This window comes from bacterium (assembly GCA_028820935.1).
In the GTDB taxonomy this organism is placed as follows: Bacteria; Actinomycetota; Acidimicrobiia; order Spongiisociales; family Spongiisociaceae; genus Spongiisocius.
Map to the genome: position 1 here is coordinate 57,672 of JAPPHZ010000009.1, position 56,723 is coordinate 114,394.

At 67.0% G+C, this 56,723-nt stretch carries 60 protein-coding genes and 1 tRNA gene (2 of these 61 cut by a window edge); 36 read left to right on the top strand and 25 right to left on the bottom strand.

Going from position 1 to position 56,723, the window contains the following annotated elements; genetic code table 11:
* From OXM57_01040 to OXM57_01050, 3 genes are all read right to left on the bottom strand, one after another.
* A protein-coding gene (locus tag OXM57_01040; GenBank protein MDE0351265.1) for a leucine dehydrogenase crosses the window boundary here: on the bottom strand, positions 1-312 show its 5' end (the start). It extends 738 nt beyond the left edge of the window; only the first 312 of its 1,050 coding nucleotides appear in the window; the start codon lies at positions 310-312; the stop codon falls past the left edge of the window.
* A gap of 108 nt (positions 313-420) precedes the next feature.
* Positions 421-1,146, bottom strand: a complete 726-nt coding sequence (locus OXM57_01045; protein ID MDE0351266.1) for a hypothetical protein — start codon at positions 1,144-1,146, stop codon at positions 421-423.
* A gap of 306 nt (positions 1,147-1,452) precedes the next feature.
* Positions 1,453-1,525 (bottom strand) — tRNA-Lys (locus tag OXM57_01050).
* A 74-nt stretch (positions 1,526-1,599) separates the two neighbouring features.
* Here OXM57_01050 and ligD point away from each other — a divergent pair.
* The 5 genes from ligD to OXM57_01075 all read left to right on the top strand — a co-directional run bounded on the left by ligD (position 1,600) and on the right by OXM57_01075 (position 8,314).
* Complete coding sequence (ligD, locus tag OXM57_01055) at positions 1,600-3,405, top strand: non-homologous end-joining DNA ligase (GenBank protein MDE0351267.1); 1,806 nt, start codon at positions 1,600-1,602, stop codon at positions 3,403-3,405.
* A 47-nt stretch (positions 3,406-3,452) separates the two neighbouring features.
* The gene (locus OXM57_01060) at positions 3,453-4,193 is read left to right on the top strand and encodes a MerR family transcriptional regulator (protein ID MDE0351268.1); all 741 of its coding nucleotides are present in this window, start codon (positions 3,453-3,455) and stop codon (positions 4,191-4,193) included.
* Positions 4,190-5,566, top strand: coding sequence for an isochorismate synthase (locus tag OXM57_01065; GenBank protein MDE0351269.1), 1,377 nt, complete (start codon positions 4,190-4,192; stop codon positions 5,564-5,566). The genes OXM57_01060 and OXM57_01065 overlap by 4 nt, the downstream gene beginning before the upstream one ends.
* Positions 5,563-7,248, top strand: a complete 1,686-nt coding sequence (menD, locus tag OXM57_01070; protein MDE0351270.1) for a 2-succinyl-5-enolpyruvyl-6-hydroxy-3-cyclohexene-1-carboxylic-acid synthase — start codon at positions 5,563-5,565, stop codon at positions 7,246-7,248. Before OXM57_01065 ends, menD begins: the two co-directional genes overlap by 4 nt.
* 448 nt (positions 7,249-7,696) lie before the next feature.
* Positions 7,697-8,314 (top strand): MBL fold metallo-hydrolase, encoded by a 618-nt coding sequence (locus OXM57_01075; protein ID MDE0351271.1) that lies wholly within the window; start codon positions 7,697-7,699, stop codon positions 8,312-8,314.
* 38 nt (positions 8,315-8,352) lie between these two features.
* On the opposite strand, the gene OXM57_01080 is transcribed toward OXM57_01075, so the two are convergent.
* Positions 8,353-8,829, bottom strand: coding sequence for a Fur family transcriptional regulator (locus tag OXM57_01080; GenBank protein MDE0351272.1), 477 nt, complete (start codon positions 8,827-8,829; stop codon positions 8,353-8,355).
* A 444-nt stretch (positions 8,830-9,273) separates the two neighbouring features.
* Between OXM57_01080 and panB the strand changes: the two genes are divergently transcribed.
* The 4 genes from panB (at position 9,274) to OXM57_01100 (ending at position 11,683) form a co-directional block, all read left to right on the top strand.
* Positions 9,274-10,179 carry a 3-methyl-2-oxobutanoate hydroxymethyltransferase gene (gene panB, locus OXM57_01085; GenBank protein ID MDE0351273.1) on the top strand — a complete coding sequence of 302 codons (906 nt, stop codon included), beginning with the start codon at positions 9,274-9,276 and terminating at the stop codon, positions 10,177-10,179.
* Between the two features lie 108 nt (positions 10,180-10,287).
* Positions 10,288-10,575, top strand: coding sequence for a hypothetical protein (locus tag OXM57_01090; GenBank protein ID MDE0351274.1), 288 nt, complete (start codon positions 10,288-10,290; stop codon positions 10,573-10,575).
* Between the two features lie 118 nt (positions 10,576-10,693).
* On the top strand, positions 10,694-10,975 hold the full coding sequence (locus OXM57_01095) for a hypothetical protein (GenBank protein ID MDE0351275.1): 282 nt from the start codon (positions 10,694-10,696) through the stop codon (positions 10,973-10,975).
* 60 nt (positions 10,976-11,035) lie between these two features.
* On the top strand, positions 11,036-11,683 hold the full coding sequence (locus OXM57_01100) for an HAD-IA family hydrolase (GenBank protein ID MDE0351276.1): 648 nt from the start codon (positions 11,036-11,038) through the stop codon (positions 11,681-11,683).
* A gap of 102 nt (positions 11,684-11,785) precedes the next feature.
* Here OXM57_01100 and OXM57_01105 read toward each other — a convergent pair whose 3' ends face one another.
* Positions 11,786-13,378 (bottom strand): sodium/proline symporter, encoded by a 1,593-nt coding sequence (locus OXM57_01105; protein MDE0351277.1) that lies wholly within the window; start codon positions 13,376-13,378, stop codon positions 11,786-11,788.
* Positions 13,379-13,626: 248 nt separating this feature from the next.
* Between OXM57_01105 and OXM57_01110 the strand changes: the two genes are divergently transcribed.
* Positions 13,627-14,436 (top strand): methyltransferase domain-containing protein, encoded by an 810-nt coding sequence (locus tag OXM57_01110; GenBank protein ID MDE0351278.1) that lies wholly within the window; start codon positions 13,627-13,629, stop codon positions 14,434-14,436.
* 26 nt (positions 14,437-14,462) lie between these two features.
* Here the strand turns inward: OXM57_01110 and OXM57_01115 are convergent, their stop codons facing one another.
* From OXM57_01115 to OXM57_01175, 13 genes are all read right to left on the bottom strand, one after another.
* Complete coding sequence (locus tag OXM57_01115) at positions 14,463-14,858, bottom strand: PIN domain nuclease (GenBank protein MDE0351279.1); 396 nt, start codon at positions 14,856-14,858, stop codon at positions 14,463-14,465.
* Positions 14,859-14,861: 3 nt separating this feature from the next.
* The gene (locus OXM57_01120; GenBank protein ID MDE0351280.1) at positions 14,862-15,230 is read right to left on the bottom strand and encodes a hypothetical protein; all 369 of its coding nucleotides are present in this window, start codon (positions 15,228-15,230) and stop codon (positions 14,862-14,864) included.
* A gap of 45 nt (positions 15,231-15,275) precedes the next feature.
* Complete coding sequence (locus OXM57_01125; GenBank protein MDE0351281.1) at positions 15,276-15,926, bottom strand: HAD-IA family hydrolase; 651 nt, start codon at positions 15,924-15,926, stop codon at positions 15,276-15,278.
* Positions 15,919-16,290: a Rieske (2Fe-2S) protein gene (locus OXM57_01130; GenBank protein ID MDE0351282.1), complete on the bottom strand. Its 372-nt coding sequence runs from the start codon at positions 16,288-16,290 to the stop codon at positions 15,919-15,921. The genes OXM57_01125 and OXM57_01130 overlap by 8 nt, the downstream gene beginning before the upstream one ends.
* A 4-nt stretch (positions 16,291-16,294) precedes the next feature.
* Positions 16,295-17,746, bottom strand: a complete 1,452-nt coding sequence (locus OXM57_01135; protein MDE0351283.1) for an aldehyde dehydrogenase — start codon at positions 17,744-17,746, stop codon at positions 16,295-16,297.
* Positions 17,743-17,982 carry a tautomerase family protein gene (locus OXM57_01140; protein MDE0351284.1) on the bottom strand — a complete coding sequence of 80 codons (240 nt, stop codon included), beginning with the start codon at positions 17,980-17,982 and terminating at the stop codon, positions 17,743-17,745. The genes OXM57_01135 and OXM57_01140 overlap by 4 nt, the downstream gene beginning before the upstream one ends.
* A 28-nt stretch (positions 17,983-18,010) precedes the next feature.
* Positions 18,011-18,814, bottom strand: a complete 804-nt coding sequence (locus OXM57_01145; protein ID MDE0351285.1) for a fumarylacetoacetate hydrolase family protein — start codon at positions 18,812-18,814, stop codon at positions 18,011-18,013.
* A complete protein-coding gene (locus OXM57_01150) occupies positions 18,811-19,599 on the bottom strand; it encodes a fumarylacetoacetate hydrolase family protein (protein MDE0351286.1) in 789 nt (262 codons plus the stop codon). The genes OXM57_01145 and OXM57_01150 overlap by 4 nt, the downstream gene beginning before the upstream one ends.
* A gap of 10 nt (positions 19,600-19,609) precedes the next feature.
* The gene (gene dmpG / locus OXM57_01155; protein ID MDE0351287.1) at positions 19,610-20,641 is read right to left on the bottom strand and encodes a 4-hydroxy-2-oxovalerate aldolase; all 1,032 of its coding nucleotides are present in this window, start codon (positions 20,639-20,641) and stop codon (positions 19,610-19,612) included.
* Positions 20,638-21,525, bottom strand: coding sequence for an acetaldehyde dehydrogenase (acetylating) (locus tag OXM57_01160; protein MDE0351288.1), 888 nt, complete (start codon positions 21,523-21,525; stop codon positions 20,638-20,640). The genes dmpG and OXM57_01160 overlap by 4 nt, the downstream gene beginning before the upstream one ends.
* Before the next feature lie 10 nt (positions 21,526-21,535).
* Positions 21,536-22,303 (bottom strand): fumarylacetoacetate hydrolase family protein, encoded by a 768-nt coding sequence (locus OXM57_01165; GenBank protein MDE0351289.1) that lies wholly within the window; start codon positions 22,301-22,303, stop codon positions 21,536-21,538.
* Between the two features lie 294 nt (positions 22,304-22,597).
* Positions 22,598-23,359 (bottom strand): IclR family transcriptional regulator, encoded by a 762-nt coding sequence (locus tag OXM57_01170; GenBank protein ID MDE0351290.1) that lies wholly within the window; start codon positions 23,357-23,359, stop codon positions 22,598-22,600.
* Positions 23,356-24,024, bottom strand: coding sequence for a hypothetical protein (locus OXM57_01175; protein ID MDE0351291.1), 669 nt, complete (start codon positions 24,022-24,024; stop codon positions 23,356-23,358). Before OXM57_01175 ends, OXM57_01170 begins: the two co-directional genes overlap by 4 nt.
* Before the next feature lie 109 nt (positions 24,025-24,133).
* Here OXM57_01175 and OXM57_01180 point away from each other — a divergent pair, with 109 nt between their 5' ends.
* The 7 genes from OXM57_01180 (at position 24,134) to OXM57_01210 (ending at position 31,886) form a co-directional block, all read left to right on the top strand.
* The gene (locus OXM57_01180; protein MDE0351292.1) at positions 24,134-25,042 is read left to right on the top strand and encodes a catechol 2,3-dioxygenase; all 909 of its coding nucleotides are present in this window, start codon (positions 24,134-24,136) and stop codon (positions 25,040-25,042) included.
* 164 nt (positions 25,043-25,206) lie between these two features.
* Positions 25,207-26,118, top strand: a complete 912-nt coding sequence (locus tag OXM57_01185) for a catechol 2,3-dioxygenase (GenBank protein ID MDE0351293.1) — start codon at positions 25,207-25,209, stop codon at positions 26,116-26,118.
* Entirely contained in the window at positions 26,115-27,194 is a 1,080-nt protein-coding gene (locus OXM57_01190) for a phosphoglycerate mutase family protein (protein MDE0351294.1), read from the top strand. The genes OXM57_01185 and OXM57_01190 overlap by 4 nt, the downstream gene beginning before the upstream one ends.
* Positions 27,195-27,264: 70 nt before the next feature.
* Positions 27,265-28,371, top strand: a complete 1,107-nt coding sequence (locus OXM57_01195; protein ID MDE0351295.1) for a hypothetical protein — start codon at positions 27,265-27,267, stop codon at positions 28,369-28,371.
* Positions 28,372-28,444: 73 nt separating this feature from the next.
* Entirely contained in the window at positions 28,445-30,229 is a 1,785-nt protein-coding gene (locus OXM57_01200; protein ID MDE0351296.1) for a PEP-utilizing enzyme, read from the top strand.
* A 105-nt stretch (positions 30,230-30,334) separates the two neighbouring features.
* The gene (locus OXM57_01205) at positions 30,335-31,645 is read left to right on the top strand and encodes an aromatic ring-hydroxylating dioxygenase subunit alpha (protein MDE0351297.1); all 1,311 of its coding nucleotides are present in this window, start codon (positions 30,335-30,337) and stop codon (positions 31,643-31,645) included.
* Between the two features lie 4 nt (positions 31,646-31,649).
* Positions 31,650-31,886 carry a hypothetical protein gene (locus OXM57_01210; GenBank protein ID MDE0351298.1) on the top strand — a complete coding sequence of 79 codons (237 nt, stop codon included), beginning with the start codon at positions 31,650-31,652 and terminating at the stop codon, positions 31,884-31,886.
* A 44-nt stretch (positions 31,887-31,930) separates the two neighbouring features.
* On the opposite strand, the gene OXM57_01215 is transcribed toward OXM57_01210, so the two are convergent.
* Complete coding sequence (locus OXM57_01215) at positions 31,931-33,022, bottom strand: acyltransferase (GenBank protein MDE0351299.1); 1,092 nt, start codon at positions 33,020-33,022, stop codon at positions 31,931-31,933.
* Between the two features lie 231 nt (positions 33,023-33,253).
* Between OXM57_01215 and OXM57_01220 the strand changes: the two genes are divergently transcribed.
* The 4 genes from OXM57_01220 (at position 33,254) to OXM57_01235 (ending at position 36,512) form a co-directional block, all read left to right on the top strand.
* On the top strand, positions 33,254-33,688 hold the full coding sequence (locus tag OXM57_01220) for a hypothetical protein (GenBank protein ID MDE0351300.1): 435 nt from the start codon (positions 33,254-33,256) through the stop codon (positions 33,686-33,688).
* Between the two features lie 91 nt (positions 33,689-33,779).
* The gene (locus tag OXM57_01225) at positions 33,780-35,108 is read left to right on the top strand and encodes an aspartate aminotransferase family protein (GenBank protein MDE0351301.1); all 1,329 of its coding nucleotides are present in this window, start codon (positions 33,780-33,782) and stop codon (positions 35,106-35,108) included.
* A gap of 41 nt (positions 35,109-35,149) precedes the next feature.
* On the top strand, positions 35,150-36,190 hold the full coding sequence (locus OXM57_01230) for a hypothetical protein (protein ID MDE0351302.1): 1,041 nt from the start codon (positions 35,150-35,152) through the stop codon (positions 36,188-36,190).
* Between the two features lie 13 nt (positions 36,191-36,203).
* A complete protein-coding gene (locus OXM57_01235) occupies positions 36,204-36,512 on the top strand; it encodes a putative quinol monooxygenase (protein MDE0351303.1) in 309 nt (102 codons plus the stop codon).
* 29 nt (positions 36,513-36,541) lie between these two features.
* Here the strand turns inward: OXM57_01235 and OXM57_01240 are convergent, their stop codons facing one another.
* Positions 36,542-37,969, bottom strand: a complete 1,428-nt coding sequence (locus OXM57_01240) for an NAD(P)H-hydrate dehydratase (protein ID MDE0351304.1) — start codon at positions 37,967-37,969, stop codon at positions 36,542-36,544.
* A 121-nt stretch (positions 37,970-38,090) separates the two neighbouring features.
* Here OXM57_01240 and OXM57_01245 point away from each other — a divergent pair, with 121 nt between their 5' ends.
* Positions 38,091-38,372, top strand: a complete 282-nt coding sequence (locus tag OXM57_01245) for a putative quinol monooxygenase (protein MDE0351305.1) — start codon at positions 38,091-38,093, stop codon at positions 38,370-38,372.
* Between the two features lie 66 nt (positions 38,373-38,438).
* Here the strand turns inward: OXM57_01245 and OXM57_01250 are convergent, their stop codons facing one another.
* From OXM57_01250 to OXM57_01270, 5 genes are all read right to left on the bottom strand, one after another.
* Positions 38,439-39,491, bottom strand: a complete 1,053-nt coding sequence (locus OXM57_01250; GenBank protein ID MDE0351306.1) for an ABC transporter permease — start codon at positions 39,489-39,491, stop codon at positions 38,439-38,441.
* 105 nt (positions 39,492-39,596) lie between these two features.
* On the bottom strand, positions 39,597-40,982 hold the full coding sequence (locus OXM57_01255; protein MDE0351307.1) for a sugar ABC transporter substrate-binding protein: 1,386 nt from the start codon (positions 40,980-40,982) through the stop codon (positions 39,597-39,599).
* A gap of 204 nt (positions 40,983-41,186) precedes the next feature.
* Entirely contained in the window at positions 41,187-41,996 is an 810-nt protein-coding gene (locus tag OXM57_01260) for an alpha/beta fold hydrolase (protein ID MDE0351308.1), read from the bottom strand.
* Between the two features lie 43 nt (positions 41,997-42,039).
* Positions 42,040-43,455 (bottom strand): amidase, encoded by a 1,416-nt coding sequence (locus tag OXM57_01265; protein ID MDE0351309.1) that lies wholly within the window; start codon positions 43,453-43,455, stop codon positions 42,040-42,042.
* Positions 43,455-43,853 carry a cupin domain-containing protein gene (locus OXM57_01270; protein MDE0351310.1) on the bottom strand — a complete coding sequence of 133 codons (399 nt, stop codon included), beginning with the start codon at positions 43,851-43,853 and terminating at the stop codon, positions 43,455-43,457. Before OXM57_01270 ends, OXM57_01265 begins: the two co-directional genes overlap by 1 nt.
* A gap of 64 nt (positions 43,854-43,917) precedes the next feature.
* On the opposite strand from OXM57_01270, the gene OXM57_01275 reads away from it, so the two are divergent.
* The 14 genes from OXM57_01275 to OXM57_01340 form a co-directional block, all read left to right on the top strand.
* Positions 43,918-44,766, top strand: coding sequence for an ATP-binding cassette domain-containing protein (locus tag OXM57_01275; GenBank protein ID MDE0351311.1), 849 nt, complete (start codon positions 43,918-43,920; stop codon positions 44,764-44,766).
* Between the two features lie 22 nt (positions 44,767-44,788).
* Positions 44,789-45,637 (top strand): polysaccharide deacetylase family protein, encoded by an 849-nt coding sequence (locus OXM57_01280; GenBank protein MDE0351312.1) that lies wholly within the window; start codon positions 44,789-44,791, stop codon positions 45,635-45,637.
* Positions 45,638-45,648: 11 nt separating this feature from the next.
* Positions 45,649-46,002 carry a hypothetical protein gene (locus OXM57_01285; GenBank protein MDE0351313.1) on the top strand — a complete coding sequence of 118 codons (354 nt, stop codon included), beginning with the start codon at positions 45,649-45,651 and terminating at the stop codon, positions 46,000-46,002.
* Between the two features lie 49 nt (positions 46,003-46,051).
* The gene (locus tag OXM57_01290) at positions 46,052-46,921 is read left to right on the top strand and encodes a phytanoyl-CoA dioxygenase family protein (GenBank protein MDE0351314.1); all 870 of its coding nucleotides are present in this window, start codon (positions 46,052-46,054) and stop codon (positions 46,919-46,921) included.
* A gap of 22 nt (positions 46,922-46,943) precedes the next feature.
* A complete protein-coding gene (locus OXM57_01295; GenBank protein ID MDE0351315.1) occupies positions 46,944-48,305 on the top strand; it encodes an amidohydrolase family protein in 1,362 nt (453 codons plus the stop codon).
* A 16-nt stretch (positions 48,306-48,321) separates the two neighbouring features.
* A complete protein-coding gene (locus OXM57_01300; GenBank protein ID MDE0351316.1) occupies positions 48,322-48,666 on the top strand; it encodes a cupin domain-containing protein in 345 nt (114 codons plus the stop codon).
* Complete coding sequence (locus tag OXM57_01305; protein MDE0351317.1) at positions 48,663-49,604, top strand: zinc-binding alcohol dehydrogenase family protein; 942 nt, start codon at positions 48,663-48,665, stop codon at positions 49,602-49,604. The genes OXM57_01300 and OXM57_01305 overlap by 4 nt, the downstream gene beginning before the upstream one ends.
* Before the next feature lie 14 nt (positions 49,605-49,618).
* Positions 49,619-49,897 carry a lipoyl domain-containing protein gene (locus OXM57_01310; protein MDE0351318.1) on the top strand — a complete coding sequence of 93 codons (279 nt, stop codon included), beginning with the start codon at positions 49,619-49,621 and terminating at the stop codon, positions 49,895-49,897.
* Positions 49,894-50,862, top strand: a complete 969-nt coding sequence (locus OXM57_01315; GenBank protein MDE0351319.1) for a thiamine pyrophosphate-dependent dehydrogenase E1 component subunit alpha — start codon at positions 49,894-49,896, stop codon at positions 50,860-50,862. Before OXM57_01310 ends, OXM57_01315 begins: the two co-directional genes overlap by 4 nt.
* Positions 50,862-51,878 carry an alpha-ketoacid dehydrogenase subunit beta gene (locus tag OXM57_01320; protein ID MDE0351320.1) on the top strand — a complete coding sequence of 339 codons (1,017 nt, stop codon included), beginning with the start codon at positions 50,862-50,864 and terminating at the stop codon, positions 51,876-51,878. Before OXM57_01315 ends, OXM57_01320 begins: the two co-directional genes overlap by 1 nt.
* Positions 51,879-52,075: 197 nt before the next feature.
* Positions 52,076-53,716: an ABC transporter substrate-binding protein gene (locus OXM57_01325; protein ID MDE0351321.1), complete on the top strand. Its 1,641-nt coding sequence runs from the start codon at positions 52,076-52,078 to the stop codon at positions 53,714-53,716.
* 224 nt (positions 53,717-53,940) lie between these two features.
* Positions 53,941-54,873 (top strand): ABC transporter permease, encoded by a 933-nt coding sequence (locus OXM57_01330; protein ID MDE0351322.1) that lies wholly within the window; start codon positions 53,941-53,943, stop codon positions 54,871-54,873.
* Complete coding sequence (locus OXM57_01335) at positions 54,870-55,772, top strand: ABC transporter permease (protein ID MDE0351323.1); 903 nt, start codon at positions 54,870-54,872, stop codon at positions 55,770-55,772. The genes OXM57_01330 and OXM57_01335 overlap by 4 nt, the downstream gene beginning before the upstream one ends.
* 20 nt (positions 55,773-55,792) lie before the next feature.
* Positions 55,793-56,723: the 5' portion of an ABC transporter ATP-binding protein gene (locus OXM57_01340; GenBank protein MDE0351324.1), read on the top strand. It continues 65 nt past the right edge of the window; 931 of the gene's 996 nt are visible here — the first part of the coding sequence; the start codon lies at positions 55,793-55,795; its stop codon lies beyond the right edge, outside the window.

Here is a 56,723-nt window from a genome sequence, read left to right on the forward strand (position 1 = left end):
GTTGAGGCAACGCCCGAAGGCCCGTAGGAGGGCCTCGCTCAAACCGGCGCGGGGGTCGGCGATGATGGCCGCCTTGCCGCCGCCGATGTCAAGGCCGGCCACCGCCGACTTGTAGGTCATGGCGCGTGCCAGCAGCAGGACGTCCCCGAGCGCCTCCTCCCGGCCGGCGTAGGGCCAGATGCGGGTCCCGCCGCAGGCCGGCCCCAGCGAGGTGTCATGGATCGCCACGATGGCCCTGAGGCCCGCTTCCGCGTCGGTGAACACGGTCACCTGCTCGTAGCCGGAGCAACTCAGGTGGTCAACTACCAGCATCACCCTGGCCTGACCGGGCCAACCAATCCCCGACTAGGTAGCTCCCGTCGGCCGCCGCCCCGACCAATGTGACCGGGCGGTAACCAAGCCCGCCCGGTCAATCGGCGATCAAGCGGTGGTGGCCAAGGAATCGCTCTTCCTGATGAACGCTATGCCTAGCAGGATGACCCAGGCGACTTGAACGAACACGGTGAGATTACCCAAGAGGTACAGCGTAAAGATGCTGCCTTCTATGAAGGTCGCGATGAACAGGAGGAAAGACCCGACAATCGCCGGGGCCACGCCCAGCCAGATCGCGAGGGGCTTGTCCGGACCGATCAGGTCGACATTCATAAGGGACACAGCCCAGAATGCCACACCCACCAGGGCAAGTACCGTCGCGAAGAGACCGACTGCCCCTCCTATCACCGTGAATATGACGGCTGTAGCGATGGATTCTCCCGATGCTATGCCCTCAGCCGGTGAATAGCTAAGCGTCACAGATGTCAAGAAGCTCATCGCAAGGGACACGGTACGCACTGCCAATGCGATCGTGAGGAAAAGGAGACCGATCTTCCTCAGGTACCCTTCACTGCCCGTGTCCCCTAACACTTCCTTAACGCCCCAGAAACCCAGCAGCATCCCGAAGGCGGCTATGAATCCGATGTATGTTAAGAGACTCACCTGGGTACTATCCGGCACCATAGCCTGAATGGCAGCCTGCATTGCAGCTTGGACTCCGTCAGGGTTTTCTCCAGGAAAACTGCCCGGCCGAATACTACTAACTACAACGTCAACCACAGGCCCTACGATCAATAGCCACCCCGTGATTCTGCCTAGTCTCGCCCGTGTCACTTTTGCCCCCTTCGTAGCATTGGTTTCCGTTGTCAGTAGGTAGGTTCACGTGCTGAAACCTACGGTAGCCTCAGATCACTTCAGGGTTCTCAGGACTTGGGTCCAGCATAGTTCTCCCCCACACTCGCGCAAGTCATATAAGCGTCGACGATGTGCATTCACCTGCCCGAGAATGTGTGGTCGCCGTGAATTGGCCCCGTTCCGGCACGTCGCACCTCCGGGAGCGGCTACGTAGATCGAACTTGGGCGAGGGAGAGACTCGGCGGCGGTTGGAGTCTCACCTGATCCCTTGGGACGAAGCCGCGGTGGGCCCGGCGGGAATCGAACCCGCGGCCTTCGGATTAAAAGTCCGCTGCTCTGCCTACTGAGCTACAGGCCCAACCGGCAGGGTAGCGACCACCAGGCCTTTCGTGAGCCTCGCTCCGCCCCGCTTTGGAGCGATAGGCTGGCTCGGTGATCACGTTCGGATACTCGGGGCTGCCTCCGCCGGCCATGGCGGATGATGAGTTCCTGGACGGGTTGTTGGAGCAGGGTTACCAGGCCTTCGAGTTGGCCTTTACGAGGTCCTTCCCGTGGAACGAGCGGCGCTGCAGCTCCTTCGGGAAGAAGGCGGCCGAACGAGGGATCCCGCTCTCCATCCATGCCCCCTATTTCGCGGTCCTCACCCTTACCGACGAGGACCGGGCGCGGAGATGCCGGGGAGCGATCGAGCACACGATGAAGCTGGCCGCCGAGATGGCCGCTCGGGTGGTGGTGGCCCATCCGGGCGGGCGGCGCAAGGAGGAGCCGGGCTTCCTGATGGACACCATACGGCACCACCTCGATCAGCTGGCGACCAAGGTGTCCGACCTAGGGGTCGGCCTGGGCCTCGAGACCACGGGGCGGGCCTCCCAGATGGGCAGCCTCGGCGACATCGCCGTCCTCGGGGCGGAGTATCCGTTCGTACGGCCGGTCATCGACTGGGCCCACGTCCATGCCATCAGCGGAGGAGGCCTCCGGTCGGTCGAGGCGTTCGAGGCGGTGCTCGGGTTCCTTCGGGAGAACTTCGCCGGGTGGAAGATCGATCCGCTCCACACCCAGTTCAGCGATGTCCTGTACGACGAGACCGGCGAGATCCGCCACCTCCCCTACGGCCGGGGCGACCTCCGGATCACACCCCTGGTCGAGGCGGCCCACCGGGCCGGATTCCGGATGACCGTCATCTCCGAGTCCCGCGACGAACCGTCCCACCACATGATCCAGACCGAGATCAACAAGGCCTTGGCGTCCGTGACCGCGCCGGAACCGCCCGGACGGCCCGCCGCGAGCGGCCGCGTCTCCTTCCCGACCGTACCCAGGGCCAAGGAGACCGAGCAAGGATACGCCCTGGCCGGCTACGACGACCCCCTGCGGCTCTCCAACCTCGACAAGCAGTTCTTTCCCGACGGCTACACCAAAGGCGACCTGATCTCCTACTACGCCTCCGCCGCGCCGATGTTGCTTCCCCACCTGGAGGATCGGGCGATTGTCATGGCTCGGTTCCCCGACGGTGCCGAGGCCGCCTTCTTCTACGAGAAGCAGGCCCCCGGCCATCAGCCGGCCTGGATGCCGCTGGTCCCGATCGACTCGGCCCATCGGGGCGCGGTGATCGAGTACGTGACCGCCGACCGGCCCGAGTCCCTCATGTGGCTGGCCAACATGGGTTGCATCGAGGTCCACCCCTGGCTCTCGCGGGTCCGGTCCCTCCATGCCCCCGACTTCGCGGTGTTCGATCTCGACCCCGCCGCGGGCTCGAGTTGGGACCAGGTGGCGGCTGTCGGCGGCCTCCTCCGCGAAGCCCTCGGCCACCTGCGGCTGAGGGGCTATCCGAAGACTTCCGGATCGAGAGGCATCCACGTCTACGTACCTCTCGACCCGGTCCACGACTACGCCCGGGTCAGGATGTTCGTACAGCGGATCGGACATCTGCTGGCCGCCGCCAACCCGGAGAACGTGACCATGGACCGCCACATTCCCAACCGTGCGGGGAAGGTGTACATCGACTCCGGGCAAAACCGGGCCGGCGCCACCATCGCGGCGGCCTACTCGGTGCGGCCCCGCGCCGGCGCGCCGGTCTCCACGCCGCTCCGGTGGGACGAACTGGATTCCATCGATCCGACGAGCTTCACCATCACCACCATCTGGGACCGGATCTCCCGCTACGGAGACCTGTTCGCGCCCGTGCTCCTGGGAGGCCAGCGGCTCGACCGGGCCGAGGAGGCGCTGGGAATACCCGGCTGACCGTATCGAAGCCGAAGATGCGAGCAGTCACTCCTAGAGTGGGCGCTATGGCTGGCGACGCTACGGCATACCGGGTGGAGCACCTGGCCGCCGCGGCCGGGGTCGGGGTCGATACCATCCGCTACTACCAGGGGATGGGCCTCCTCCCCCCCACCGACCGGGATGGTCGCTCGGTGGTGTACGGGAACGCCCACCTGACCCGGTTGCGAACCATCCGAGCCCTCGCCGATGATGGCTTCACCCTGGCCCAGATCAAGCGCCTCCTGGACGAGTCCGGGCATCCGCTCCTGGAATCGCTGGCCGGGGCCACAGTCGGCCTGGAGCGGGCCGAACTCGCCGAGCGATCCGGGCTTCCCCCCCATCTGGTGGACATTGCGGTGTCGGCCGGTCTGATCCAGCCACTCGGCGACGGTGCGGAGGAACGATTCGCTCCCGACGTGGCACCGATGCTGGCCGCAGGTATGTCGCTGCTGGAGGCCGGGTTCCCCCTCGACAAGCTGGCGGCCCTGGCGGCCCGGCACGCCACATCGGTGGAGAGCGTGGTGGACGCCGCCATCGACTTGTTCAACGACCACATCCGCGACAACCAGCCCCACGGGGCCGTCGAGACGGCCGAGATGTTCCGAACCCTCGTGGTCCACGTCACCCGTCTGGTGGCGCAGCACTTCCACCACACCGTGGTCACCCGGGTGAAGGAGCGGCTGGACGAGTCGGAGGACGCGGCCCTGGTCAAGGCACTCGAGGACATCGAGGAACGCCAGATGGTGATCCACACCGAGTGGCGATGACCCGTCACTCGCTGTTGGAGCAACGTATCGCCCGCGCCGCCGCCCGCGCCGCCGTTTCGGGGCGTCCCTCGGTAGTCACGCTGGCGGCGCCCGCGCAGGACAGCGATGCGCTCGCCATAGCGTTGGAAGCAGGACCGCCTTTCGCCTACTGGGAAGTGCCGGACCGGGGCCTCGCCATGGCCGCCGCCGGTGAGGCGCACGTCATCCGGACCCCGGCGGACGCCGCACGCTTCGGCACCGCCTCGGCCGCCGTGCGGGACCTCGCGAGCCGGACCCACCAGGCGGCGCTCGACGGAGCAGAGCGGGCGCCGCTCCTGGTCGGGGGCTTCTCGTTCGCGCCGTGCGGCGCCTGGCCGGGATTCCCGGCGGGGCGTCTCGTGCTTCCCCAGCTGGCCTACATCCAGCGGGACCCCGGCAACCGGGTGTGGATGGCGGCAACCGAGGTTCTCGCCGGCGCGGATCCGGCCGCGGTCGCCGGCAGGCTGATGGCGCGGATCCGGTCCGCCCGCCGCATGGCGCCGGCGCCGGTCGCTCCCGGGGTGACGGACCACCGGCGCGCCCGCGACATCGACCTGAGCGATCCGGGATACCTGGCCGGCGCCGGGGACGCGATCCGGTTGATCCGCGACGGAGACCTGACGAAGGTGACCCTGGCCCGCAGGCTGGATGTCGGTCACCGGCCGGATCTCGGCCCATTCCTCGCCTCCCTGCGCCGGATCCACGGCGGCTGCGTCATCTTCGCGTTCGCCCGACCCGGAGGCGCGGTGTTCTGTGGCGCCACTCCCGAGCTGCTGGCTCGGGTCGAAGGATTGACGGTCAGGACGCTCGCCCTGGCCGGAACCGCGCCGCGGGGCTCGTCCGGGTCGGAGGACCGGCGCCTGGCCCGCCTCCTCCTGTCCGATTCGAAGGAACTCGAGGAACACGCCCACGTCCGCTCCGAGCTCATGAGCCGGCTGTCGGACCGGGGTTTCGCGCTGGACCCCCCGGAACGGATCGCCGTGCTCGAGTTGCCCGGCATCCTCCATCTCGCCACCCCGATCAGCGCGGTGGCGCCGGTCGGAACCGGCGTTCTGGACGTGGTGGGATCCCTCCACCCCACACCGGCAGTGGGCGGCCTGCCCCGGGACCGGGCCACGAACTGGATCACGGCCCGCGAGCCCTTCGACCGCGGTTGGTACGCCGGGCCGGTGGGCTTCTGCGACCTGTCCGGTAACGGGGAGTTCCATACCGCCCTGCGGTCCTGCCTGATCGAAGGCGACCGGACCAGCCTCTTCGCAGGCGCAGGTATCGTCTCGGCATCGCAACCGGAGAAGGAACTCCTGGAGACCGATCTGAAGCTGGGAGCGCTGCTCCCGTCTCTCACTCCGGTATGACCGATCACCGGCGGCGAGCCTACGCCACCGCCGACACCCTGGCTGCCGCCCTGGTCGAGGGAGGCGTGGCCGGGGTGATCATCTCTCCGGGTTCCCGTTGCACACCACTGGCGCTGGCTGTGAGCGACGGTGGCCCGCCCTCCGAGGTGGTGCTCGATGAGCGCTCCGCCGGGTTCACGGCCCTGGGATTGGCCAGGGCGACCGGCAAGCCGGCCGCGGTGATCTGCACCTCCGGTTCGGCAGCCGCCAACTACCTACCGGCCGTGGTGGAGGCCGACCGGGGCCGCGTACCGCTGGTGGTCGTCACCGCCGACCGTCCGCCCGGTTTCCTCGATCGCGACGCTCCCCAGACCATCGACCAGATCGGGCTCTACGGCTCGGCGGTGCGCGCCTCCGCCAACCTTCCGGTGGCGCACGAGAGTGATCGCGAGTGGACAGCCGGTGAGGTGCTCCGGGTGCTGGGGGCCGCCTACCCGCCCAACGCCGGCCCCGTTCATCTGAACGTCCCGTTCGACAAGCCCCTGGAGCCACCGGAGTGGCGCGACACCGCACCGTCGTTCGAGATGTCGCTCCCCGAATCCCGGGACGAGAGGGTGCTCGGGCCGTCGGTGGAGACGCTGGAAGGTTTCATGGACCGGGCCGATAACGGCGTAATGGTGGTGGGTCCCAGACAGACCGGGCAGGCCGAGCGGGACGCCGTTTATCGATTGGCGGCGCGGTCCGGATGGCCGATCCTGGCCGACGGGATGTCGGGACTGCGCAGCTGCGTCGGAGAGAACCTGGTGACCACCGGTGACGTGCTGGTCGGGGACCGGAGCTTCGCAGCCCTCCACACCCCCGACGCGGTACTCCGGATCGGCGCCATGCCCACGGGCACCATCACCCAGAACTGGCTGGAAGGGCTCCGTGCACCCGAGATCGTCCTGGATCCGGACTTCCGGTGGCGGGCCTCCGGCCCAGAAGCGGTCCTGCGCGATCCGATCGCGCCGCTCGTGGATCGAGTGTCGCCCTCACAGCAGGACGGCATCTGGACCCGTGCCTGGCGATCTGCAGAGCTGCGGGTTCGCGAGCGGCGCCGCTACGAGCGCACCCACCACCCGGACACGGAGCTTGCGCTGACCGCGGAGGTACTCGACAACGAAGCCCTGGTCTGGGCGGGTTCCAGCATGCCGGTGCGCCATGTGAACGCCATGCTGGAGCCGGGCTGCGGGGCCGCCGTGCTCGGCAACCGGGGTGCGTGCGGGATCGACGGTGCGCTGGCGTCGGCTGCCGGCGCCGCGCTGGGTTTCGGAAAGCGGGTCACCGCCCTGCTGGGGGACCTGACCTTCCTCCACGATGTCGGGTCGCTGGCCGCGGCCCGATCGCTGGGGGTGGACCTGTCGATCGTCGTGCTGGACAACGGGGGAGGCGCCATCTTCGAGATGCTCCCCTACCTACGATCCCTCCGGGAGTCCGGCGCGGAGGCTGCCTACCAGCAGGCTCGGGAACTCTTCGTCACCCCCCACGACCAGGACTTGGTGGCCGTGGCCGGCGGATTCGGCGTAGCGGCCGAACGTATCGGGCCCACCGAGATGGTGGGGGCGCTACGAAGGGCAAGGTTGCGACCCGGTGTGAGCGTGCTGGTTGTAAAAACCGACCCCGAGGCCATGTTCACCGCCTACCGCCGCCTCTACCGAACCTGAGGATCAGAACGCCATAAACGGTGCCCTGTTCCTGAGGATCAGGGCGTCAAATATGACGTTCTCTGCCCAAAGTTCGAGAAGTCGCGAAATCCGATGCTCCGCATCGGGCCCTCCCCCGCCACCACCTGTCCTGGTTCGGAGCGTGGCCGGCCATGCCCGGCTGGATGCCGGGATCGGCGGTTCGCTCCACGAAGCCCCGTATGTTCCCTCCGGACCGGCCGTTCCGATCGGTACACGCATCAGCCGGTGTAGGTGCTTGGCGAAAGTCAACGTATCGAAGGGGTATGACAAATACGTGTGATCCGTCCGATCCACCGAGGAATCGCCACCGGCGCGGTCACGAGATCGTGCGGTATGGGAGCGGAAAGCTGCCTGCACGGGCCAGTGTGGTCCGTGAAGGCCGTCACCGACAGAGACCGACCAGCGATTCGTCACTAGAGTCGCCGCCATGAGTTGGACCTTCGACAACGGCACCATCCTGACCAAAGCGGCCCTGGTGGGCGAGTACGCCAACAATGCCTTCGTGGTGGCCTGCGCCCGGACCGGTCACGGAGTGATCATCGACGCCGCCGCCGAACCGGATCGGATCCTTGAGCTGGCCGACGGCGTGGAGGTGGAGGCATTGCTCACCACCCATGGCCACTACGACCATCTGAGAGCCGTCGCACCGGTGGTCGAGGCCCTCGGCGTGCCGTTCCTCCTCCACCCTGCCGACCACGAGTTGGCGGAGCGGACCACTCGGGTCACTCCGACACCGTTGCGCGACGGGGAAGTGATCCCTCTGGGCGAGACCAGCCTGCTGACCCTGCATACACCCGGCCACACTCCCGGATCGGTGTGCTTCCTCAGCCCGGGTGTGCTCTTCTCGGGGGACACCCTGTTCCCGGGCGGCCCGGGCGCCACCGAGTACGAGGGTGGGGATTTCGACGAGATCATCAAGAGCATCAAGGACCGGCTGTTCACCCTTGACGAGTGCACCGACGTCTACCCGGGGCACGGTCCGACCAAGACCACCATCGGGACCGAGAAGCCGGAGCTGCCCGAGTGGATCGCCCGAGGCTGGTAGCCGGCATACAGTAGAGCCAATCCCCGGCTAGGGCCGCGCTAACCGCTTCCCCTTGGATGGGGATGGTCGTCCTGCGGGCCGCACTCCCTGCAGGATCCCACGATTGCGAAGTGATGTGGGCTGGTGTGGAAACCGTACTTGCTGAGGAAGAGCTCGTAGAGGGGCGCGACCTCCGTGTGAGGTACCTCGATGGTTCTGCCGCAGGCTTCGCACACGAGATGTTCGTGGTCGTGGTCGAGCGTGATGTGCCATCTTCCCGACCGCCCGCTGCCCAGTGAGATGTGGTGAACCAGCCCGATCCGGGCCAGATCGTCGAGGATCCGGTAGACGGTCGACGCTTCTATCCGGCCCGTGGTCTCCTGAACGTGATCGATGATCAGCCGTGCGCTGACGAAAGGTTCTTCGCTCGACGCCAGGGCGCGAAGCACGGCCCTTCTCGGAAGGGTGAGGCGGAGTCCGGCTTCGCGGAGCCGCTCTATGAGTAGGTCCTCGGTCAGGATGACTTCGTTCGACATGTGGAGGCCCCACGCTGTAGCAAATGCATGCTCGAGCCAGTTGTGATTCTATGTCATCTGGGTGGTCTTACCAACTGTGCCTCCTGTCCGGCTCTCCTAACGACAACGACCACAAATGTGCTTGTCAGGGAAAGACCACCGCCACGGCTGCAGTCACGACGGTCACGAAGGGGACTGGCTCCGTCCCCGGGCACCGGTGAATTGCCTGGCACGCTGTGGCCTGTCTACGAAACGACCAGGCGTGCCCTGGCGGCATACCACACCGCCGCTCCACAGACAGGCGGCTAGACTGCTCGCCAGACCGGACGGAAAGGCGCGACCAGCCTAGGCGGGCCAATTCCCCTCACGGTCCACAAGATGACCACTTGCTCTCCGAGTTCCAGTGACCACTCTGGAGCCGGGAGGTATCCCCCAACCTCGATGGTGGGGAGAAACGGAGCAGCCATGTCGAACGCTAAGTCGGATCATCCGCCAGCCGCCATCCGCAAGAAGGTGAACGCGCCTGCAGTGCGGGCCCGGAAGGGCGGGAAGCCGCTGACGATGTTGACCGCCTACGACTTCCCCGGCGGCAAGGTGGCGGATCAGGCCGGGGTCGACATCATCCTGGTGGGCGACTCGGTGGCCAACGTGGTTCTCGGATACGAGACCACCAACGAGGTGACGCTCGACGACATGATCCACCACACGGCCGCGGTAGCGCGAGCCCGTCCCGGTGCCCTGCTGGTGGCGGACATGCCGTGGATGACCTTCCATGTCAGCCCTGAGGAGACCCTGCGCAACGCCGCCCGCCTCGTCCGGGAGGGCGGGGCCGAGGCCGTCAAGCTCGAAGGCGGCACGACCCGGGTCGAGATGATCCGCAAGTTGGTGTCGGCCGAGATCCCGGTAATGGGACACATCGGGCTGACCCCCCAATCGGTCCACGCCGCCGGCGGGTACCGTATCCAGGGGAGAAGGTTGGAGGACGCCAGGCGGCTGATAGAGGACGCCCTGGCCCTTGAGGAGGCGGGTGTGTTCGCCGTGGTCTTGGAGGGTGTCCCGGCCATTCTGGCCCAGGCCATCACCCGACGGGTGAGCGTCCCCACCATCGGCATAGGCGCCGGGCCGGACACCGACGGACAGGTGTTGGTCATGCATGACATGCTCGGCCTCAACTTCGGCCACTACCCCAAGTTCGTCCGGCGCTACGCAGAGCTGTCCAGCGAGGCCGTGGCAGCAATAGATCGCTGGATCAGGGACGTTCGCCATGGTTCGTTCCCGAGCGAGGAGGAGTCCTACCACATGATCGACGCCGCCGCCTTGGAGCTGATCGAGGAACCCGCCGGAGCCGACCGGGCCATCGGGCACCGATAAGACCCGGCAGCGCGTTCGGGGGCCGACCACCGTCAACCTGCTTGCCACTACCACTGCGGGAGGGACACCTAGACTTGCCCCATAGGTATCCGGGGCGAAAGGAACGCCATGGACAGTCAGTCTGGAACGCAGGGTCAGGTTGCTCCGGCCAGCAACGGGATGGCGATCGCCGGCCTGGTGCTCGCCATTTGCGCGGTGGCGCTCTCGTGGTTGCCCGTGGTCAACTTCGCCTGCTGGGTCCTGGGACTGATCTTCTCGATCATGGGCCTGAGGAATGCCAACCGTGGAGCACCGTATCGCGGCTTGGCCATCGCCGGGTTGGTGATCTCTCTAGCGGGCATCGTTCTGATCGTCGTGTTGATTATCGTCGTAGGACTCGTGGCCGTTGCCGCCTGATCGGGTTACAACCCCGCATCGACCAACTCACAGACGACCCGACCCCGACTGTCGCGCTGCGCGAGAGCGTTGATCAAGGGTCTTGAAAGGATCCCCGAAACCACATACGTTGCCCGGCATGGGCAATTGGTCAATCGAAATCAGGGTTCCGAGGTCCGGTGATGCCGACCTCGACACCGAAGTTCACCGGCGGGCGCTGAGCGAGCTCGAAGGTCAGAGAGTGGGTCGGGAGTTGTACAACCTCCTCCGCAGGAAGCACCAGGGCTCGTTCCTGAGCCGCGAGGGTGCCAGCGCGGTGTCGACCATCGCCGAGGCCGCCCTGGCCATCACCAGGGCAATGGAGGGCGCGCAGCAGGGCATCCCGTCCGAGTTGACCGTCATCCTCCACAGGAATCGCTGAGCCGGCCGTGCGAGCGCCTGAACCGGAACCGGCCGAGCCTCCGGTTAACTTGTCGGCCTGATGGCAGTTGACGCAGTCGCCTTCGACTTCGGAGGGGTGGTTATCCGGACCCCCTTCGAGATGGCGCCCGGGCTGGAGGACCGGCTCGACCTGCCGCGGGGCAGCATCGATCTGGCCGGTCCCTTCGACCCGGATGCCGATCCTCTCTGGCGGAGATTCCAGGCCGGGGAGTTCACCGAACTCGAATACTGGCATCGCCAGGCCGACCGTCACGCCGGGATGATCGGCGCCGGCCCGGACCGCCTGCGCAGCTTCATCGACGCCCTGTTCGACGCACCCCGGGAGGAAGTCATCCGCCCCAGGACCTGGGAGTTGCGAAGAACCCTGCGCTCCCTGGGGTTACGGGTGGGGGTTCTCACCAACGACCTGAGCCGGTTCCACGACCCGGCCTGGATCGAGCGCATGCAAGTACTCGACCGTTTCGATCCCTTCGTCGATCTCTCCAACACCGGCATCCTCAAGCCCGATCCCCGGGGCTACCTGCGCCTGCTGGCGCGCATGGAACTGCCCGCCCATCGGGTGCTGTTCGTGGACGACCAGCCCGTCAACATCGCCGGTGCCGCGAAGGTGGGCATGCAGACCGTCCACTTCAACGTGCTCGACCGACCGGCCTCGATCGGCCGGGTGCTGAGGACGATCGACCTCTAGGTCCGCTTTTTCTCAGCGACGCCCTGGAGCGCGGGAACTGTCGATTCGGCCGGCCGTCTGGATCCTGGTCAGGACTGCGTTGAGCTATAGCCCGCGTGCTCGCTACGGCGCCGGGGCGTGGGTGGGGTCTACCCAGTCGGGGCTGTTGACCTCGTCGAATAGCCGTGTGATGTCATCGGACGGGGGTGCCGTCACCAGGGTCACCGCGATGGCCAGGGCCGTTGCCGCCGCGAAGCCGGGAACGGCCGGGTTGATCGCCCATATTCCGAGGTCGGCAACGCTTCGGACCGCGGACGCCAGCCCGAGAGACGCCGTCAGGTCAAGTAGGCCCTGGTTGCCCAGATCCATCAGCCACCAGAAGGTGGAGACCACGGTGCCCGAGATGACACCCGTGAAGGCCCCCGCCAGGTTGAAGCGCCTCCAGTACAGGGCCATGACGGTTACCGGACCGAAGGCCGCGCCCATGCCGCCCCAGGCCAGTGACACCAGGGCGAACACCGACTCCGGCGAGAGGATCGAGATCACGGCGGCCACCACGCCGACCGCAACCAGCAACAGCCTCCCGACCGTCACCTGCCGTTCGGCTCGCACTCGCTCCGTGATCCGCTTGAGCAGTGGCATGTCTCTCGAAGCGATGGCGGATGCCAGCAACAGTTGCGAGTCGGCGGTGCTCATGACGGCCGCCGCCACCGCCGTCAGCAGCAGGCCGCCCACGATGGGGTGGAAGAAGACCGACGAGACCACCAGGTAGAGCCGCTCCGAGTCGGGAATGTCCACGCCTCGGGCGGCGAGGGCCGGCGCGGCGACCAGACCCGCCAGCAGCCCGAACGAGAACACGAGCGCCGCCCAGCCCACGTTTATGTAGGTACTACGAGGAATCAGCCGTTCTTCTCTTATGGCCATGAACCGCGCCAGGAGCCTGAGGGCTCCGAAGGTGCCCAGTCCCCAGCCGAGGGCGGATGCGTAGGGCGTCCAGCCCAGTCCGTCTCCGGCTGCGTCCGTGAACGGGTTCCAGAACCCGGGAGCGGCATTCTCGAGACCCTGGAAGGGGTTGCTCGTGTTCAGAGTGAGGGTCAAGGCGATGATGACGAACCCGCCCAGCATGAGGAGGGCCTGGAAGACATCGGTCCGGGACACGGCCACAAACCCCATGAACGTGTAGGACAGCAGGGCGAGCAGGGTGACGAGGATCGCCATGTTGTGGGCAGCGCCGGTGGGATCCAGGTCGAAGACTTCCTCGAGGAGCTTGGCGCCCGCGATCAGCCCCGAGCAGACGTAGAGCGTGATGAAGTAGAGGCTGATCGCGGCGGCCAAACCGCGCAACGTGCCGCTGGTGTCCCGGAAGCGTTTCTCCCAGAACTCCGGGATGGTCAGCGCATCGTCGGCCGCGATGGTGTAACGCCGGAGGCGTTTGGCCATGACGATCCACACCAGCCAGATGCCCACCACGAGCCCGGCCACCGTCCAGAGGTGCATGAGACCGCCGGCGAAGGCCAGCGCCGGCAACACCAGCATGGTCCAGCCGCTGGCGTTGGAAGCACCGGCGCTCAGGGCGATGGTGAAGGCACCGAGCCTTCGCCCGCCCAGGACGTAGTCGCCCATGTTCGCCACGCCGTCTGACCGGTAGAGGACGATGCCGATGAGGACGACGGAGTACAGGGCGAAAACGATCAGCGTCCAAGCCCAATCGGCCATGCGAGACCCCCTACCTCGATTCGTAGCCGTACCCAGGGTCGCCTGTAGAGCCGAACCCGCCCTACCGGCACGGCGAGGGATTACCGCAGTATACGGCCAGGCTCCCCGGATCCTTGCCAGCCGTCCTCTCCGTGCCCGGCGTCGGGGTGGGCATCGAAGAAACCCGGCTCACCGGGTATCGAGCCCATGTACCGGTACCCACCGCTCCCGGCGATAATGCACGCCGGCAGCGAACAGAAGGAGCCAGCATGCCGGAGTCGGCATCGACATACACGATGGGCTATGACGAGGATTTCCTGCAGATGCTCCACTGGCGCAGCGCGGAGACGCATGCCAAGCACCTGCTCCCGCACCTCGAACCCGGCCTCAGCGTGCTCGACTTCGGCTGCGGGCCCGGGACCCTGTCGGTGGGCCTGGCCAGGGCCGTGGAGCCCGGCGAGTTCCACGGCGTCGACATCGAGCCGTCTCAGATCGAGATGGCCCGGGCCGCTGCCGGAGCCGGCGGGCACGGCAACGCTTCGTTCCAGGTGGCGGACGCCACCGATCTTCCCTTCGACGACGACACGTTCGACGTGGCCCACTGCCATACCGTCCTGATGCATGTTCCGGACACCCACGCCGTCCTGGCCGAGGTCAAGAGGGTTCTCAAGCCCGGCGGGATCATCTCCTGCCGCGAACTGATAGCTGCGTCCAGCTTCTCGGAACCCGCCTACAGCCTGGCGGGAGCATGGGAGACGTTCACGAAGCTGGTGATCGCCAACGGCGGGCACCCCCAGATGGGGAGGGAACTCAAAGCCAAGCTGCTGGACGGCGGATTCGTGGATGTACAGGCGACTGCCTCCGTCGACATGTTCAGCACCCCCGAAGCCAGAGCCGTTCTCGACGCTGTGATCACCGAGTGGTTCTTCTCCCCCAAGGTGATGGCCGCTGCCACCGCATCCGGGTTGGCCACCCAAGAACAGTTCGACACTTGGAAGGTCGACCAGGCGAGGTGGCGAGACCATCCGGGAGCGCTGGGCGCCATCGCCTTCGGCGAGGCCATAGCCACCAAGCCGTGACTACGAGGTCGGTCATCTCGGCCGGATCACACCTCGACGATTCGGGCTCGTGCGTCCAGGACAGAGAGCAGCATCCCCAACTCACCGGAGTCGGATGTCAGCAGCGTGACCTCCTCGTCCGAACGCCGAGCCCGAGCCACCGCGGGCGCAACGGACGCATCGATCACGTCGCTCGTAGCCGCCCGGCCACACAGTTGGCCGCCGGCGCGAGCCGTCGCTCCGTCGAGAACGACCTCGTTGCATCGGTTGAGCGTTCGCGATAACAGGGCTTGGCGGTCCGGGCTCCTCCACGCCTGGCCGATCACGCCGGTGGGTACATGAACCGCTTCGCCCCTGGCGAAAGCGGCCTCGAGCGCTGCCAGGACTTCTCGGTTGCCGCGATCCACCTGGATCAGGGCGCCCGCGTCGAGCACCAGGGTCACCGTCTACCTACCTAGGATGGCGCGGCCCCGCCGAAGCTCCTCCTCGGTGAATGCCCCGTTCTCCGCCTGCCACTCCTCCATCAGTTCGCGGAAGCCCTCCGCCGCTTCGCGCCGCCACTCCGGACCGTAGCGGAGCCTGTCCCGTCGGTCCGCCGCCTCGAAGGCCTTCTCCATGAGGTCGGCCAGCACCGGATCCTCAGGGCGGCCCATGCTGATGATCTGGATCGCTACCAGACCTGAAGGCTCCGGTGATCCGGCGGGCCGATGCGCAGCCGGATCCGTCCGATCCTCGTCGCCAACCGGTGGATCGGGCGTCCGAGGGGACTGGACGATGCCGTCGTCGAGCGAATCGGCAAGAACTGTGGTTTCCATACCGGACAATGTACAGAGCCTTGTTGGAGATGTCTAGACCCTCGTCTAGCGGTGCGTGGCCTCCGTCGGGCCCCGCCGAGGGTTCAGGTAGCTCACGAGGTCCGAGCAGCTGTCCGCGACTTGGGTGTGGTCGAAGAAGAAGCCGGGCATGCCGACCGCCTCGGCGCCGTCTAGGTTGACTTGCATGTCGTCCACGAACAGGCACTCGGAGACGTGGAGGCCCATGCGGTCGGCGGTGGTCGTGTAGGTGAGGGGATGCGGCTTGCGAACCCCGAGGGTCACCACGTCTATGACCTGCTCGAACAGGTGCCTGTAGGGCCACGTGTCCCACCACCCGTAACCCAACCACTCGCTCGAGTCGTTCGAGAGGGTGGCCTGGCGGAACCGCCGGCCGAGGATCTCGATGGTGGCCATCACCTCGGGACGCTCCGTACCCGTCCAGTCGATCTCCCTCGTCAGGTCCAGGGGGCGGCCGTTGGCGGCGCTGGTCTGCTGGTACCTCTTCCAGTACTCCGTCTCGGTCAACTCCCCGGTCGAGCACTTGGCGTAGTCGGCGTCGCCCCCGGGCGAGAAGGGTCCCCGCGGCAGGGTGCCCGGAGGCCAGCCCCTGGATGCTTCGAGATCGTCGAGCAGCTCGAAAGGGGTCGGGTAGAGGATGCCTCCCATGTCCCAGATGACGGCCCGGATGTCAGCCATCCCCGCGGTCCCACTCCCGGGCGTGCTCCAGCATCACCTCCCGCATGGACCGGGGCGGCTCGGGCTCGGGTAGATCGACGAGGACCGTGCCCGACTCGATCCTGACCGGGTAGGAGTCGAGCCGGAGCTCCGGCTCCCCGCACTTGGCGCCCGTGTCCGCCTCGTAGCGCCAGAAGTGGAGCGGGCAGGTGATGACCCCGTCCTTGACGAGCCCGCCGGCCAGCCGAGACGCCTGGTGCAGGCACTCGTTCCGGTAGGCGTAGGCCCGATCGCCGACCCGGACCACTACCGCCCGCCCATCCCCGATCTCGACACAACTGTTGGTGGGCAGGTCCTCGACGGGGCCGGCGCTAACCGTCGGCAACGCCTCAACCGTCCAGCTTCATCACCACAGCCTTGGATTCGCTGAAGAATTCATAGCTGTACTCGCCCCCCTCCCGGCCGACACCGGAGTCCCCATAGCCGCCGAAGGGCGCCCGCAGATCTCGCACGAAGAAGCAGTTGACCCACATCGTGCCGGCCCGCACCTCCCGGGCGACCTTGTGGGCGGTGTTCACGTTGGTGGTCCACACCATCGCCGCCAATCCATAGCGGGTGTCGTTGGCCATCTCGATCGCCTCGTCGACCTCGTCGAAGGGGATGATCATCTCGACCGGCCCGAAGATCTCGTCCTGGCAGGACCGCATGTGGTTGTCGGCATCGGCGAAGATGGTCGGCGCCACGTAGTTCCCGCTCGCCAGGGCGCCTTCGGTGACCCGGTAGCCGCCCGTCATCAGCTTGGCCCCCTCCTCCTTGGCCAGGTCGATGTACGACAGCACCTTCTCCATGTGCTCCCGGGTTACCAGCGGGCCCATGCCGGTAGCGGGATCGAGCGGGTTGCCCACCACGTACCGCTCGGCGCCGTCCACCATCCGCGCCACGAACTCGTCGTAGACGGGACGCTGGACGAGCAGGCGGGCGCCGGCCAGGCACACCTCGCCCTGGTTGGTGAAGATGCCCCGGAGCGAACCGGCGACGGCCTTGTCCAAGTCGGCATCGGCGCAGACGATGTTGGGCGAGTTGCCGCCCAGCTCGAACGACAGCTTCTTAAGGCTCGGCGCCGCGGCCGCCATGATGGCCTTGCCGGTGGCCGACTCGCCGGTGAAGGTGATCCCGTCCACATCGGGATGCCGGACCAGCGCCTCGCCGGCCTCCTCCGGCCCGAAGCCGTGGACCAGGTTGAACACCCCGTCGGGCAGGCCGGCGTCCCGGCAGATCTCCGCCAGCAGGGTGGCGGTCACCGGGGACTGCTCGGCCGGCTTGGCCACCACCGTGCAGCCGTAGGCGAGGGCCGGCGCCACCTTCCAGGTGAGGAGCATCAGGGGGAAGTTCCATGGCGAGATGGCGCCCACCACCCCGAGGGGCTCCCGCAGTTCGTAGGTGAGGACCCCGTCCCAGGGCTTCGAGAAGGCCTTGGTGTGGGCGTGCTCGGCGGCGTCGGCGAAGAAGCGGAAGTTGTGGGCGGAGCGGGGGATGTCCTTGGAGCGAGCAGCCGAGATCGGCTTACCCATGTCCCGGACCTCCCACTCCGCCAACTCGTCTAGGCGGGCCTCGATCCCCTCGGCCACCCGGTACAGGGCCTGGCGGCGCTCGGCGGGGTCCATCGATGCCCAAGCCGGCAGCGCGGCCCGGGCCGTTCCGACCGCCCGGTCCACGTCCTCGGCGTTCCCTCTGGCTACGGTCGCGATCGGGGCGTTGTCGATGGGGCTCACCGACTCGAACGTCTCGCCGGAGGACGGGTTCTCGAACCGGCCCCCGATGAAGTTCCGCAGCGTGATCATGCCTCCCCCTCCGTGCTGGTGGTCTGCCCGCCCGCCGCCTGCCGTTCGGCCATCACCACCCGGGCGGGTCGCCCGGCGATGCCGAAGCCGTACGGCGCTATCTCGTTGACCATGATCCGTACGGTCTCGATAGGAGCGTCGAGGCTCCTGACCAGGGCGTCGGAGACTTCGGCGATCATGTTCTCGATCTGCTCCGGCGAGCGCCCTTCCATCAGGTTGACGGTCACTATCGGCATGACGACTCCTCTCTGCTCTTAGCGATGACTACTCGTGGACCCGCATCGAAGCGGTGCCCAGGCGATCGATCTCGACGAGGACGGTCGTGCCGGGCAGGAGATCGACCGGACCCGTCAGGCCGCCGGAGATGATCAGGTAGCCGGCCTCCAGCCCCCGACCCGACCCCGCCAGCCGCCGCACGAGCCAGGCGACGCTGGCCGCCGGATGGCCGAGGGCGGCCGCACCGGACGACGTCTGGAACAGCTCCCCGTTCACCGTGACCACCGCCCCCACCCTGGACAGATCGAAGGCCGGCCTGGTAACCCGGCTTCCGAGCACCACCATCCCGGCTGACGAGTTGTCGGACGTGTTGTCGAGCGCCCGGAACCGGAAATCCATAAACCGTGAGTCGACCACCTCGATGACCGGCATCACGTAGGCGGTCGCGGACAGGACGTCCTGCGCCGACACGGCGGCGCCCTCCAGATCCTCGCCGAGCACGAAGGCGATCTCCGGTTCGGCCTTGGGGTGGATCAACTCGCCCAGCGACACCCGCCCGTCCGAGACGATCATCGGGTCGGTGAGCCATCCGTAGTTGGGCGAGTCGACGCCCATGGCCTGCCGCATGGCTGCCGAGGTGAACCCGAGCTTGGCGCCCACCACCCGCTCGCCGGCGGCCAAGCGCAGGGCGACCCCGTGGTCGGCGATGGCGTAGGCATCGGCTTCGGTGAGTCCGGGATGATCGTCGGTCAACCGGGTGGTGGGGGTCCTGGACCGGCGGGCCTCGTCGAGCCGGCCGGCCAGTTCCGAGATGGTCTCCCGGTCGAGACCCGGCGCCGCGGGGCTTCTCATGCCACGGACAACCCGACCGAGCCGATCCGGTCGAAGGAGGCGACCACCGAGTCTCCAGGGCCGATCGGGACCGCGCCGGTCAACGCCCCGGGCAGGACCACGGAACCGGCGGGGAGACCCCCGCCCCTCTCTGCCAGCTTCCGCACGAACCAGGCGACCGCCGCAGCCGGATGCCCCAGCACGGCGGCTCCGGCAGCGGTCCCCACCAACTCGCCGTTCTTCTCGAACACGCATCCCACCAATGACAGGTCGATGCTCCCGAGGGGTACGGGATTCCCGACCACGAAGGCGCCGGCGCTGCAGTTGTCGGCCACCACGTCGGCCAGCGTGAACGAGTAACCCGCGAAGCGCGAGTCGAGGATGTCGAGCGCCGGCGCCACGGCGGCGGTGGCGGCAAGGACATCGTGCAGTCCCACCGGCCCTTCGAGATCGCGAGACGTGATGAGGGCGATCTCCGGCTCGGCCCGCGGCTGGATCAGACGGCCGCTGTGGAGAGGTTGTCCGGGGTCCAGGCGGTGCCGGTCGGTCAGCCACCCGTACAGCGCTTCCGACACCCCCATCTGCTCCTGCTTGGCCCGGCTGGTCAGGCCGAGCTTGGCCGCGACGATGGTCCCGCCACCGGCCACGGCCCGCGCCAGAGCCGCATCCTGGATGTCGTAGGCGGCGTCGACGGTGAACTCGCGCTCGCTCGTCAGGGAGCTGATCGCGGTCCGGCTTTCGACTGCCTCTGCCAGCCTGGCCGCTAGTCCCTCCACCAGATCGCTCTGAGACTGGCGCTCATCCATTGGCGGTCCCTTATCCCGCAAACGCAGGTTGGGCCGCCGCAGCCCGGCGCTGCAGCTCCATCGCCACGTCGATGATCATGTCCTCCTGGCCACCCACCACTCTCCGCTCCCCCAACTCGAGCAGGATGTCCCTGGTGGGGACCCCGTACCTCTCGGCCGCCCGCTTCGCGTGGAGAAGGAACGACCCGTAGACGCCCGCGTAGCCCAGGAGTAGCCCGTCACCGTCGATGACTCCCTGCTCGGGACGGATGGGGCGCACTGCCCGGTCTGCCACCTCGATGAGGGAGATCGGATCGATGCCGGTCTCCCAGCCGGTCTTCTCGCAGGCAGCCACCAGGACCTCGGTCGGGCAGTTCCCGGCCCCGGCGCCCAGACCGGTCATGCACCCGTCGATCTGGTCCACCCCTTCCTCAAGGGCGGCCAGTGAGTTGGCGACCGCCAGGGACAGGTTGTTGTGGGCATGGACTCCCACCTGGCATGACAGGCCGTCCTTGAGGGCGGCCACCCGGCGGCGGGCGTCGTCGATGGTCATCGCCCCGGCCGAGTCGACCGTGTAGACCACGTCCGCCCCGTACGACTCCATGAGCCGCGCCTGTTCGAGCAGCGCCTCCGGTTCGATCATGTGGGACATCATCAGGAACCCCACCGCCTCCATGCCCAACTCCTTGGCCAGAGCGATGTGCTGCTCGGAGATGTCGGCCTCGGTGCAATGGGTGGCGACGCGGGCAACCCGGACGCCCATCCCCGCGACCCGACGCAGGTCGTCCTTCACCCCGATGCCCGGGAGCATCAGCACAGCGATCTTGGAGTCGACCGCCGCCTCGACAGCCGTCCTGATCAGGTTCATCTCGTTGGTGTGGGAAAAGCCATAGTTGAAGGATGAACCGCCCAGCCCGTCGCCGTGGGTGACCTCGATGACCGGAACACCGGCCCGGTCCAGCCCGGTCACGACCCGCCGGACCTGGTCCTCGGTGAGCTGGTGGGCCACCGCGTGCGAGCCGTCGCGCAGGGTGGAGTCGGTGAGGCGGAAGGCGGCGGTCATCGGGCGGCTGCCACGGCCTCGGCCACACGAACGGCCGAAGCGGTCATGATGTCGAGATTGCCTGCGTACGGAGGCAGGTAGTCGGCGGCTCCTTCCACTTCGAGAAGCACCACCACGCGGGCCTTCACGTCGCCGCCGGGGGTGCGGAACAGGTCCTCGTCGAACACCGGTGCCGCCTTGATCCGGTACCCGGGCACGTACGAGGCCACGATGCGGACCATCTCGGTGATCGAGTCGGCCACCTCGTCCCGGTCGTACCCGTCGCCCAGGGCGCAGAAGACGGTGTTGCGCATGAGGATAGGGGGCTCGGCCGGATTGAGGATCATGATCGCCTTGCCGTGGTCGGCCCCTCCCACCTCGACCAGCGAGGCGGAGGTGGTCTTGGTGAACTCGTCGATGTTCTGCCGGGTGCCCGGTCCTGCCGACACCGACGAGACCGTCGAAACGATCTCCGCGTAGGGGACCGGCGCCACTGCTCGGACCGCCGCCACGATGGGGACGGTGGCCTGCCCGCCGCAGGTGATGAGGTTGAGGTTGGTGGCGTCGAGATGGGCTTCGAGGTTGACCGGGGGGACCACGAGGGGCCCCAGCTTGGCCGGGGTCAGGTCGATCGCCGTGATCCCCGCCTCCCGGTAGCGAGGGGCGTTCATCCTGTGCACCCATGCGGAGGTGGCCTCGAACACCAGGTCGAACCGGTCGGCTTGTGCGATCAGCCAGTCCGGTCCCTCCGAGGTCGCCTCGACTCCTTCAGCCGCGGCCCTGGCCAGTCCTTCCGAGTCGGGATCGATGCCCACCATGGCGGCCACTTCGAGGACGTCGGAACGGAGGAGCTTGTGGAGCAGGTCGGTGCCGATGTTCCCGCTGCCGACGATGGCGCACCGCATCCGGCTCAAGTCAGGCCATCCTGAGCGCGACCGGGCCCAGACGGTCGAATTCGGCCCGCACCGCGTCGCCGGCTCGCACATCCACGGCGGCGTGTAGCGAACCGGTCATGACGAACATCCCCTCCTCCAGGGTGACATTGTGTCGGGCGAGGGTGTTGGCCAGCCACGCCAGCGCGGCCAGCGGGTTCCCGAGAGCGGCGGCGCCGGCGCCGGTAGCTGCCACCGAACCGTTGAGCGAGAAGGTCATGCCCACCAGCCGCAGGTCGAAGTCGATGGGCACGACCCGGCTGCTCATCACCACACCGCCGATGGATGCCAGGTCGCTGATGGTGTCGGCCAGCTTGATCCGCCAGCCGGCTATCCGGGAGTCCACCACCTCGATGGCGGCCACCGCGCCCCCCACCGCCCGGGCGGCCTCGAGGGTGGTCACTCCTGGACCCTTGAGAGGCCGGTCCAGGACCAGGGCGATCTCCGCCTCCACCTTGGGCTGGATGAATGCGGACGCGTCGAGGTCCCCGTCGTGGACCATGGAATGGAGTACCGGCCCGAAGTCCGGATCGGAGATGCCCATCATCTGCTGCATGGCCTTGGACGTCAGGCCGAGCTTGTAGCCGGATATCGAATCGCCGTCGGCCAGGAGCATGGAAGCGAAACGGGTCTGCACGGCATAGGCATCATCGGCCGTCATCCCGGGGTCGGCGTCGGTGAGGGGCTCGATCGGAACCCGGGTCATCCGGGCCGCGTACAGCGCTTCGGCCCTCTGCTGAGCGGTGGTCATCGGTTGCGGTCCTTGCCTGGCCTGACGCCTCTACCGTACCCAAGCGGCCGCGGAGGCACTCAACAACGTTCTTCTATGCGGTACGGGTGCGGCGCCTGCCCATTCACTGCGAAGGTCACCAACCCGCCGGTTTCCTGGTGACCGCGACACATGGAGAGGCATTTCCTTGACAACGACAGAGACCGCCCTGAACGGGCGGTCTCGGCCCTACCGTCGGATCGATAGGGGAAGTACAAGGGAAGTATACCGTGACCCCCCGCCTCGCCTCAATGGCCCGTCCACACCATCACGGGGTCACTTCCTATATCCCAGCTGATGCGACGCGACGGCCGCGGCTTCGAGGACCGACTGGGTCAGGGTGAGCATCTCCGGACCGAGGCGTGACTTCGGACCGGCAACCGAGACGGCTGCCGCGACGGTGCGGGTCCGGGTGCGGATCGGGGCCGAGACCGAGATGACCCCCAGCTCGGACTCCTCGAGATTGCGGGCGTAGCCAAGGCGACGGATCTCCACCAGTTGCCTGCGGAGCGTCGTGGTGTCGGTGATGGTGTGGACCGTCTTGGGCTCCATCTCCCATCCGTCGAGGGTCCGGTCCAGCATGGAGTCGTCGAGGTGGGCGAGCAGGCACTTCCCGGTGCTGGTGGAGTGGGCCGGCTGCCGCCGCCCCACCTTGATGAAGAGACGCAGCATGTGCGGCGAGTCGAGGCGCTCGATGTAGATGACTTCCCGATTGTCCAGCACCCCGGCGTGGACCGTTCCCCCGGTCACGTCCTGGAGCCAGTTCATGGGTGGGGCCAGGGCGGCATGCAGGTTCAGGCCGTTCACCGCCGTGTTGCCCAGGTCGTACATGGCCAGGCCGAGCCGGTACCGGGCTGTGCCCGGGTCCTTAACCAACAACTGCTCCTCGGTGAGCGTGGTAACCAGCCGGTGAACGGTCGACTTGCCAAGGTCGAGCCGGCGGGACAACTCGGTCACCCCCATCTCCGGGCCGTGGACCGAGATCTCCTTGAGTAGCCGGGCGGCGTTACGAACCGATGACAGCGTCCGGGCGCTCATGCATCCCCCCGGAGGGCGGTGAGCAGAGCACGGCGCACGGCCGTCCGGTCACCCGTGCGCGAGGCCGCCCTCACGGATTCGCTCCACGGCGCCAGCCCGCACGCCACCAGACCGTGGGCGCGGGTCAGCCCGGCGGCATCGGCGGCGGCCAGCTCGTCGACCAACCCGGCGTCGCCGGTGGCGTGGGCGCGGATGGCCTCGTAATCCCGGGCGGCCGCCAGATGGGCATTGGCCAGGCCGGTGCCGGCGTGGGTGGCGTGGTGGGAAGACAGATCCGAGCCGGGCCGGACCACTAGGTGGTAATGGTGGCCACCGATGCCGATGACCCTCCGCACCCCGGCCGGATCGGCCCCCTCGGTCCCTTCGGCGCCGGCCAGAGCGGGGAGCACCACCGGGTCGAGGAAGCGGAGGGTCCACGCCATCCCGTCGTGCTCCTGATCCCAGGCCACCTCCTGGCCGCGGGGAGCCGCCAGCGACTGACCGGTGGCGATCACGTGCAGGTTGCGCGCCCCGGCCGCCACCACGGTGAACGGCTCCCCCAGGAGCGCCAAGCTGCCCTGGATGGCCGGCGGATGGGTCGCTGCAACCCGGCGATAGGCGGCATGGACATTCCGGACGTAGTCCGCCATGGAGGTGCGCAGGTCTTCGGGCCTTGCCCTGCTCATGGCACCAACACTAACCGTTCCGTTCCTACATACGGAACAAGGATGTTGGCGCCCGACCGGCCGCCGTAAGTTACGGCCAGGCCTCGAAATCGTGGAAGGAGCGACCCGGTTGGGCATTCTCCGGCTCAGTCACGTGGACATAGCGGTGCCGGATCTCGATCTGGCCTCCGCCTACTACACGGGCGTCATGGGGATGATCGAGGTGGAGCGGACCTCGGACCGGGCCTTCTTCAAATGCTGGGACGAGGAGGACCATCACTCCCTGGCGGTCCGCTACGACCCCCGCGTCGGTATAGACCGGTTCTCGTTCAAGGTGGAGGACGACGAAGATCTGGCCGAGCTCGAGGACCGGGTCGAGTCGTTCGGCTTCCGGGTCGAACGGATCTCGAAGGGGGAGGAGATCGGGCAGGGCGAGTCGATCCGGTTCGCCACCCCGTCCGGCCACACCATGGAGTTGGTGCGGGAGGTGGAACGGGTTGGCGGCCTGCTCCCCAAGCTCAACCCGCCCCCGGCGCCGCTCGACCTGCCGGGTATCGCCCCACCCCGGATGGACCACCTGCTGGTCACCGCCGAAGAAGTCGGGGAAGCCACCAAGTTCTACACCGATGTCCTCGAGTTCAGGATCACCGAGCAGCTTCTCGACGGGGAGGGCCGCCAGATCGGGACCTGGCTGGAGCGCAGCCACTCTCCGCACGACCTGGCCGTGGTCTCGGGACCGAACGGTGGTCTCCACCACTTCGCCTTCTGGCTGGACGACTGGGATGACGTCCGCCGCTCGGCCGACATCCTCGCCTACCACGCCATCCAGATCGACGTGGGTCCCACCCGGCACGGCATCACCCGCGGGAGCACCATCTACTTCTTCGATCCGATGGGCACCCGCAACGAGGTGTTCACCGGCGGGTACCGGCCCGATCCCGACTTCCCCACCATCACCTGGACGGAGGACAACATCGGCAAGGCCATCTTCTACTACGAGGGCGAGCTCAACGAGCGCTTCATGAAAGTCCACACGTAAATGGTCTCCCTGCGAAATAACTTGCTGCGGCCTGCTAGCCAGCGACGCCCCTCGCTGCGTTCCGCCTCCTCAACGTACCCTACGGGTACGCCTTCGTCAGCGGGCCTTGCGACGAACGCCGCTGCCGGCGCATACCACAGCGCCATTCCACAGGGCGACCATTGATGGGCATCCTGCGTCTCTCCCACGTGGTGGTCCGGGTCCCGGATATCGAACTGGCTACGGCCTACTACTCGGAGGTGGTCGGCCTGATCGAGACGGCCAGGGAACCCGAGCGGGTCTACATGAAGTGCTGGGACGAGCACCAGCACCACAGCGTGATCCTCGAGTACGCGCCCACCTACGGCTTGGAGAGGTTCGGGTTCAAGGTGCAGCATGAGTCCGATCTGGATGACCTGGCATCCCGCATCGAAGCGGCCGGGATCGCCACCAAGCGGTTCGAACCCGGCGAACTGGGCATCGGGTCCGGCGCGACGGTGCAGTTCGTGGCGCCCTCCGGCCACACCACCGAACTGGTGTGGGGCATGGCGCAGGTCGGGAACCTCCTCCCGCTGACCAACCCGCCGCCCGAACCGCAGGGCCTGGTGGGAATCCACCCGCCCCGTCTCGACCACATCTTCCTGATGTGCGAGGACGTGGACGAGACCACCGCCTTCTACACGGATGTGCTCGACTTCCGCCTGACCGAGCAGATCCTGGCCGATGACGGGCACCAGCTGGTCACCTTCCTGGAACGCACCCACACCCCCCATGACATCGCCTTCATCACCGGACCGAACGGAGCCTTCCATCACATGGCCTTCTGGCTGGACGACTGGAACGAGGTCCGCAAGGCGGCCGACATCTGCTCCTACCACGGCATTGCCATCGACGCCGGCCCCACCCGCCACGGCGCCACCCGCGGGCACGGTCTGTACTTCTTCGATCCCGCCGGCAACCGCAACGAGGTCTACACCGGGGGCTACTGGGCCGACCCCGACCGGGAACCGGTCACTTGGACTGAGGCGGAGATCGGGCGGGCCGTGTTCTACTACGAAGGGGTAGTCGACCACCGCTTCATGACGGTGCACTCGTGACCCGCAAGCGGCCCGACCTCCCTCGCACCGAGCGGGACGAGGCGCCCATGTACCTGGCGCGCTACCTCGAGCGGGCCACCAAGGCCCCTGACCACGACGAGGACAGCGACGAAGCCATTCCCCTGTACCTGCGCCGCTTCCGGCAGCGCCGGTCCACGGAGACCATCACCGCGCCGCTGCCGCCACTGTGGGAACGGTCCGACCACGGCATGCAGATGGTGCTCAGCGAGGACAACCGCAACAAGGAGATCGGCGCCCCACCCCAGGCCGCCCGCCCGGTGGTCAACGACGTCTACCTCGTCCGGCACGCCGAAACCCAGGGATACTCCACGGAGGCCGGCATCACGCCGTTGGGCGCCTGGCAGGCGCGCTCTGTTGGCCACACGCTGGCTCGCCGGGTCGGCGCCGGGGAGAGGATCGTGCTCGCCCATGCGGCCACCAACCGGGCCGGCCAGACCATCGAGCAGATCCACCGCTCCGTGCTGGACGGGTTGGAGCTGTTCGAGAAGGACGTCAAGGTCATCGACCCGAGGGCGTACGACGAGTTCCGCAACTTCATGGTCGCAACCCCGGGCGGCATCATGGACGTGACCGCCGCCTTCCGCCTCTACTACTCGGTCCTGGAGCGGTTCGAGCGCATCGCCCTGGGCGACCGCCCCGCCTGGCTGGTCGAGATCGACCGGTTCTGGCGTACCCAGCATGGCGGAGGCGACCCGATCCAGCACTGGCTCACCATCCCCATGCTGCACTTCGAGCCGCCCGCCCTCTGCGTGCGGCGGTTCTGGACCGGGATCAGGTCCCTCGCCGCCGCCGATCCCGGGGCCCGCATCGTCATCGCCACCCACTCGGGCCCGATACGCGCCTTCGCCATCTGGGCGTTCGGTTACGACCCGGGCGAGCCTTACAACACCGAGCACGTGCGGGTGAAGCTGATGGAGGGAGGCCGGGAAGCCCTCGTCATCTACCGCAACCGGGTCCAGGAGGTCATGGTTCCCGACATCGGCGACCTACCCACCTGGTCGCTCGACGAGGATTGGACACCGCCACCGTCGGCATCCGACCACCGGCATGTGTGATGCGTGCCCCACCGTCAGCCCCGATGCCAGCCTCCCCCGTCCGGCGCCGACCCCCGACCGGGAGCCCAACATGAGTAACCGGTTCATCATCTGGTTCAACGACTACCGGACCGAGGACAGGCCCAGGATCGGGGGCAAGAACGCCGGGCTGGGCGAGATGATCAACGCCGATCTCCCCGTTCCGCCGGGTTTCGCCATAACCACGGACGGGTTCGAGACCATCAGGAACCACCCCCGGACCGTGGAGGAGGTCAGGGCTCTCCTGGCCACGGTCGACTTCGGCGATCCCCCCGGTATAAGGGAGGTGTCCGGGCAGGTGCGGTCCCTGATCGAGGCCATACCCATGTCGGCCGGAGTGGAGGACGCCATCCGCGCCGCGTATGCGGAGTTGTGCTCGCGTTGCAATCAGGACGACGTGCCCGTCGCGGTCCGCTCGAGCGCCACCGCCGAGGACCTTCCGGACGCCAGCTTCGCCGGGCAGCAGGACACCTTCCTGTGGGTGCGGGGCGCCGCCACCGTCGTCGAGCATGTCAAGCGGTGCTGGTCGTCCCTGTTCACGGACCGGGCCATGTCGTATCGCCACGAGATGGGGTACGACCACCAGGTGGTGTCGATGTCGGTGGCCGTCCAGCAGATGGTCGATCCCAAGTCGGCGGGGGTGGCCTTCACGCTCGATCCGGCCACCGGGGACCGGTCCCAGGTCGCCATCGAGTCCTCCTGGGGCCTGGGCGAGGCGGTCGTGTCGGGAGAGGTCACCCCTGACAACTTCCTGGTGGACAAGGTGATCCTCGAGATCCACTCGCGCACCGTCTCCCCCAAGCACACCGAGCTGGTGATGCGCGCCGACGGAGACGGGGTGGAGTGGCGTGACGTGGTCGCCGCCAGGCAGCAGAGCCCGTCGGTCAGCGACACAGAGCTGCTCGAGATCGCCCGCATGGCCAAGGCGGCGGAACGCTACTTCGGTTCCCCCCAGGACATCGAGTGGGCCGTGGACCGCCACCTGCCGGAGGGTCGCAACGTGGTGATGCTCCAGAGCAGGCCCGAGACGGTGTGGAGCCGCAAGGCCCCTCGCCAGGTGTCCGAGCCCACGTCGGGATTCATGGACAGCATCGTGTCCACCCTGCTCTCCCCTATCCACACGCGGGATCCCGCATCCATCGATGACAGGGAGGCATGACAGGACCTGAACAGCGGAGTCGAAGACAACCGGCAGAACCGAGAAGCATCCATTTCGAAAAGGAGACCAACAAATGGCCAAGCGCTTCCCCAGTCCGTTCGAGGCTGAGACCCCACCCGGCGCCGAAGGGTGGCAGGATCTGTACACATACTCCCTCCCGTTTTCCGAGGATCGGCGGGACTACGAGGAGGCCACCTTCTGGTTCCAGGACAGCATCCACTGGGCGGAGCCGCTCACACCCTGGGACGCCACCTGGTACGAGTACGCGATCGCGGCGCTGTCCCAGTACAACACGCGTCACTACCTGATCCCGCCGGCCCTGGGAATCGACTACCGGGTACTGAACGGCTACACGTACCTGACCCCGGTACCCGTCCTGGACGGCGCCGAGATCGAGGCCCGCGTACCGCAGTTCATGGAGCGGGCCGGGTTCTATTTCATGAACTGGGGCGACCTGTACGACAAGTGGCTCGTCAAGATGAAAGACCTGATCGACGAGATGGAGAGTCTGAGCTTCTCGCCTCTTCCCGAGAAGGAGGACCTCGAGGTCATCACGGAAGGCCACGGAACCGGCTCCGGACTCACCATCCAGGAGGAGTACCGTCGCCTGCTGAACCTCGGTCTCAAGCTCTGGCACTACCACTTCGAGTTCCTGAACCTGGGCTACGCGGCCTATCTTGACTACTTCGGATTCTGCAAGCAGGCCTTCCCCAACATCCCCGACCTGGCGATAGCCCGGATGGTCGCCGGGGTCGAGGTGGACCTGTTCCGGCCGGACGAGGAGCTCAAGACCCTCGCCGCCATCGTGGCGGACAACGGGTTGGAGGACCAACTGGCGGGCGGCTTGGACGCCCTCGAGGGCACGCCGTTCATGGACCACTGGAACTCCGTCAAGCACCCCTGGTTCAACTACTCGGCGGGCAACGGCTTCTACCACAGCGACAAGGTCTGGATCGAGCATCCGGAGATCCCGCTGGGCTTCGTGGCCGGGTACGTCGAGCGCCTCAAGGCGGGCGAGGACATCTCGAGGCCCATCGAGAGGATACGCGCCGAGCGCGACCGGATCGTGGAGGAGTACACGGCGTTGCTGTCCTCGGACGAGGACCGCGAGGCCTTCCAGGGCAAGCTGGGCCTGGCCCGGGTGGTCTTCCCCTACGTCGAGAACCACAACTTCTACGTCGAGCACTGGAGCCACTCGGTGATGTTCCGCAAGATGAAGGAACTGGGCGACGTATTCGTCAAGGAAGGGTTCCTGGCCTCTCGGGACGACGTCTTCTACATGAAGCGGGACGAGGTCAACGAGGCCCTCTGGGACATGTACTCGGCCTGGGCGGTGGGCACCAGCCCACGCGGCCCGGTCTACTGGCCACGCGAAGTGGCCCGGCGCAGGGGCATCGTCGACGCCCTGCGGCAGTGGAGCCCGCCCCCGGCCCTGGGCGAGCCGCCGGAGGTGGTCACCGAGCCGTTCACGATCATGCTCTGGGGCATCACCTCGGAGAGCATCGGCATGTGGCTGGGCGCCGGGGACGACGCCGACGGCGGCCTGCGCGGGTTCGCCGCATCTCCCGGAGTGGCGGAAGGCCCCGCCCGGGTCATCATGTCGGCCGACGACATCGGCCAGCTCCAGGAAGGCGAGATCCTGGTGGCGCCGATCACGGCGCCGAGCTGGGCGCCCGCCTTCGGCACGATCGGAGCGGCGGTCACCGACATCGGTGGGATGATGTCCCACGCCGCCATCGTGTGCCGGGAGTACGGCCTGCCGGCCGTCACCGGAACCGCCTTCGGCACCAGGGACATCGAGACCGGAACGATGCTGCGGGTCGACGGAAGCTCCGGCACGGTGACCGTCCTCGACTGACAGCGGGCGGAGGCAGACGGATCAAAGGCGTACGCGGACAAGGAGGGTGCCGAAACCCAGCTGGATAGCCTTCCGGCACCCTCCTAGACACAAAGGAGAGAAGCAATGCTTTCCAAGGAGCAGAACGAACGGCTCACCCGGGTCGGTCCGGGTACGCCTATGGGCGAGCTATTGCGCCGCTACTGGTATCCGGTCGCGTTCACGAGGGAACTCGACGAGTGGCCCATCCGCAAGGTGAGGTTGCTGGGCGAGGACTTCGCCCTGTGGAAGACGCCGCAGGGTGGCTACGCCATCGTCCAGGAGGCCTGCCCTCACCGGGCCGCCTCCCTGATCTACGGCGTGGTCGAGGAGGACGGCCTGCGGTGCGGCTACCACGGGTGGAAGTTCGACTGCTCCGGGAACTGCATCGAGCAGCCGGCCGAGCCGGGCAAGTCCGCCTTCATGCGGCACGTCAAGGCCTTCGCCGGCAAGGCAGAGGCGCTGGGAGGGATGGTGTGGGCATACATCGGCCCCGACCCGGCCCCGGTGCTGCCCCGGTTCGACGTGTTCGTGGATCCGGGTTTCGTCGACGTGGGCCACTCGATGCTGCCCTGCAACTGGCTCCAGATCATGGAGAACTCGGTCGATCCCCACCATGTCGAGTGGCTGCACGGTCGCTACTTCGAGTTCCTGGGCGCCCAGCAGGGCTTCGTGGCGCCCAAGTCCTTCCAAAAGAAGCACCTGAAGGTTGGCTTCGACGCCATGGAGTGGGGCATCCTGAAGCGCCGGGTCCTAGAGGGTCACACCGAGGAGGACGATGACTGGGCGGTGGGCCATCCGCTGGTGTTCCCGCACTCGATGCGGGTGGGCGGCGCCGGCATCGATCAGATGCAGATCAGGGTGCCGATCGACGACACCACCACCTGGGCGATGTTCTACTCGAACCACCACCCCGACGGCCTCGACACCTATCCGGAGCAGATCTACCCGGTCGACTACGAGTACAAGTGGCTCGACGACAAAGGTCGCCACATCGTCGACTACATCGAGGGCCAGGATGTGATGGCGTGGGTGAGCCAGGGCAAGATCGCCGACCGGACCTCCGAGCACATCGGCAAGTCCGATATCGGCGTCATCATGATCAGGCGCATGTTCAAGGCCCAGATGGCCCGCGTGGAGGCCGGGGAGGATCCCACGGTGGCCTTCACCAGGGTGCCCCAGGAACGGATCGAGCTTCCGTGCGAGAAGAAGAAGTTCGGCGCCGGGATCGACTTCGCCCTGGCCTGGCTGGACATGGGCTCCACCCGCTACTCGCCGGCCCTCGACACCCTGCGCAAGATCCATCTGGAAGCCGCCCGGGCCCGGGGTGAGATGCCGAGCTCGGACGAGTACGCGGTGAGGCAGCCTTTCGACGCAGGCGCGCCTCGGACCATGTGATGCGATGACGGAGCAACGCGTCTCCGGCGCCCACTGGTGGGATCCCGACCGGATCTCCCACCTGGCGGACAGGCCCCGCCATTGCCCCAACTGCGGAGGTGCGGTGACGGGAGCGGAGGGCATCTCCGTCGAGTACTGGGAAGCCGATCGGAAGGTGTTCCACACCTGGTGCAACGCCTGCGGCTGGGCCGGCGACATAGTGAGAATCCAACGAATGGTCGGCCACGAGCCCGAGGACTGAGACGCACCACTTGTCGCGCCGGTTCTGAGCGAGCAGCTGCTCGGCTAGTCCGCGGCCTTCGGGATGGCGGTTGCGGTCGGGCGTTTGGTGACGCGATACAGGGCTAGGAGGGGCCAGGTGGCGATGGCGGGGCCGATCAGCCAGATGGGTCGGGTCAGCCACCATTCGAGGGTGGGTTCGGCCGGCGGGACGTAGCCGAAGCCGAACAGGATGGCCACCACCACGGCCATGCCGGTGGAGTGGAACAGGTAGAGCGGCATGGCGTGCTCGTTGATCCAGCCCACCACCCGCTGGGCTAGGTCCCCCTTCTCCAGCCATGCGAGGACCTTGGGCCGGATGACCAGCACCAGCCCCACCTGCAGGAAGGTCAGCGCCACGATCGCCAGGGTCGGGGGTCCCATGTTGGAGAAGCGTTCACCGGGTACGCCCACGAGAGAACGCGGGTAGAAGCCCATGTTGGTGAGGGCCACCAGCGCGAACAGGCCGGCCCAGAACATCATCCAGCCGGTGCGGGCAGGAGCGGCCACCAGACGGTCGTAGAAGAAGCCGAGTTGGTGGGCAAGGCCCCAGATGACCAGGAAGTTGGCCCAGGCAGCCCAGCCCTGACCCTGGGTGAAGCGGAGCACATCCAATACCCCTGCCAAGCCGAGTAGCCAGACCGGTGCGATCTCGCCCCAGCGCCAGTGGGCCCGGATGGCGATCGGTGCGATGAGGACCATCACCACGTACACCACCAGGAACCACAGCGGCGACAGCACCAGGATCACTGCTGACCAGATCCAGGCGGGATCCACGGTCACCTCCAGCACCCAGCCGATGATGACCCACACGGCCACCAGTCCCAGCGCCGGTGCCAGCAGCCGTCCCATCCGGCGCTTCAGGAACCGCCGGGAGGTCCCTCGGGTGTAGTTACGGAAGGACCGATGGTGCGTGTAACCGCCCACGAAGAAGAACACGGGCATGACCTGCAGCACCCACGTCGCCACCCAGAGGCCGCGGGTGGACCCTATCGGATTCGACGGCGACACCGTCGAGGGCGAGACCACGAGGATCGTGAACACCCAGTGCCAGATCACCACCACCACCAGCGATATCGACCGCAGAAGATCTACATACTGGTCCCGATACGCCGCCATCCGCCCGGAATCCTACCCATTGGGCACTCGCCTGGTTGGCCCAGATCGTGGCAAGCCGGGTGTCGCAGCGGCACCCGGTTGGCGGGACACGGCCGCATGACCCGGACACGATGGATACAGTGAACGAAGCGGCTCGCACGAGCGGGAATCGGGATCCGCCGACAGCGAGTCCGATCCCCCTTGTCGGATCGTGAGCTACTGGTCCTCGAGTGGGAAGGATGGGCCACCACAGTGCGGTTAGCCGTCGGCTGGATCATTGCCGGCACCTTGCTCGCAGTCACCGTGTTGGGTGCGATATCTTCTCAAGACACCCCGGAGACAGCGACCTGGATGGTGATCAGCGTTGCGGTCGCAGCCGGGCTGGGAGCGATGATCGTGTCGGCCGGATCGGTGCCGGCCCGTGGCAGGACGGGACTCCTGCTTGCGATCTTGCGAGCCATGTTGTCGGTCGCGGCGGGTGTGGTCACCCTCCTGAGCACGATGGTCGCCGGATGCAATGACTTGGGCGGGGTTCCCAGCTGGGAGCGCTGCCACACCTGGTTGGGCAACCCGACCGTCGACTGGCCGGGGGCGCCTTTGCTCGCGCTCGCGCTCGCTCTGGGCGTCGGCTATCTCGTCTGGTGGCTCTTCGGGAGGGTGTTCTCAAGCCGTGCGGACGAGCAATGACCCCGCGAACGAGGCTCCCGTAACCGGCCCGACCGCCAGGGGTAGCATCACCGGCAGATCGGGTACCGGTACTGTCCGGGAGGTGCGACAGATGCAGGGCGAGATGGTCAAACTGGGCTTCGAGCAGTCGCGGCGCCTTTTGGAGAGTTCCAGGAAGGTGATCCCCGGGGGGGTCAACAGCAACGTCCGGATGGGGGAACAGCCCCACCCCATCTTCTTCGAGTCGGCGGAGGGACCCTACCTGTTCGATGCCGACGGGAACCGGCTGATCGACTACGTGATGGGCCAGGGCCCCATGCTCCTCGGGCACCGGCCCGATTTCGTCCTCGAAGCTGTCGAGCACCAGCTGTCACGGGGCATCCTCTACGGCGGCCAGCACGAACTGGAGGTCGAGGTAGCGCGCCTCGTGACCCGGATGGTGCCCTCCGCCGAGATGGTGCGCTTCAACATGACCGGCACAGAGGCGGTCCAGGCCGCCGTCCGGATAGCCCGCGCCGCCACCGGCCGCAGCCTGGTGGTCAAGTTCGAGGGCCACTACCACGGCTGGGCCGACAGCGTCCTCTTCAACGTGGGCAGCGGGTCAGAGCCCGCAGCGGAAGGCCCGGGGCTGGCGGCCGTGCCCGAGTCTGCCGGCATGGCACCGGAGGCGGGCTCGTCCCTGATCGTCGTGCCCTGGAACGATGCGGGCGTGATCGAAGAGGTACTGGCATCGGTGGGCGATTCGGTGGCGGCGGTCATCATGGAGCCGGTCATGGCCAACAGCGGGGTGGTTGAACCGGTCCCCGGCTACCTGGAGGCAGTGCGCGACCTGTGCAGCCTCCACGGGATCGTTCTCATTTTCGACGAGGTCATCACCGGTTTCCGGGCCGGCATGGGTGGCGCCCAGGGCCGATACGGCGTGACCCCTGACCTCACCACCATGGGCAAGGCCCTCGCCTCAGGCTTCCCGGTCGGCTGTGTGGCCGGCCGGCGGGAGATCATGGAGATCGTCAGCACCGGCGCCGTCACCCATGCCGGCACCTTCAACGCCTCTCCGATCAGCATGGCCGCCGCCCGGGCGGCTCTCGAACACCTGTACCTGGGCGGCAGCGAACTCTACGGCGCGCTGGAGGCGGAGGGCCTCCGCCTCATGCAGGGGCTCCGCGGGGTGATCGAGGACCGTGGCGCGCCGTGCCTGGTCCAGGGCCTGCCCACCATCTTCAACCTGATGTTCACCGGGATGGCCGGAGTGAGGGACCACCGCGAGGTCCTGATGACCGACAAGGCCCGGCGGGCGGCCTTCCTGTCGCACCTGGCCGCAGCCGGGGTACGGATCTCGGGGCTCGGCAACCTGTTCCTGTCCAGCACCCACACCGGGGACGTCATCGACAGCACCGTGGAGCGCTTCGACCAGGCCCTTCGCTCCTTCCTGTCGGGGTGACACCCGCCCTAGGAAATCCGCCCCCGCTCGAGCAGGCCCGGGTGCGGACGGTGCTGGGGGAGATCCCCGCTGCCGAGCTCGGCACCACCCTGGTCCACGAGCACCTGCTGGTCGACATCCGTTGCAACTGGCGGCCGGACGACGACCCCGCCATCGCCTTCTGCCCGGTGACTCCGGAGCGCCTGGGCCGCGTCCGGGCCAGCCCGTTCGCATGCCGGGACAACCTGGTGGTGGACGAGCCCCATGTCCTGGTAGAGGAACTCAAGCGCTACCGCGCTGCCGGAGGTCATACGATCGTGGACGCCACCCCGCCCGGCCTGGGCCGCGATGCTCGCGTCCTCGAATGGCTGGCGGCCGAGTCAGGTGTGAACATCGTGGCCGGATGCGGCTTCTACGTCGAGGCCACCCATCCGGCCGGCCTGCACCGCTGGCCGGTGGAGGATATCGCCGCGGAGATGATCCGGGACCTCACCGAGGGCATGGACGGTACCGCGATCAGGGCCGGTGTGATCGGCGAGTTGGGTGTCACCGGCTACCCGATGGAACCGGCCGAGCGCAAGGTGTTACAGGCCGCCGCTCTGGCCCAGCAGCAGGTGGGCTGCGCCATCATCGCCCACTCGGCCGCAGGGGCCGACTCACCCCTGGAGGTGATCGAGGTGCTGTCGGACGCCGGCGCCGACATGAGCAGGGTGGTCCAGAGCCACCTCGACGACCGGTTTCGCTCCGACCTCGACCGCTACCGGCAAGCCGTGAAGTGCGGTGCCGGCCTGGGCCTCGACACCTTCGGCCGGGAGCTCTACTACGCGATGCGCAAGACCTGGCTCCCGTCGGACGAGGACCGCATGGACGCCCTGGTCATGCTGATCGAATCAGGATTGACCGACCGTATCTTCCCCGGCCAGGACATCTGCTTCAAGCACGAACTGGCCGCCTACGGCGGTCACGGCTACGACCACTTCCTCCGCCACATCGTCCCTCGTCTCGAAGCCCGGGGTGTTTCCGACGCGGATCTGGACACGCTCCTACAGAAGAACCCCGCCCGCCTGCTGGCCGGACACTCCGGTGCGGGCCGCAGCGAGTAGTACAATCCCGGGCATGAGCGATACCACCGACAAGGACATTCTGAGCGTCGTGGCGTGGGTACGGGCCGAGCCCGGCGCCGAGGACACGGTTCGGGAGACGCTGGCGGGCTTCGTTGCCCCCACCCTCAAGGAAGAGGGTTGCGTCGACTACCAGCTGCACGGCGTCAACGACGATCCCGGCCTCTTCTATTTCGTCGAGTACTGGCGGAGCGAGGAAGACCTGGAACGTCACATCGCCTCGCCCCACATCCGCGACGGAAGCGCCGCGGTCACGCACCTGATCCTGGAGCACGGCGAGATGAGGATGACGCAGATCGCCTGAGCGACCCCGGCTTCGGCCGTGGGACTGGTTCAGCGCCGGGTGGTGATGGCCACCTGTTCGACCAGGAGGTCGGCGGTCACGGTGCGCAGGGCCGCCAACTCGGATGCCGCCCTGCCATGCCAGTAGGCGGCCGACCGGGCCGCCTCCGCGCCGTCCCCCCCGGCGGCGGCCCAGAACGCTCCGATCATCCCCGCCAGCACGTCGCCGGTGCCGATGGTGGCGAGCTCGGGTCCGCCCGAGTTGACCAGCCAATGCTCCGCGCCCATGACGAATGTCGGCGCTCCCTTCAACAACACGGTGGCTCCCGTGTCCCCGGCCAATAGGGCCGCCTCCCGGTAGGTTGCCGCCCGTCCGGTCAAGCGTTGGAACTCTCCCGCGTGCGGCGTGATGACGGTGTCTCCCTGGCGGGCAAGTTCTCCCGGATCTCCGAGCGCGTTCAGGGCGTCGGCGTCGGCTACCACCGGCCCCCGCCTACCCCGGAGAAGCCCGGTAACAAAGCGTCCGAGGTCGGGAGACGAGCCGAGGCCGGGCCCGATGATCACGAGATCGAAGCGCTGAGCGAGTTCCAGCACCTGGGGGAGGTCGGCCGCCGATAGCGAGCGGCCCGATCCGATCGCCCGGGTCATGATCTCGGGTGCCCGGACCTTTTCCTCGACCGTGGGGGGACAGGCGATCATCACCGCCCCGGCACCGGCGCGCAGCGCCGACCGGGCGGTCAGCGTGGCGGCCCCGTCCAGGCCGTCCGATCCACCCACCACCAGCACCGAGCCCGCCGACCACTTGTGCGCGGTCCGGGACCGCACGGGAAGAGGAGCGTCCCCCTGCTCGCACAGCCACAGCTCCGGCTCTACATCCGGCAGGCCTATGTCGGCCACCACGACATCGCCGCACCGGTCGGGACCGGAGCCCACCAGGTGCCCGACCCGGTATCCGTGGAAGGTGACCGTGGCCCGGGCACAGGGTGTGCCCTCGGCCGCCTCGCCGGTGGTCGCGTCCAGCCCGGAGGGTACGTCGACCGCCAACCACGGCACGCCGGCTGCCTCGCCGGGGCCGGGCCGCGTCCACGATGAGAGGTCGGGGGGCTCGCCCCGGAAGCCCGCTCCGAACAGAGCGTCGATCACCATGTCGGCGGGCCTGGTATCCGACCAGCTCCGAACCCGCGCCCCTTCCCGGCTGGCCAGGTCGCGCGCCCATATCGCCGGATCGGTGCGCGGCTCGGCCAGCGGATAGATGTCCACCGCTATCCCCCGCCCTGCCAGATAGCGGGCCGCCACGTACCCGTCACCCCCGTTGTTCCCGGGACCGGCCAGCACCGCCACCCTGGATCCGTAGCCCGCCCCCAGTGCGACCGCCTGCAAGGCGACCGCCAGGCCGGCCCGGTCGAGCAGGGTGCGCGGATCCACGGCGGCCGCCGCATCCTGGCGCCGGGATTGTTCAGCCGTGAGAACCGGAATCATCAGACAGAACTGTATCGCCTGCCCACCCGGACGGGGAGTGTCCCGGTGCGGCGTATTATCCGAGGCGTCCCGGTGTTCTCGCACTTGAGCACATAACGACCTGCAGAGGGAAGGAAACGGCATGACCATTGTCCTGGCGACCTACACGACGGCACCCGGCAAGGACGGCGAAGTGGCGGACCTGCTCAGGGGCTACACGGCTCTAGTGCTGGAGGAGCCGGGGTGCCTCGCGTTCGAGGTCTACAGGAGCGTGGACGACCGGCGCAGGTTCCTGCTGCTGGAGAAGTATGTCGACCGGGCCGCGTTCGCCGCGCACCAGGCGACCGAGCACTTTACGGAAGTGGCTGTGAAGCAGATCCGCCCGCTGCTGGACGACCGTAGCGTCGAGATCGTGGACTCATAGGCCGGGAGTTTCCGGTCCGGGCCGGATGTCCTTCCGGTAGGTGGTGCGGATCGGACCGGCGAGGGGTCAGAGTCCGCCGCGGCCCAGCGCGCCCAGCCCGCCGGTGCTGCGTCCCTCCAGGCGGCGGCCGATAGCGTCGAGGCTGGCGGCCACCACGAGCGCCGCGCCGGCGCTCACGCGGAACCAGAACGGTGCCACGCCGAACAGGAGAAGCCCGTTGTTCAGGAGCCCGACGAACAGCACGCCGGCTATCACCCCGATCAACGATCCCCGACCGCCGCCGAACGCGACGCCGCCGAGGAGCACCGCGCTCAGCACGTTCAACTCGAGACCATCCCCGGTGAGGGGGGGTGCCGCATCAAGCCTCGAGACCAAGATCATCGCCCCCACCGCACTTCCCGCTCCGGTCGCCATGTAGAGGTAAACGGGTATCGCCTTGATCCGGATCCCCGCCCTGAAGGCTGCTCTCGCGTTGACGCCGATGGCCACGACGTAGCGACCCCATCTCGTCCTGTAGAGGAATATGGCCCCGAGCAGCAGGGTCACCGCGGCAATGGCGACCGGAACGGGTATCTCCAGCCAGCGGACCCGACCCCGGCCGATGATCGCGAAGGTGTCGCCGAATCCCGATGCTGTCCTTGCGTCGGTCACCACGAAGACCACCCCGCGGACCCCTGTGAAGAAACCCAGGGTCACCACGATCGGCGACAATCCCAGCGGGGAGCACAGTATTCCCTGCGCGGCGCCGACCGCCACACCGAGCAGTACCACGATGATCAGGGCGGGTACGATCCCCGTGGTTTCCAGGAGCTTTCCGAGAATAACCGCACACAGGCCGGTGATAGAGCCGATGGCGAAGTCGACATATCCGGCCATCAGGAGCAGCGCGCTCGGTATGGCAAGGGTGGCGATGACGGCGGTCTGCAACAGGACCAGGCGGAAGTTCGACACGGTGAGGAACCGGTCGGAGAAGATGGCGAAGAAGACAACCTCCACCACCAACGCCCCGACGATCCCGTTGCGGAGGATCTTCGCCCAGGTACCTGCGATCTCCTGTTGGTTGTCTCCAAGTAGAGCCGCGGCCCGCGAACGCAGCCCTAAACGCTCACGTCCGGGCATCAGGCCTCGATCCGGGATCCATCTTCATGAGAACAGGCGAGGCGGCCGTTGAGCATGCGTCCTAACACCGCTCACCGACCGCCCCGAAATACCTGACCTGGTGATCTAGCCCAGGAATTGCGCGTAGTTGTCCAGCACCTGCTGCGCGAAGTTCGCCATACCCGGCGTGATTGCCACGTAGTTGAGTACGAGGCTGGTGGGCGGCTGCCCTTCGAGGATGTTGGCAGGAAGGTCCGCCACGGCCTTGCCCAACTGGTCGATGATTATGGCTCCCGAAACGCGGTAGATGCCGTACTCATCGGCACCGGCCAGCAGCTCCAAGGCCTCGTTCTGTCCGTCCATTCCCCCGACGAAGATCTCGCCCGGATCCCGGCCATCCTGCTCGATCTGGGCCACGAATGCCTGATAGGCGCCGAGCGCTCCGCCGTCGTTGATCCCGATGACCATGTTGAGTCCCGGATCAGCCTGGAGGAAGGTCTCCGTTGCTTCCAGTCCGGTGGCCTCGGCAACCGACTCCGCCTCGAGAGGAGCCACGCCGGTCGCTTCTGTGATGATCTCTCGGATCGGATCGGTACGGTCTGTACACGCCCTTCCGCACTGATCGAACGTGAAGAGCGCCCAGGAGAAGGTCTCCGGATCGCCCGTGAAGTCCTCTTCCAACCAGCGAAGAGCCTCAGCTGCCACCGCGCGGGCTCCGTCGACGTTCGCGTAGACGATGGACGAGTCACCACCGGGGACCGCGGTCGAATATCCGACTACGACGATGCCGGCATCCTTGGCCGCCTGCACCACAGGCAGGTACGGCTCGATGCCGCACAAGGGAAGGAACACGATGGCGGAGACACCGGCGGCCACGAAGCCCTCGATGTCCTGGACCTGCTTCTCGCAGTCGCCATTCGCCGAGCCCTCGACCCAGTCATAACCGCGCCGCTCGGCCTCGAGTCTGGCGGGGTCGGCGACGAGCCGGTATATCCCAGCACCCTCATTGCCAAAGCTGAACGCGATGGTGCCCTTGCTTGCCGCCGCCGCAGCAGCCTGCTCTGCGGCCATCTGCTCCGCCTCAGCCAACGCAGCCTCCGCCTCGGCCAGCGCAGCCTGGGAAGCCTCATCGCCCTCGATAGCAGCGGCAGCCGCCGCCTGGGCAGCTTCCAACTCGGCTTCAGCAGTCGCCAGCGCCGCGGCAGCCGCATCAGCTTCCGCCTGGGAAGCCTCATCGCCCTCCATGGCAGAGGCAGCCGCCGCCTGGGCAGCTTCCAACTCGGCTTGAGCCGTGGCCAGCGCCGCCGCGGCCGCATCGGCTTCCGCCTGGGCCGCCGAGGCCTGAGCCTGCGCAGCGGAAGCTTCGGCCTCAGCGCTTGCAGCCGCGGCACGCGCTTGGGCCGCAGCCGCGTCGGCCGCCGACGTGTCCGCCTCCTCGGCACCGCATGCCGCGCCCACCAGAGCCAGGACCAGTAGCAGGCCCAACAACCTCCACATCCTTACCGTTCTCACATCGCCCTCCCTAATCGCCCGCTTGCTCTGCCTGTAGCACGCGATGGCTACCCCATAAACATAGTGTCCCGGACCTCTGGACGTCCACAGAAATGGCACCGCCCTCTCGATCCCTGGGATTCTGGATGCGGCTGATCCGTAATCCGGACATTCGTGTCTCCAGCCCCGTTCTTGATACCCGGGGACCTCCACCCCTTACGCCGGTTAGATCCCTCCGTTTCGCGCCAGCCAGTCAAGGGTCACCCGATTGAAGGTGGCCGGATCTTGCATGCCGAACAGGTGCGATCCGCCGGGGAAGACCACCAGCTCCGCACCGGGAATCCCGTCGGCCAGCTCACGGCTGAAATACGGCGGCAGGCACATGTCGAGTTCCCCCACCGTGACGAGGGTGGGCGCTCGGACAAGCGACAGCCGATCCGCTTCGTCATGCGTCAGGTTGGCCTCGATCTGCCCGGCCAAGCCGGCCATGGGTGACGAGTTGGCCTTCATCCGTTGGAGAATCTCGAGGGTGAGGTCGTATTCCCTGGTGATGAAGTCGGGCGGGAACAGGTAGAGAAGCGCCGCCTCGTAGTAGAAGTCCAGACCGCCCTCCTCGAGGAACCGCTTCAGCAGCGACAGGTACATCCTGGCGTAGCCATGGGTCTTCGCCCAGGCGCCATGGAGCTGCAGGGTCGTAACCCGCTCGGGGAAGTCGATCGCCAGCCTGACTGCGATAGCGCCTCCGAGCGACATGCCGGACAGGTGGCAGGTATCGATCCCGAGATGGTCCAGGAGGGCGATCGTGTCGTCAACCATCATCGGGACGGTGTAGGGACCGGGCGGGGCCGAACTCCTCCCGGCTCCCCGGTTGTCGAAGATCACGCACCGGTAGCGATGCTGGTACTCCTCGACCTGGGGAAGCCAGCGGGAGCCGTCGGCGCCGGTGCCTCGCACGAACACCACCGGTGGGCCGTCGGCGGTACCGTGCCACTCGTAGTAGAGGTCGACGCCCGTGCTCAGGGCAGCTGTCGGCAAGAGAGTCCTTGGTCGCGGACGGCCATCCTAGGAGTTCTTCTGTTTACGAGCCGACCATCGGTGGGAAGCCCGGGCTCGGGAGGACCGCGGCGGCTCCCGCCGCGGCGTCCATCACCGCGTTCTCGGACAGGGGCGGCCCGGTCAGCTGGATTCCCAGGGGAAGGCCTTCGCCGTCCCGACCGTTCGGCACCGCGCATACGGGGAGCCCGAACAGGTCCTGGGCAACCGTGTAGTCCATCACCACATCACGGAACGGAGCCTCTCCGGCGCCGTCCGACGAGTCGTCCGGCGCCGAGGTCGTGGACGGTCCACCGGCCGTTATGGGGGTCGCAACCACGTCCACCTCGTCGAACAGGCGGGCGAAACGGTGCCGGAGGGCGCGCTTGGCTTCCAGGGCCGACAGGTAGTCGGCCAGGCCGATGTCCGCCGACATCTCGAGCCGTCCCCTCACATCGGCGCCGTATTCGGAGGCCCGCCGGGGGAAGATCCCCATGACTGACGAATGAACATGGTGCGCCTCCGCCATCTGGATAGTTGCGAAGGTCGGCCTGATCTCCTCGGCCCCGGAAAACCCGAGCTCGACGAGGAGGGCGCCCGCCTCCGACATCGCTTCGATGGCCGCATCGAACCGGATCCGCTGGTCCTCGCGGAGCGGCCGTGGATGGAGACCGGCCACCACTCCGACCCGGACACCGGCGAGCGAGGACGTCACCGTGGCCGAAGGCGGCGGGATGGGCAGGGTGCTCGGGTCCGAAGGGTCATATCCGGACATGGCCGACAGCCCGACCGCCAGATCCGGAACCGTTCGGGCGATCGGTCCCGGGTGGTCCAGGGACGGAGCGAGCGATACGGCGCCGCGCTTGGCAACCCGCCCGTAGGTGGGTTTGATCCCGGCCACACCACAGAAGCAGGCCGGGATCCGTATGGAACCACCGGTATCGCTCCCGAGTGCCAGGGGCACCATGCCCATCGCGACCGCCGCCGCCGATCCTCCGCTCGATCCTCCGGGTACGCGGTCCGTGTTCCAGGGGTTCAAGGTGCTTCCGAGCGTCGCATGCTGGGTGGTGATTCCCCAGCCGAACTCGTGCGAGCGGGTGGTGCCGACCACGATGGCCCCCGCCTGCCGCCAGCTAGCCACCGCGGCAGCATCGGACGGAGCGATGCGGTCCGCCAGGATGGTCGACCCGTAGCAGCCCACCGCACCCTCCACGTCGAAGAGTTCCTTGATAGCAACGGGAACGCCGTGCAGCGGACCGGCCCAAACTCCTCGCGCGAGCTCGTCGCTCCGCTGCCGAGCCTCGTCGGCGGCCCGCTCGCGGAACACCTCGCGAAAGGCGCCGATGGACGGATCCAGGAGTTCTATCCGGCGGAGGGACGATTCGACAACCTCGATCGGCGAGGTGCTCCCGCTCCGGTACGCGTCGATTAGCTCCGTGACCGAGTGCTGCCAGAGATCCACTATTCGGACGCACCGACCGAGACGTAGCCGGCGTCCTCGAGGCTTCCCGCCCCGCCCAGGACCCAGTAGATGACCAGGTCCTCGTCGCCGTCCGACTCGGCCCCGTGGACGACGTTGCGCGGGACGAAGATGATGTCGCCGGGCCCGACGTCGTACCAGTGGTCTCCAACCAGATGGCGGCCCCGGCCCGACTGGACGATCACGACCTCCTCCGCGTTCGGGTGCAGGTGCACCTCGTGAGTCCCTCCATGAGCTGGATAGATGGTCTGGCCGACGCCGGTCAGCTCGGCTCCGTTCCGTTCGTCGCTCACGAGCCACCGCACGTCCAGATGGCTGAAGGCCGTTCCCGAGAGGTCGGATGGGGGTGTGGTGTCGGCTCGAACCACGTATTCGGGCACTCGGGCCTCCTTTCCTGGGGACGGATATACTTTAGGAGACCTCCTGACAGGCCGGTTCGATGCGATGGTAAAGACCCACGATCCACCCGCTCCCGACACCCATGCGACAGCTTCGAGTCGATCCAACGGTTCGGTTGCCCTCGAGGTGCGTTCCCTGTCGAAGTCGTTCGGAGCGGTCCGCGCCGCCAGGGAGGTCAGCTTCGAGATCCGGCGCGGCGAAGTGCTCGGTCTGCTCGGCGACAACGGGGCAGGCAAGACCACCGTTGTGAACTGCGTCTCGGGTGGCCTCACCCCCGACTCGGGGGACATCCTCATCGACGGTTCCGTGGTGTCCATCGAGAACCCTGAGGTCGCCCACCGGCTCGGCGTCGAAACGGTCCACCAGGACCTATCACTGGTGGACACGCTCGATGTCGCCACCAACCTCTTCCTGAACAGGGAACACACCTTCAGGTGGGGACTGTTCGGCTGGCTGGGATGGTTGGACCGGCGCCGCATGTACAGGGAATCCCGGGAGATACTCGACCGGCTGAGCATCGACATCCCGTCGGTGCGACAACCTGTCGACAAGCTGTCGGGAGGCCAGCGGCAGGCGGTAGCGGTCGGCCGGGCCGTGGCATGGGGTAACCACATCGTGGTTCTCGACGAACCGACGGCCGCGCTCGGAGTCGAGCAGACCCGCTTGGTGCTCGACCTGATCGAGCGCCTCAAGAAGCAAGGGGTCGCGGTACTGCTGGTGAGCCACAACATGCACGATGTCGTGAAGGTATGCGATCGGGTGGTCGTGCTCCGCCACGGCCTGAAGGTGGGCGAGATCGAAAGCATGGAAGGGATCACTCCCCGCCATCTCGTCGACATGATCACCGGCGTGGCGCTCGGGGATCTCGACACCGCCCGGCATACCGAAACATAAGCACACATAAGGAGGGATCGCCATGGCGACGATGTTGATGGGCTACGACACCGAGTATCACGCTATCGGTGAGAATCTGGCGCGGGGCGGCGGGGAGAGCTTCTACGGCTCCCTGCCCGACGACACCACCGAAGCGGGACTCGACATCATCACGGCCATCCACGAAGCCGTAGGTGTCACGGGCACGCTGTTCGTGTGCGGCCGGACGCTGCTCCAATGCCTCCCCGCGCTCAGGAAGGCAGCCGCCAACCCGCTGCTCGACGTCCAGCAGCACACCTACAGCCACATTCTCTTCAAGGACGACACCTGGAAGGGAGGGCTGTTCCCGCAGTCGCGGCCCGAGGCCCTCCGCCACGAACTGGAGGCGACATCCGCGCTCATCAAGGAGCATCTGGGCACCGACTGCATCGGGCTACGGACCCCGCACGGTTACTACCTGGGTCTCGCCGACCGGCCCGACCATCTGCAGCTGCTGGCGGATAACGGAATCGAGTACGTAACCTCCTGGGGGCGGAACTCGGAGCACGACATGCCCTCACCCTTCGATATCCAGCCGTTCTGGTACGAGGAGCAGGGATTCCCCGACATCCTGGAACTGCCCTTCCAGCACTGGGCGGACGCTTTCTGGTTCGAGGGGTACGGCATCGACCGGGGCGCCGAGTTCCTCGAAGTCCTCAAGCAAGGGGTGGACGAGATCGTCGACACGGACCTGGTCTACGGAGCCTGTTTTCACGAGTGGGCGATGATCCGCTACAACGAGGCGGGGACGGGCTGGGCGCGCGGCGTGATGGAGTACGCGGTCGAGCAGGGCGTGGAGGTCATGTCCTACACCGACTATTACAACCAGCAGCTGCAACAGCGAGGGTCGTGAGGGCTCAGGCCTTGACGCGCGGGCGTTTGGCGCTCCTGGTCGCGATCTCGGTGCTGGCGGTATCGTGCTACCTACCGCGTGCCGAGGGTGACCGTGACGTCGAGACATTCATACTGGCCAGCGTCCGCCAGTGTTCGTCGGAATCGGTGGGCGGCACGTTGCGCAACGACGCCGACGTGGCGGTGCGGCTGGAACTGGTGGCGATGTGGCTAGACCTCGCCAGTGAGGTCTACCACGAGGTGGGGTTCACGGTGGACCGGGTCGAAGCCGAAAGCGAAGTGCCATACTCGGTCGATGCCGGGGCTGATGTGGACCCGCCGCTTATCTGCACCGTGGAGACGTCATCCGTGGAAGTGATCGAATGAGGACATCAACATGTGTTCGGGTGGCTGCCGGACCGCTAGGAGGTCAAGCATGCAGACGGTGACCGACGAGGTTCGCACCAGCGCACTGAGCGCCGACGAGCTTCTTGAGTTCCATCACAAGGGATTCCTGCGACCAGGCCGGGTGTTCACCACCGAGCAGGTGGAGATGCTGCGGGACGTGGTGGAGAGGGCCCGCGTCCTCCAGAGGGGCAAGGGTGAGGAGTGGGACCTGCTCGATCCCGCCATCTGGCCCGAGGACAGCGTGCTCCCTCCCGAGCCGGGCAAGTCGGTGGGCTTCCTGTTCAACCTCTGGACATGGGACGAGAACATCCGGATCGTCTCCTTCAACTCGATCCTGGCCGGCTGGGCATCCCAGCTCATGGGATCGCGCCAGGTTCGGATCCTGGAGGACAACGCCCTGTTCAAGGATCCCGGGAAGGGCGGCAGCCTCAAGTGGCACCAGGACTATCCCTACTGGCCGCTCGCCCAGCCGAACGCCGTCACCGCCTGGCTGGCGCTCGACGACGTGACCGCCGAGAACGGGGCGATGCAGATGGTCCCGGGAAGCCACGTGATGGGCGAGACGCTGCCGGCCGCCTTCGGGACCGGATCGACCTACCTGCACGACCTGCGCCCCCCGACTGTCAGACCGATCGACGACCCTGCCGAGGTCGGCCTGCCGGTGGAGACGATCACGTTGCCGGCCGGTTCGGTGTCCATGCACCACTGCCTGACCTGGCACGCCTCGCTACCCAACGTCTCGACCATCCCGCGCCGGGCCATCGTCGTTCGCTTCTTTGCCGACGGCACCCGCTGGTTCGGCAGCAGACGATACGAGTTCAATTACTCGGACGACGAGGTGGGGATAGAGATCGGTGAGCCGATGGGAGGCAAGTACTTCCCCATCGTCCCGATCTGAGGCACGCAGAGGAGATAGGACCATGACGGGTTATCGGTTCAACGGGGGCCGGGTACTGCCATGCGAGGACCAGACGGTCATCGATCGAGGCTGCGTGGTGGTCGAGGCCGACCGGATCGCTTGGGTGGGTCACGCCGACGCCATCCCGCGGGAGTTCTTGGCAAACGGCTACGAGGAAGTCGACACCACCGGCCTCACGGTGATGCCCGGGCTGGTTGACGGGCACATGCACATAAGTTTCGGAGAGGCCGAGTCCGAAGAGGAGCTGTCGATCTACACACCGGCCGAATACCGGGCGATCCGCGCCTCGGTCGATGCGGAGAAGGCGCTGATGGCGGGCGTGACCTCCAGCTGCGATCCGGGAGGACCGTATGCGGTGGCGATCGCGGTGCGGGACGCGATCGAAGCCGGCCTCATCCAGGGACCGCGGATGGCCTGCGCGGGCAAGCAGATCACCACCCAGCAGGGAATCGGGGACGGTTTCCCCAGCTGGATCGGGGTCCCGGAGTCCTCGTTCGGTGCACTGGTGCGCAACCGGGACGAACTGCTCCAGGAGATCCGCAACGAGGTGAAGGACGGTGTCAACCTCATCAAGATCGCCGGATCCGGCGCCTCGTCCGACGAGTACGCCTCCTTCCGGCTGGATGAACTCGAGCTGGCCGTCGAGGAGTCCCACCGCCTGGGCCGTCCGGTCACCATCCACGCCCGGTCCCGCCAATCGGTCGAGTACGCGGCGCTGGCGGGCGTGGACTGGATCATGCACGCCTCCTACATGGACGAGCCGACCCTCGAGATGGTCCTGGAGAAGGACATCCCCCTGCTCCCTGCCATGACGCTGCTGGTCAACACCCTGGAGGCCAACCGGGCCAACCTCTCCCCGCCCGTGCGGGACCGTTTCAAGCGCGAGCTGGACGCCGCGGTCGCAATCCTCAGCAAGGCGCACGAGTCCGGTGCCACCATGATCGGGGGTTCGGAGTCAGGATTCGCCATGACCCCCTACGGCCAGTGGCATGCCAGGGAGATGGAGCTGTTCGTCGACCTCCTCGGCATGTCCCACTTCGAGGCCCTGCTGTCGATGACCCGTAATAGCGCCGTAACGCTGCCGCAGCACGCCAGCAAGATCGGAACGTTGACGCCGGGCAAGTACGCCGACCTGCTGGTAGTGGAGGGCAACCCGGACGAGGACGTCACGATCCTCCAGGAGCGGGCGAGCATCCGCACCATCGTCAAGGCCGGGAGCCCGGTCTCGCCATGGCGGCCTGCCTCACTGCCGAGGTTGAAGCATTCCTTCGAGAAGACCCACGTCTTTACCCCGGAGGTGTACCGGTTTGATGAACGGGCCGGATCGTCCGACTCTTATGCGGCACTGATCGCGACGCTGTGAGGGAAAGGACCGTTTTGTGAGCGAAGGCTTCCCAGACTTCATCAAGGCACTGCCCGTGCCGGACAGCCCGGTCGACATGCGGGCTCACATCGTTCCGAACGAGTACTGCATGCCGATGTTCTACGAGATCGACCACGATGTCGAGGTGCCCGAACACGTCCACGGCGCGCAGTGGGGGGTGGTTCTCGAGGGGGAGATGGAGATGACGATAGGAGGCGAGACCCGCACCTACCGCCGCGGTGACACCTACACGGTCCCCGCCGGTGTAACCCATATCACCCGCATCCGGGGGGGTTACCGCGGGATCGACGTGTTCGCAGACGCCGACCGTTACCTGCCCAAGAAGGAGACGACACCATGAAGGCCGCCCTAATCACCGCACCCGGCGCTACTCCTGTCGTGGAGGAGCGCGACCTGCCGGCGCCGGCGGAGGGCGAAGTCGCTGTAGAGCTCGAGGCGGCTTCTCTCAACCCGGTCGATCTGGCCATCGCATCCGGCGGGTTCTATGCCGGACACCCGCCCATGCCCTACGTAACAGCCGTCGAGGCAGTGGGCCGCCTGGAGGACGGCAGGCGCGTGTTCGTCATGGGCGGTGGCCTCGGCGTGGTGCGGGACGGGACCGCCGCCGAGCGTTTCAATGCTCCGGAGATCGCCCTGGTCGATATCCGTGACGACGCGGATGCCGCCACCGCCGCGGCGCTCGGAACCGCCGCGCTCGCCGGCTGGCTTCCCATCACCTGGGCGGCGAAGCTGCAGCCGGGAGAGACCGCCATCGTCCTGGGGGCGACGGGTGCGGCGGGAAGCATCGCGGTCCAGGCGGCACGCATTGCCGGAGCGGCGAAGGTGGTGGCCGTGGGACGGAATCCCGAGCGGCTTGCGGCCCTGGTGGGGATGGCCGACGCGGTGGTATCCACCGAGGGTGACGATCTGGCCGGCCGATTGCAGGCCGCTGCCGAAGGCGGGGCCCAGGTGGTGTTCGATGCCCTATGGGGCGGTCCCCTCGAGGCGGCGCTCACCGCCACCGCGCTCGGGGCCCGGGTGATCCACGTCGGGCAGGCGGCGAGCGGCGTCGCCACGCTCGCGTCCGGGCTGGTCCGCGGTAAGCAGCTCACGATCAGGGGATACAGCAATTTCGGAGTACCGCGCGACGTGGTGGTCGCCACGTACCTGGAGATGGTGGACCTGGCGACCGCCGGCGATCTGATCCTCCCGGTTGCCACGACGCCGCTCTCCGGCGTGGCCTCCGCCTGGGGCGGGGTAGCTTCGGGCAACGGCAAGCAAGTGCTGATCCCCGGGTAGGGCAAAGAACATCCATGGCCCACGAGGTCTTCATACCCAAGACCGGCATCTACATGGACGACTGCCACCTGATCGACTGGCTCGTGGAAGAGGGGGCATCGGTCCGCGCCGGTGAGGCACTGTTCCTCATGGAGACCAACAAGGTGGAGATGGAGATCGAGGCGGGCGCCGACGGGATCGTGCATCATGGGGCGCCGGTCGGTGAGGACTACCCGATCGGGAGAGTGATCGGCTGGATCGCCGAGAGCGAGGCCGAGTACCGGAGCCTGGTCGAGGGAGGAGCAACCGCATGACCATCGCGGACCGGACGCTGCTCGAGATGTTCGAGACGATGATGAAGATCCGGCTGTTCGAGGAGAGGGTCACGCTCGAGTACCAGCGGGGAGACATGCCCGGCTTCGTCCACACCTACATCGGCGCGGAGGCCGTGGCAACCGCGGTGTGCGCCAACCTGTCGGACCATGACCTCATCGCCAGCACCCACCGCGGCCATGGGCACTGTCTGGCCAAGGGATGCTCGATCGCGGGGATGCTCGCCGAGCTGTACGGGCGCGAGACCGGCCTCTGCAAGGGCCGGGGCGGATCGATGCACATCGCAGACTTCGAGATAGGGATGCTGGGCGCCAACGCCATCGTCGGCGGGAGCATCGGCCTCGCCACCGGCGGAGCCTTCGCCCAGCAGGTCAAGGGCACGTCGAACGTCTCGGTCAGCTTCTTCGGGGACGGCGGGGCCGGGCAGGGCATCCTCTACGAGTCGATGAACCTGGCTTCCATCTGGAAGCTGCCGGTCATATACGTGTGCGAGAACAACGGCTGGGCGGAGTCCACCCCGGCGTCCTACTCCCAGAGCGTCGAGGATCTGAGCCGACGGGCCGACGGGTTCGGCATTCCGGGACATGTGGTGGACGGCGCCGACGCCTGCGCGGTCCACGACGTAGCCGCAGAAGCGATCGGGCGGGCCCGGCGCGGCGCGGGTCCTTCGTTCATCGAGGCGAAGATCCCCCGCATCTCGGCTCACTACGTGGGCGACACCCAGAAGTACCGAGACGAAGACGATCTCGAGGCCGCCAGGCGGAGGGATCCGCTCAAGCGGTTCCGGTCGGAACTGGAGGCGGCCGGGATACTCACGGAGGCAGCCGTGGATGGCATCCGCGCGGCCATCGTGGATGAGCTGGACCGGGGCGTGGCGGCCGCCAAGGCCGATCCGTGGCCGACCGCCGCCGGCGTCACCGACTACGTCTACAGCGGAGCGTACTAATGCCTAGAAGGCCGATCACCATGCTCCAGGCCGTGGGCGAGGCCATGTTCCAGGCGATGGCAGCCGACGATACGGTGGTGGTGTACGGCGAGGACGTGGTGGGTGGAGCAGGTCTCGGCGAGCCGTACGAAGGGGCGATGGGGGGCACCTTCGGTGCCACCAGGGGCCTGTTCCACGAGTTCGGTCCTACCCGGGTCCGGGACACCCCCATCTCCGAGGCGGGCATCGTCGGGATCGCGGTCGGCGCCGCAGCAGCCGGGATCCGGCCGGTGGTCGATATGATGTGGTCCAGCTTCACGCCGCTGGCCTTCGACCAGATCCACAACCAGGCGGCCAAGATGCGCTACATGTTCGGCGGCCAGGCAAACGTGCCCCTCGTGCTGCGGATGGCCATAGGCGCCGGGCTGGGAGCGGCCGGGCAGCACTCCGACACGCTTTACTCCGTCTACACGCACCTGCCGGGGATCAAGGTCGTGATCCCTACCACCCCCTACGACGCCAAGGGACTGCTGCTGGAGTCCATCGCGGACGACAATCCGGTCCTGTTCTTCGAGCACATGCGCCTCTACAACACCCGCCAGGAGGTGCCGGAGGACCCGTACACCGTCCCCCTCGGCTCGGCCTCGGTCACCCGCCCGGGAACGGACGTGACCATCGTCGGGATCTCGTACATGGCCAAGCTGGCGTTGGAGGTAGCCGACGCCCTGGCTTCGGACGGCATCGAGGCGGAGGTGATCGACCCCAGATCCCTGTCGCCGCTCGACTCGGAGACAATCCTGGAGTCGGTCCGCAAGACCGGACGGCTGGTCGTGGTGGACGAGAGCCCGCCCAGGTGCAGCATCGCGGCCGACATCGCCGCCATGGTCTCGGAACACGCCTTCGACGCGCTCGCCGCCCCGGTGAGGCGGGTCACGTCCCCCCACTCCCCCGTACCGCTGAGCCCACCCCTGGAGAACGCCTACATCCCCGATGCCGCCCGCATCAAAGCAGCTGTCGGGAAAGTTCTGAGTTCGTAACGGTTCAACCCTATCCCCATCCCGGCTGGTCCTTGGTCGTCTCGTGACCAACGAGGCTCTGCCCGACGCGTGGGAGCCGGTTCGTCTAGCCTCAGTCAGCAAAGTTCAGCCGAATTGGACCGCACGCTCCTGCCTCCGCGCAGACGTGTCGGCGGTGCGCGAGCTGGACCAAGCTCCATGAGGCGAGGGAGGCTCCCATGAGACTACGACCCCTTTACCGCATGATTGCTTGCCTACTGGCGATCGGGCTGGTGGCGGCGGCGTGCGGAACCGACGAAGAAGAGGCCCCGGCGACGACTCAAGCGGCCACCCAAGCGACCACCCAGGCCACGCAAGCGCCCACAACGACCGAAGCGGCCATGGAAGGTCCCCAGCGGGGCGGCACGCTCGTGTTCGCCCGCCAGTTGGAGACCAACACGCTCAACCCCTTCGAGCTGTCAGACAACGGTCAGATCTACGCCCACGAGTTGATCTTCGACACCCTGGTGTACGCGGATCCCAAGGGAGGCACCTCGATCATCCCGGCCCTCGCCGAATCGTGGACGGTCAGCGATGACGGCCTCGACTGGAGCTTCACCCTCCGGGAGAACGCCATGTTCAGCAACGGCGACCCGGTCACGTCCGAGGACGTGCAGTACTCGCTCGACAGGTTCGCCAATCCCGAGATCAACACGATCCTTCCGTTCCTCGCCCTCGGGTACACGGGCACCGAGATCATCGACGACCGCAACTTCATCATCCATCTCGACCAGCCGATCGCGGCGTTCTTGGAGAACATCAGCATCTTCCCGGCGTACATCGTGCCGAAGGCCGTGCTCGAGGCCCAGGGCGATGCCTTCTGGGAGGACCCCGTCGGAAGCGGCCCGTTCAAGCTCAAGGAGTGGATCCGGGGTACGAGCATCAGCTTCGAGCCGAATCCCTACTACTGGGAGGAGGGCAAGCCCTACCTCGACGAGCTGCGCTACGACTTCATAGTGGACGACAACACGAGGGCGTTGAAGCTCGACTCGGGCGAAGCTCACGTGATGGAGAGCGTCCCGTTCACCCAGATCGACGCGGTCGGAGATATGGACGGGGTAACTGTGCTGGTACGGGAAGTCACCCGCCAGGAGCCCGTCTGGATCAACAACAGCGCCCCACCGCTCGACGAGCTCGCCGTCCGCCAGGCGCTGAGCTACGCCACCGATAGGGAAGCGATAAACGCCGCAGTGTTCGGAGGGGTCGGCACGATCCCCAACCACCTGATACCGCCGCTCAAGTACAACGCGCCGACCAGCGAAGTGGCCCCGTTCGAGTTCGATCTGGACAAGGCCAAGGAATTGATCGCATCGTCCTCGGTTCCCGACGGGTTCAGCATCACCTTCCAGTTCCCGGCCGGCTCGGGGCAGCACAAGTCCCTGGCCACGGTCCTGCAGGCCCAGTGGGCCGAGATCGGCGTGGACCTGCAGTTGGTGGAGTTGGATGAGAGCACCCTGGCCGACAACCTGTTCAGCTACGGTTACGAGATCACCATGCCCTTCCTGAAGTGGACCTCGGACGTGCTGGTTCCCGACGAGTTCGCCCTGCTGATGACCGATCCCACCGAGGGTGGGCTGGACGGCTTCTTCAGCGCATGGGGCAATGAGGCGTTATGGGCCATGGTGGAGGAGGCGGTTGCGGCCACCGAGGAGCGACGGCAGGAGCTCTGGCCCCAGATACAGGCTGCGTGGGTCGCCGACATGCCGTGGCTGAACATCCTGTGGCTGCCCCTGGCGACGGGCGTGCGGGACGGCGTGCACGACGTCGACCAGGACGCTCTCGGCGTGTACCACTTCGAGAACACATGGATCGAGCAGTAGGGAACGGCCTGCGAACTCGGCAGTACAAAGTGGTCTGTCTGCAAAACGGCTTGCCGCGCCCTGCTTGCCATCGACGCCCCTCGCGGCGTTCCGCCTCCTCGACGTACCGCTGCGGGTACGCCTTCGTCGGCGCGCCTTGCGAGGAACGCCGCTGCCGGCGCATGCCACGGCGCAGTTCCGCAGACAGACCACCGGGCGGCTGACCCGGCAACGTGTACCGTTACATGGGTCGCCGCCTGCTGCACAGCATCCCGGTGGTAGCGGCGGTCATCGTCGGCGCGTTCGTCATCATCGTGCTCGTGCCCGGAGACCCGGCCCTGAACATGCTGGGGTACAACGCCACGCCGGAGAGCCTGGCGATCCTGCGTCGTGAGTTGGGTCTTGACCGTTCGGTACCCGAGCAGTTCATCGGCTTCCTCAGGGGCGCCGTGGTCGGTGACTTCGGCGAGTCGATCCTCAAGAAGGAACCGGTCCGCGACGTAATAGCCACCCGTGCGGTGATCAGCTTCGCTCTGCTGTTCTACAGCGTGGTGATCGCGGTGCTCGTGGCGGTTCCCCTCGCGATCCTGTCCGCGGTGAAAAGGAATCGCTGGCAGGACCATCTCATGCGGTTGGGCAGCATGATCACCTTCGCCATGCCCTCCTTCTGGCTGGGGCTGCTGCTAGCGCTGTTCTTCGCCATCCGGTTGGGCTGGCTGCCGGTGGCGGGATACGACAAGACCAGCGTCCTCACCATCCTGCGCAGCCTCACCTTGCCGGCAACCACCATCGGGTTGTTCCTGGCGCCGATCCTGGCCCGAACCTTGCGCTCCAGCATCATCGAGGTGCTGGACCAGGAGTACGTGGAGGCTGCCCGGGCCAGGGGGTACCGCGAGTCCAGGGTGATCGGCCGGCACGTCATGAGGAACTCGCTGATCGCCACGGTCACGGTGCTTTCGCTGATCATCGGGTTCATGATCAGCGGGTCCGTGATCATCGAGAACGTCTTCGCGATTCCGGGCCTGGGGTCGCTGATCGTCGACGCCGTGCTGCAGCGCGACTACCCGGTCATCCAGGCACTGGTGCTGTTCTTCGGGCTCACCGTCATCCTGATCAACCTCGCGGCCGACCTCACCTACGCCGCGATAGACCCGCGCGTGAGGCTGATAACCAAATGACCATCGCGAGCGAGGCGCCGGCGCGCCAGGAGCGGTTGCTGGTGGCGACCCGGCGGCTACGGAGGCGGGCCCTGTCCGACCGGCGGTGGTCGAACGTCGCGCTCTACATCGGCGGGTCGATAGTGGTACTGGTCGTCCTCGCCGGACTTCTGGCTCCATGGATCTCGCCGTACCCGCCCAACGAACTCGACCTGACGGCAACGCTCCAGCCGCCCTCCGGCGAACACTTCTTCGGCACCGACGAACTCGGCCGGGACGTCTTTTCCCGCGTGCTGCACGGGATACGGCTGGACATGGCGATCGTGCTCGTGATCACCTACGTGCCGCTGCTGGTGGGAGTCACCCTGGGCATGATCGCCGGTTACTTCGGGGGCTGGGTCGACACGGTTATCAACCGTGCAGTCGACATCGTGATGGCTTTCCCTTTCCTGGTCGTCGTGATCGCGGTCGTAGCCATCACGGGACCCGGTCTGGTCGGCATCTTCATCGGCGTGCTGTCGGTCGGCTGGGCTCTCTATGCCAGGCTGGCCCGGAGCGAAATGCTGGTGATCCGTGAGCAGCAGTACATGCTGGCCGCCAAGGGCCTCGGCTACTCCACCTCCCGCATCCTCGGCCGCCACGCCGTGCCCAACCTCATCCGGTCCCCGCTGGTGTTCTCGGTGGCTGACATCGTGCTCAACCTGCTGCTCATCGCCGGTGTCTCCTACCTCGGTCTCGGTGTCCAGGCGCCGACAGCCGAACTCGGCGTCATAGTCGCCGACGGACAGGGCCACCTCCGGGTCGGGTGGTGGATCACCACCCTGTCCGGTCTGGTGCTGGTAACGATCGGGGTCGGTTTCAGCATGCTCGGCGACGCGCTGGCCGACCGGCTCGGAGAGGAGTTGCGATTGACGGTGTAGGCGGACCCCCGCTCCTCGACGTGGAAGATCTCCACACCGGCTTCCCAACCCTGGAAGGCCTGCTACTCGCCACCAACGGGGTGAGTTTCACCGTGGAACGGGGCGCCACCCTGGCGCTCGTGGGCGAGTCGGGATCTGGCAAGAGCATGACGTGCCGATCGATCATCGGGCTGGTGCCCAAGCCGGGAGAGGTCATCGACGGGCGGGTGGTGTTCAACGGGCGTGACCTGCTCAGGCTGTCCCGCGCCGAACTCCGTAAGGTGCGCGGGGGCGAGATCGGGATGGTCTTCCAGGATCCGACCGCCTCGCTCAACCCCGTCTACAAGGTCGGCAACCAGATCGTCGAAGTGCTCAAGATCAAGCGCGGGATGGGTACGCGGGAGGCAAACCGGCGGGCGATCGAGCTGCTCGACCGGGTCGGCATCGCCTCGCCGGAGACGCAGTTCCACTCGTACCCGCACGAGATGAGCGGCGGCATGCGACAGCGGGCGATGATCGCCAGTGCCATCGCCGCCGAACCGATGCTCCTGATCGCGGACGAACCCACAGCCGCCCTCGACGTGACCGTGCAGGCGCAGATCATGGCGCTGCTCAGCGAGCTGCAGCAGGACACGGGGATGGCGATGATCCTCGTCTCCCATGACTTCGGGGTCATCGCCCAGCACTGCGACCACGTGGCGGTGATGTACGCCGGCTACATAGTCGAGCAGGCGCCGGTCCAGGAGATATTCGACCATCCCAACCATCCCTACACGCAGGCGTTGCTGGCATCGATCCCGCATCTCGACGCCGTGAACCGTACGGAGATAGTCCCGGTCAAGGGGCAGCCCCCGGAGCTCTCCAGGCTGCCTTCCGGATGCCCGTTCAGCCCCAGATGCAGCTTCGTCAGGGATGGCTGCGGCTCGGTCCCCATGTCGCTGCAAGCGGTGGGACGCGACCATGTCACGGCTT

Coding starts and splice junctions, on each gene's coding strand:
- OXM57_01060 (MDE0351268.1), top strand. CDS start 3,453: ATGGCTGGCGACGCTACGGCATACCGGGTGGAGCACCTGGCCGCCGCG.
- OXM57_01065 (MDE0351269.1), top strand. CDS start 4,190: ATGACCCGTCACTCGCTGTTGGAGCAACGTATCGCCCGCGCCGCCGCC.
- menD (MDE0351270.1), top strand. CDS start 5,563: ATGACCGATCACCGGCGGCGAGCCTACGCCACCGCCGACACCCTGGCT.
- OXM57_01075 (MDE0351271.1), top strand. CDS start 7,697: ATGAGTTGGACCTTCGACAACGGCACCATCCTGACCAAAGCGGCCCTG.
- OXM57_01080 (MDE0351272.1), bottom strand. CDS start 8,829: ATGTCGAACGAAGTCATCCTGACCGAGGACCTACTCATAGAGCGGCTC.
- panB (MDE0351273.1), top strand. CDS start 9,274: ATGTCGAACGCTAAGTCGGATCATCCGCCAGCCGCCATCCGCAAGAAG.
- OXM57_01090 (MDE0351274.1), top strand. CDS start 10,288: ATGGACAGTCAGTCTGGAACGCAGGGTCAGGTTGCTCCGGCCAGCAAC.
- OXM57_01095 (MDE0351275.1), top strand. CDS start 10,694: ATGGGCAATTGGTCAATCGAAATCAGGGTTCCGAGGTCCGGTGATGCC.
- OXM57_01100 (MDE0351276.1), top strand. CDS start 11,036: ATGGCAGTTGACGCAGTCGCCTTCGACTTCGGAGGGGTGGTTATCCGG.
- OXM57_01105 (MDE0351277.1), bottom strand. CDS start 13,378: ATGGCCGATTGGGCTTGGACGCTGATCGTTTTCGCCCTGTACTCCGTC.
- OXM57_01110 (MDE0351278.1), top strand. CDS start 13,627: ATGCCGGAGTCGGCATCGACATACACGATGGGCTATGACGAGGATTTC.
- OXM57_01120 (MDE0351280.1), bottom strand. CDS start 15,230: ATGGAAACCACAGTTCTTGCCGATTCGCTCGACGACGGCATCGTCCAG.
- OXM57_01125 (MDE0351281.1), bottom strand. CDS start 15,926: ATGGCTGACATCCGGGCCGTCATCTGGGACATGGGAGGCATCCTCTAC.
- OXM57_01135 (MDE0351283.1), bottom strand. CDS start 17,746: ATGATCACGCTGCGGAACTTCATCGGGGGCCGGTTCGAGAACCCGTCC.
- OXM57_01140 (MDE0351284.1), bottom strand. CDS start 17,982: ATGCCGATAGTGACCGTCAACCTGATGGAAGGGCGCTCGCCGGAGCAG.
- OXM57_01145 (MDE0351285.1), bottom strand. CDS start 18,814: ATGAGAAGCCCCGCGGCGCCGGGTCTCGACCGGGAGACCATCTCGGAA.
- OXM57_01150 (MDE0351286.1), bottom strand. CDS start 19,599: ATGGATGAGCGCCAGTCTCAGAGCGATCTGGTGGAGGGACTAGCGGCC.
- dmpG (MDE0351287.1), bottom strand. CDS start 20,641: ATGACCGCCGCCTTCCGCCTCACCGACTCCACCCTGCGCGACGGCTCG.
- OXM57_01160 (MDE0351288.1), bottom strand. CDS start 21,525: ATGCGGTGCGCCATCGTCGGCAGCGGGAACATCGGCACCGACCTGCTC.
- OXM57_01165 (MDE0351289.1), bottom strand. CDS start 22,303: ATGACCACCGCTCAGCAGAGGGCCGAAGCGCTGTACGCGGCCCGGATG.
- OXM57_01170 (MDE0351290.1), bottom strand. CDS start 23,359: ATGAGCGCCCGGACGCTGTCATCGGTTCGTAACGCCGCCCGGCTACTC.
- OXM57_01175 (MDE0351291.1), bottom strand. CDS start 24,024: ATGAGCAGGGCAAGGCCCGAAGACCTGCGCACCTCCATGGCGGACTAC.
- OXM57_01185 (MDE0351293.1), top strand. CDS start 25,207: ATGGGCATCCTGCGTCTCTCCCACGTGGTGGTCCGGGTCCCGGATATC.
- OXM57_01195 (MDE0351295.1), top strand. CDS start 27,265: ATGAGTAACCGGTTCATCATCTGGTTCAACGACTACCGGACCGAGGAC.
- OXM57_01200 (MDE0351296.1), top strand. CDS start 28,445: ATGGCCAAGCGCTTCCCCAGTCCGTTCGAGGCTGAGACCCCACCCGGC.
- OXM57_01205 (MDE0351297.1), top strand. CDS start 30,335: ATGCTTTCCAAGGAGCAGAACGAACGGCTCACCCGGGTCGGTCCGGGT.
- OXM57_01210 (MDE0351298.1), top strand. CDS start 31,650: ATGACGGAGCAACGCGTCTCCGGCGCCCACTGGTGGGATCCCGACCGG.
- OXM57_01215 (MDE0351299.1), bottom strand. CDS start 33,022: ATGGCGGCGTATCGGGACCAGTATGTAGATCTTCTGCGGTCGATATCG.
- OXM57_01225 (MDE0351301.1), top strand. CDS start 33,780: ATGCAGGGCGAGATGGTCAAACTGGGCTTCGAGCAGTCGCGGCGCCTT.
- OXM57_01235 (MDE0351303.1), top strand. CDS start 36,204: ATGAGCGATACCACCGACAAGGACATTCTGAGCGTCGTGGCGTGGGTA.
- OXM57_01240 (MDE0351304.1), bottom strand. CDS start 37,969: ATGATTCCGGTTCTCACGGCTGAACAATCCCGGCGCCAGGATGCGGCG.
- OXM57_01245 (MDE0351305.1), top strand. CDS start 38,091: ATGACCATTGTCCTGGCGACCTACACGACGGCACCCGGCAAGGACGGC.
- OXM57_01250 (MDE0351306.1), bottom strand. CDS start 39,491: ATGCCCGGACGTGAGCGTTTAGGGCTGCGTTCGCGGGCCGCGGCTCTA.
- OXM57_01275 (MDE0351311.1), top strand. CDS start 43,918: ATGGTAAAGACCCACGATCCACCCGCTCCCGACACCCATGCGACAGCT.
- OXM57_01280 (MDE0351312.1), top strand. CDS start 44,789: ATGGCGACGATGTTGATGGGCTACGACACCGAGTATCACGCTATCGGT.
- OXM57_01290 (MDE0351314.1), top strand. CDS start 46,052: ATGCAGACGGTGACCGACGAGGTTCGCACCAGCGCACTGAGCGCCGAC.
- OXM57_01295 (MDE0351315.1), top strand. CDS start 46,944: ATGACGGGTTATCGGTTCAACGGGGGCCGGGTACTGCCATGCGAGGAC.
- OXM57_01305 (MDE0351317.1), top strand. CDS start 48,663: ATGAAGGCCGCCCTAATCACCGCACCCGGCGCTACTCCTGTCGTGGAG.
- OXM57_01310 (MDE0351318.1), top strand. CDS start 49,619: ATGGCCCACGAGGTCTTCATACCCAAGACCGGCATCTACATGGACGAC.
- OXM57_01315 (MDE0351319.1), top strand. CDS start 49,894: ATGACCATCGCGGACCGGACGCTGCTCGAGATGTTCGAGACGATGATG.
- OXM57_01320 (MDE0351320.1), top strand. CDS start 50,862: ATGCCTAGAAGGCCGATCACCATGCTCCAGGCCGTGGGCGAGGCCATG.
- OXM57_01325 (MDE0351321.1), top strand. CDS start 52,076: ATGAGACTACGACCCCTTTACCGCATGATTGCTTGCCTACTGGCGATC.
- OXM57_01330 (MDE0351322.1), top strand. CDS start 53,941: ATGGGTCGCCGCCTGCTGCACAGCATCCCGGTGGTAGCGGCGGTCATC.
- OXM57_01335 (MDE0351323.1), top strand. CDS start 54,870: ATGACCATCGCGAGCGAGGCGCCGGCGCGCCAGGAGCGGTTGCTGGTG.